Below are 48,791 nucleotides of genomic sequence, written 5' to 3'. Positions count from 1 at the left end.
AGGTAGCTTGCCTTCCCGAACCCGGCCCCCTTGAGGATCCGCATCGCCTCGTACCCCCGAAGGGCCGTCTGGCAATACGCCACGACCTCCTTGTCCCTGGGCAATTCGGCGGCCCGTTCCCGCAGCTCCTCCAAGGGGATGAAGCGGTGCCGCGGGTCCGCGATCCGTGCGTCCACGTGTTCTTCCAGGGTCCGCACATCGAGAAGGACGAAGTCCTCTCCCTCGTCGATCATCCGCCGGATCGCCAGAGGCGACCGGCTCACCGCGAGGCCCATGACCTTGTTCTCGAGGGTGTTGGCGAGATGGACCAGATTGTCCATTGCCCCGGAGTAGGGGGGAGCGTAGCAGAAATCCGCTGACGCGATCTCGCCAAGGGTCATCCGCTGCGCGATGGCGAGGGCCGCCGTGTCGATCCGCTTGGACGCTTCGCCGGGGCCGACCGCCTGAAGTCCCAGCAGCGTACCGGTCTTCCGATCCGCCACCCCTTTGAGCACGAGGAGCTTCGCCCCTGGATAGTAGTGGGCCCGGTCCGGCCCGGGGGTCAGCGAAGTGGACACGTCGTAACCGCGCTCCCTTGCGGTGCGTTCGCCGAGCCCTGTCGACCCCACATTGTAGTCGAAGATCTTGAGGATGGTCGAACCGAGGATGCCGGGGTATCGCGTGGCGCCTCCGGTCAGGTTGTCGCCGATCACGCGGCCGTGCTTGTTCGAAGTGGATCCCCTCGGGGCGTAGACCGGCTCACCGGTGAGGAGGTGACGATTTTCAACGCAGTCGCCGCCGGCGAAGATGTCCGGGTCCGAGGTCCGCAGGTACTCGTCGACGACGATCCCTCCCCGGTGTCCGATGGCAAGCCCCGCCGCCGCGGCCAGCGTCACGTTCGGCCGGACTCCTACCGCGACGAGGACAAGGTCGGCCGGGAGGTCGCCGTGGGTGGTGACCACCCGGGTGACCCGACCCTGGTCGTCGCCGGACAGCCCCTGGACGGCAACACCGGTTTTAACGGTCACCTTCTTTGCCGCAAGATGCTTTTCCACGAGGAACGCCATCTCCCTGTCGAGGAGGGCGGGCAGAACCTGGTCCTTCAACTCCACCATCGTGATCTCGGCTCCCCGGGCGGCGAAGGCCTCGGCCATCTCCATCCCGATAAGACCCGCCCCGACGATGACGACACGCCGCCTGCCGTCTTCCACCTCCTTGCGGATCTCGATGGCCTCCTCCAGGTTGCTCAGCACGTGCACACCCTGGAGATCGATCCCGGGCAGGGAGGGACGGACCGGCATGGATCCGGTGGCGATGACAAGCTGGTCGTAGGGGAATTCGAGCCGCTCCCCGGTGTCCACATTCACTCCCCGGACGATCTTCCCCAGGGGGTCGATGTCTTCGGCCATCGTCTTGTTGTGCACGTGGACTGCCTTGATGTTCTTGAAGAAGGCCGTATCCATGACGATCCCGGCGGGAGTCATCATGAGTTCTTCGTAGTCGACGATCTTCCCGGCGATGAAATACGGGGTGCCGCACCCCGCGTACGAGAGGTATTCCCCCTTTTCGAGGATCGTGATGTCCGCGTCGGGGTCCCTGCGGCGGGCCCGGGCCGCCGCCTTCGGCCCGATGCTGACTCCACCGATGATGACGATCTTCTTGCCCATGTTTTTGCCCTCCTCCGAGGAATCTCCCGGGTGTGCTCGCAGTCGTAACGCTTGAATTGTCTCACAGAAGACTTCATCATCAGGAAGGAACGTTTTTCGGGACTTCGTTTGACCGGGCCCCTGGCCGAAGTGGTGGAACCCCGAGCGCCTCGCTACAGGTAAGTTTATGGATCGGGCGAATTCCGGAACATGGAGGGATGCAATGATCGCGCGTTTTTACGTGCTGCTGGTTTCCTGCCTCGTGCTCCTGACGGTTTCCGCGGCCGTGGGAGAGGGCAGGAAGGAGATGAGCGTGCAGGTGAAACAGGGGCAGGTGAGGGCGACTCCTTCCTTCCTGGGGAAAATCCTCGCGACCTTATCCTACGGCGATCGCGTCGAGGTCCTCGAGGACAAGGACGGATGGATCCGAATCGTCCCCCCCGGGAAAGGCCCTCCCGGATGGATGCATTCCTCCGCCTTGAGTGAAAAGAGAATCGTCCTCAAGGCCAGCAAAAAGGATGCGGAGATTGCGGCCTCCAGCGGAGAGCTGGCCCTGGCCGGCAAGGGATTCAACGCCGACGTGGAGGCGGAATTCAAGAGGAAGCACCAGGAGATCGACTTCTCCTGGATCGACAGGATGCAGACCATGAAAGTCCCGCAGGAAAAAATCAGCGCCTTCCTCCGTGAAGGGGACCTGGCCCCCGTCCAGGGAGGTGGCAAATGAGAAGGCTGCGCTGCGCGACAGGATTCGCGTTCCTCCTCGTAAGCCTGGCCGGTTGGCAGGGCTGCGCAACTCTCGAAGAAGCGGCGAAAATAGGCACATCGGTGGCTCAATCGAAGGGGCTCGTGACGGGGGATCAGGCGAAATCGATTACCAAAACCACTTCGGCTGTGGCAAAGTCCTTCGAGGATATCACCCCGGAGCAGGAATATTACATCGGAAGGTCCGTCGGGGCGGTCATCGTCAACAAGTACAAGCCTTACACGAACGCCGAGGCCAACAACTACCTGAACCTCCTGGGACAGACCCTGGCGCAAGCCTCCGACCGGCCGGAGACGTTCGGCGGCTACCGTTTCCTGATCCTGGATTCGGGAGAGGTCAACGCCTTCGCGGCGCCCGGAGGCCTGATTTTCGTCTCCCGCGGCATGCTGCGCTGTTGCAAAAGCGAGAATGCGGTCGCCGCCGTGCTGGCCCACGAAATCGGGCACGTCCAGCTTCGGCACGGGCTTCAGGCGATCGACAAGAGCCGGCTGACGCAAGCGTTGACGACCTTGGCCGCGGAGGGCGCCAAGACCTTCGGCAGCAAGGAACTTGCCGATCTGACCAAGGCATTCGAGGGCTCGATCAGCGATGTTACCTCCACCATGATCAACAACGGGTATTCCCGCAGCTTCGAGCGGGAGGCCGATGCTGCCGCCGTCACGATACTTTCCCGTGTCGGCTACAGCCCCAACGGGCTGATCGCGATGCTCAGCGAGATGGAGAAAAATCTCAAGCCCGGCGGACCCGATTTCGCCAAAACGCATCCTTCGCCGAAAAGCCGGATCGACGACATCGAATCCTTGAACGTCGTCGGTGCGGCCTCATTCGAGGTTTCCGCCCGGCAGGGGAGATTCCGCAAGGCTCTGGGGAAGATCTAGCGAAAGTGGAATTCCCTCCCGCCGGAAAAAAAATCCTGGAGGGGGCGCTGGTGGCGCTCGCTTCCACCGCCGTGGCGTCGCTTCTGTGGGCGGCCGGCTGGCTGGACCGATGGGAATACCGCACATGGGATTGGCGCGTGAGCCGCATGGCCCGGCCGGCCCCCTCCACCGATAAGATTCGCCTGATTCTCCTGGACCAGCAAAGCCTCGACTGGGGCCAGAAGGAAAACGGTCTGTCGTGGCCATGGCCGCGGGAAGCCTACGGCGCCATCCTCGGGTATCTCAAGCGAGTCGGCGCGAAAAGCGTCGCTTTCGACGTTCTTTTTACGGAGCCCTCCAAATACGGCGTGGCGGACGATCTCGCCCTTGGAAGCGCCATCGGCAGCCACAAAGGATTCGTGGGCGCGCTTTTCCTCGGGGAAAAAACCGGAAGCGCAACCGCCTGGCCGAGCACGATTCCGGCGGTTCCGCTGGAGATCAAGGGGCTGGAGCAATGGTTGTCCGCGAGCCCGGCCCGTGACGGCGTCGCCGCGTCCCGGGCGTTGTTCCCCATTCCGGAAATAGCCTCCCGGGCGGCGATCCTTGCCGACGTCCAGCAAAATCCCGATCCCGATGGCGTGTATCGGCGAGTGCGGCTGTTCCGGTTCTTCGACGGGAAAGCGATCCCTTCGCTTGCGCTGGCGAGCCTGCTGGTTGCATCCCCGGGGTCCGGGGTTGCGATTCGACCGGGCGAGATGGCGATCGCAGGGAAGACGGTACCGATCGATAAAGAAGGGTACGCCATTCTCCGTTTCCGGGGTGCATCCGGGACGACCTACCGGCAGTACAGCGTCGCTGCCGTGATCCAATCCGAGCTGCGCCTTCAGGACGGAGAGGACCCGGTCATCCGGGACCCGAACGCTTTCCGGGACTGCCACGTCATCTTCGGGTTCAGCGCGCCGGGACTTTACGATCTGCGGCCCGCACCGGTCGGTGGCGTGTTCCCGGGTTCCGAGATCCTTGCGACGGCGCTGGACAACCTGATGGAGGGGGATTTCCTGGCGGATGCGGCCCCGCAGGCCGTGGTGGCCCTGACGCTCCTTTTGGCACTGCTGTCCGCGATCCCGGTCACCTTTTCCCGGAGCGCGTGGAAGAGCATGCTGTTCTTCGCGGTCTGTCTTCCCCTGCCCGTCCTGCTGTCTCTTGTCGCCTACTGGAAGGGAAGCTGGCTTCCGCTGGTCGTCCAGCAGGCGGCGGTTTCCCTGTCGCTCCTCGGCGCGCTGGCCGTGAACTATGCCACGGAGGGAAAACAGAAACGGTTCATCAAAAACGCCTTCCGGCAGTACCTGAGCCCCGACGTCATCGAGCAGCTCATCGCGCACCCGGAGTTTTTGAAACTGGGCGGCGAGCGGCGGACCCTCTCGATTTTCTTCTCCGATCTTCAGGGGTTCACGGCCATTGCGGAAGGCCTGGACCCGGAGGCGCTGACCGGGCTGCTCAACGAGTATCTGTCGGCGATGACGGACATCATCCACGAAGAGGGCGGGACCCTCGACAAGTACGTGGGCGACGCCATCATCGCGTTCTGGAACGCCCCCCTGGAGCAGCCCGATCACGCCGAGCGGGCCGCCCGCGCCGCGGTTCGCTGCCAGGCGAAGCTTTCCGAGCTGCGTCCCGTCATCCGGGGAAAAATCGGCAAGGACCTGTTCATGCGCATCGGTCTCCACACCGGGGTCGCCGTCGTCGGCAACATGGGATCCCGCAACCGATTCGACTACACGATTTTCGGAGACGCCGTCAACCTCGCCTCCCGGCTCGAGGGGATCAACAAGCAATTCGGCACCTATGTCCTGGCCTCGGAAGCCATGCGGAGCGCATTGGGAGACCGGTTTGCCCCCCGGGAAATCTCCCGGGTCGCCGTGGTGGGGAGGAAGGAACCGGTGCGGATCTTCGAGCTGTTGCCCCCGCAAGAATTCGCCGCCCGCGAAAAACCGCTTTCCACATTCGCCAAGGGGCTTCAGGAATTCTACGCGGGAAGGTTTTCCGTGGCCCTCGAGTCGTTCCTGGCGACGGAAAAAACCGATCCCCCTGCCGCCGCCTATGCCCGGAAATGCCGGGCCTTGATCGACCATCCGCCGGAGAAATGGGAAGGCGTCTGGACCATGACGGAGAAATAAACCGCATGCCGATTGACGTTTCCTCTCTCCGCGGCTATCGTAACGGGTTACGAAGGACACTCTTTTTCAGGAAATCGAGGGGATCATGACCTCACAGCTCTTCGGCGGGATGTCCTCCCTGATGGATGTCAGCTACATCCTGATCAATAAAATCGCCATCCTTTCCGCCGTCCTCCTGTTTTTCATCGCCGTTTATTGCCTGAATGCCTTTTTCCAGGCGGGCATGTCGTTTTCCAAGGTCAAGGCAACCATCAAGATCGCGCTGCTGGGATTCGTCATTCTCCTTCTCGAGACGCAGGTCAAGGCCGCTCCTCCCTACGGAGAAATGATCGGAAATGTGCAAACCCTCATCGTGGTGGTTTGCCTGGCCAACTTCGTGACCTATCTCGTCGTCGATATCTACATGTATTACCGAATGAACAAGCAGGTCCCTTCCTTCCAACGAGACCTTCTGACCATCCTGGTCTATATCGTCTTCGCCATGGCGTCCTTGAGGATTATCTTCCGGATCGATGTTTCCTCTATTTTAACGACGACGACGGTATTGACGGCCGCAGTCGCATTTGCCATGCAGACGACCATTGCGAATATCTTTTCCGGTTTTTATGTTCAGGGTGACGAAAACCTGAAAAGAAAGACGTGGATCTCCATCAAAGACCACGACATCACCGGCGAAATCGTCAATGTGGGCTTCCGATATACGACGCTGAGAACATTGGATCATCACAAAGTCCTGGTGCCCAACAATTATATTATGCAGAACATCGTCCTGAACCTGGGCACCAGGGGAGAGAGCGAGAAGACGGCGGTCCATTTGAAGGTCGGCCTTGGATATGATCTGCCTCCCGAGAAAGCCATCGAAACAATGAGCCGGATCCTCTTGCAGGAAGAGCACATCATGAAGGATCCCAAGCCGGTTGTCATCGTGCATAATTTCCTCGATAGCAGCATCGAGTACGATTTGAAGTACTTCCTCGATGATTACTCGTCCAACCTTCCGACCCGGGGCAGCGTGTTGAAGAAGATCTGGTATGCCATCACGAGGGAAGGGTACAGCATTCCCTTTCCCCACCGGGAAATCATCAACAAGGTTCCCCAGGAACCATTTGCCGTGGACGACAAGACCCTTCTTGCCAGTCTCCAGCGGACGGATCTCCTCAAATCGCTCAGCGAAGAGGAATTCCAACGGTTATCGGAAAGGGTTCATGTCAAGGTCTTCGGGATCGGCGAAGTGGTCGTACGACAGAAGGACGAGGGAGATTCGCTTTTCATCGTAAGGCGGGGGTTGTTAAACGTTTATCGTGATGATGCCGTGGTTGGAAGCCTCCGGGAAGGGGAGTTTTTCGGAGAGATGTCGCTTCTCACCGGAGAGAGGAGAAAGGCCACCGTGATCGCCGCGAGCGAGGTCCACCTGGTCGAAATCTCCAAGGAAGACATTGAGCCGGTGATCAAGGCCAATCCGGATCTGTTGGAAAAGTTGAGCGCCATCCTCGCGCAGAGAGAAGAAATGAATATCGAGCAAAAGAAAAGAGCGGAGCTTTCTCGGGCCAGCGTCAGCGGGAAGGAAGTGTTCCTGAAAAAACTGAAAGCGTTCTTTGGTCTTTCGTGACCCGAAGATCTCCTGACGGCAGGTACGTCCTCCCGTCCTGGAGGTCGGTCAGACCGTGATCACCTCCCCCTCTTTCAGGAAGTCTACGTTGTCGTGCTCGAGCGCCTCGATCTCGGCCTCGATTTCCGGGATGTACTGCGGTTTGAGGTGCATCAAGTAAATCCTCGTCGGCGGGACCGGCATTTTCGCGATCTCCTTCTCCAGGAGAGAGGGGGTGAGATGCCCGCTCGCCAGCGCGAGCTTTTCCAGTCGGTTGGGGAAAGAGGTCTCCATGATGAGAAACTTCACGTCATGGACGGCCATCGTTTTCCAGAAGCGGTCGGTCGGCCCCGTGTCGCCGGTGTAGGCGATCGCCTCCTTCCTGTTGTTTTCCACGATATATCCGTAGGCCGGCACGGTGTGATGGACTTTTTCCATCACGACCTTGTATCCGTCGATCGTCACGGGGCTCGACGGGGAGAAGGCCTGGTATTTCAGCACGGGGCGCTCGGGGGTGGGGATCTTGCTGAAGTCCGGCCAGATCCTGTCGTTGAAGATGTTCTTTTTCAGGTCGTCGAGGACGTCCTTCCCGCTCATGACGGTAATGGTGTTCCCGGTACTCCGGGTCACCAGGTTGTCAAGGAGGAACGGGATCCCCTTGATGTGGTCGAGGTGGGCGTGCGTGAGAAAGATATTCTGAAGGCTGTGCTCCTCCCGGATGTTGAGGGAGTTCGCGATCGTCCCCGCGTCAAGGAGGATCCTGCCGTCGATCAGGAAAGCGGGACAGTTGTGGCCCGGGACTTCGGACCCGGACGCGCCCAACACCTTGATTTTCAATGCGTCGACTCTCCTTTTACCGTTGTTCCCCGCCCCCGGTCGATTCGAACCTGTAGTTCCACATTATCCTTGTATTTTAATAACTTCCCGGAAACTTTGCAACCATCGAGCCTCTAAGAAGTGTGGCGCATCCGAACGCATTTCGCTATTCTGCAAAGAAGGATTCGAAAATTCCTCTTGAAGGAACTGTCCGGCGCGGGATGAAGGGGGTGTCAATGGGAATACGTGTCCGCGGGGGAATGCGGCCGCTGATTTTTCTCTGCGGGGCGGTTTTTCTCCTGACAGGGTGCTCGAACAGCGCGGGTTCGAAGGCGGCGCCCCGCGGGCAGCCGCCCGCTGTCCCCGTCATGGCGGCCCTGGCGGTGCAGAAGGACGTGCCCGTGCAGCTGCGCGCCATCGGGATGGCGGAGGCGTACTCCGCGGTGTCCGTCAAGACGATGGTGAACGGGCAGATCGTGAAGGTGGGGTTCCGGGAAGGGCAGGACGTGAAGAAGGGGGACCTCATCTTCGTCATCGACCCCCGGCCCTACGAAGCGGCGCTGATGACGGCCGAGGCGAACCTGGCCAGGAATCTCGCCCTGAAGGAGAACGCGGAAAAGGACGTCAAGCGATACGTCTATCTGATCGAAAAGGACCTGGTCCCCAAGCAGCAGTTCGACCAGGTGGTTTCCAATGCAGCCGCCCTGGCCGCCGCGGTCAACGCCGACAACGCCGCGGTGGAGAACGCGCGGGTACAGCTCAGCTACTGCTACATCCGGTCCCCCATCGACGGGCGCACCGGGACCCTCTTCATCAAGGAAGGGAACGTCGTCAAGGCGAACGACTCGACCCTTGTCACGATCAACCAGGTCACCCCCATCTACATCACCTTCTCCGTCCCGGAGCAGTACCTGGCCGGGATACGGAAATACCGGGAGGCCCGGACGCTGGGGGTGGAAGCCGTGATCCCGGGACAGGAAGATCAACCCGTCCGGGGAGCGCTCACCTTCATCAGCAACGCGGTCGACAACGCCACCGGGACGATCCAGCTCAAAGGGACGTTTCCCAACCAGGACCGGCGGTTATGGCCGGGGGGATTCGTGAACGTCACGCTGATCCTCGCCACGAAGCCCAAAGCCGTCCTCGTGCCGGCTTCCGCGGTGCAGACCGGGCAGAGCGGGCAATATATCTTCGTGGTGCGTCCGGACCTGACGGTGGAGTCCCGCCCCGTCGTCACCGGGGAGACGGGCGCCGGCGAAACCGTCATCGAGAAAGGGGTCCAGGCGGGCGAGCGCGTGGTGACCGACGGGCAGCTGCGCCTCGTCCCGGGCTCCCGGGTGGAGATCAAGGCGGGACTCGGCGGGTAAGGGAACGGCGATGACCGAGCTCTTCATACGTCGTCCCGTGATGACGACCCTGGTGATGCTGGCGATCCTCCTGTTCGGCATCCTCGGGTACCGGCAGCTGCCGGTGAGCGACCTCCCCAACGTGGACTTCCCGACGATCCTGGTCACGGCGAACCTTCCGGGGGCGAGCCCGGAGACGATGGCCTCTTCCGTGGCAACCCCGCTGGAGAAGCAGTTCTCCACCATCGCCGGGGTGGACTCGATGAACTCCAGCAGCGGGCTGGGGCTCACCCAGATCACCCTCACCTTCGCCCTGGACCGGAACATCGACGCCGCCGCCCAGGACGTCCAGGCGATGATCACAAAGGCCGCCCCGCAGCTTCCCCCCGGCATGCCGACGCCTCCCTCCTACCAGAAAGTCAACCCCGCGGACCAACCCGTCCTCTACATGGCCCTCCACTCCACGACGCAGCCCCTTTCGACGGTGGACGAATACGCGCAGACGTTCATCGCCCAGCGGATCTCCATGGTGACCGGAGTCGCCCAGGTCCAGGTCTTCGGCTCCCAGAAATACGCCGTGCGGGTCCGGGTCGACCCGGACGCCCTGGCCGCCCGCGGCGTGGGGATCGACGAGGTGAAAAACGCGATCGAACAGGGGAACGTGAATCTCCCCACCGGAGTCCTCCAGGGTCCCCGGCAGGCATTCACGGTGGAGACCGCCGGCCAATTGATGGACGCGGCCGCCTACCGTCCCCTTGTCGTGGCGTACCGGAACGGCTCCCCCGTGCGCCTGCAGGACCTGGGACAAGTCGTGGACAGCGTGGAGAACGACAAGGTGGCGAGCTGGTACAACGACACCCGCGCCATCGTCCTGGCCATTCAGCGCCAGCCGGGCACCAACACGGTGGAGGTGGTGAACAGCATCCGGGCGCTCCTTCCCGTCCTTCGCGCCCAGATCCCCGCGTCCGTGGACCTCGCCATCCTCTACGACCGGTCCGCCTCGATCCGGGACTCGGTGAGAGACGTCAAGTTCACCCTGTTCCTTGCCGTCTGCCTGGTCGTCCTGGTGATCTTCCTGTTCCTGCGGAACCTCTCCGCCACGATCATTCCCAGCCTTGCCCTGCCGTTTTCCATCGTGGGTACCTTCGCCGTCATGTACCTGCTGGGGTACAGCCTGGACAACCTCTCCCTGATGGCGCTGACCCTGGCGGTCGGGTTCGTGGTGGACGACGCCATCGTCATGCTCGAGAACATCGTCCGGCACATGGAAGGGGGGGAGGGGGTCCTCGAGGCGGCCCTCAAGGGGTCGAAGGAGATCGGGTTCACGATTCTTTCGATGACCCTGTCCCTGGCTGTCGTCTTCCTCCCCGTGATGTTCATGGGCGGGGTCGTGGGCCGGCTGCTCCACGAGTTCGCCGTGACGATCGGGGCGGCGATTCTGGTCTCGGGGTTCGTCTCCTTGAGCCTGACGCCGATGCTGTGCAGCAGGTTCCTGCGGCCGCATGCTTCGGTACGGCACGGCCGCCTCTACCTGGCATCGGAGAAGGTGTTCAACGGCATGGTCTCCGTGTACGACCGGACGCTCACGCGGGTCCTGCGGCACCGCCTGGCGACGGTCCTCCTTTCCTTTATCCTGCTGGCGGCCACGGTTTACCTGTTCATCGTGATCCCGAAGGGGTTTCTCCCGAACGAGGATACCGGGGCGATCTTCGGCTTCACCGAGGCGGCCCAGGGGATCTCCTTCGACGACATGGCGCGGCACCAGCAGGCGGTCTCCACCGCCGCCCGCACCGAGCCGGGCCTCCGTTCCGCCATGTCGAGCATCGGGCCGAGCGGTCCGAACATCGCCTCCAACTCCGGCCGGATCTTCCTGATGCTCAAGCCCCGGGAGGAACGGAAGAGCGCCGACGAGATCATCCAGGATCTGCGGCCGAAGCTGGCCGCGATCCCCGGGATCCGCGCCTTCCTGCAGGTCCTCGCCCCGATACGGATCGGGGGGCAGCTGACGAAGAGCCAATACCAGTTGACGCTCCAGAGCCCGGACACCGACGAACTCTACCGGTTGGCTCCCGTCCTCGAGGCGAAGATGCGGGAGATCCAGGGTTTGCAGGACGTGACGAGCGACCTGCAGATCGCGAACCCCCAGATCAACGTCGCCATCGACCGGGACAAGGCGAAGGTAAGGGGGCTCTCCGCCCAGCAGATCGAGGACGCGCTCTTCAGCGCCTACGGGACCCGGCAGATCTCGACGATCTTCACCCCCACGAACACGTACAAGGTGATCCTGGAGCTTTTGCCCCGCTTCCAGGAAGACCCCGCCGCCCTTTCCCGGCTTTACGTGCGCTCCACCTCCGGCGCGTTGGTGCCGCTGGCCGCGGTGACGAAGAGGACCCCGGGCCTGGGCCCCCTGCTGGTGAACCACCTGGGGCAACTCCCCTCGGTGACGATCTCCTTCAACCTGAAGCCCGAGGTTGCCCTTGGCGATGCCGTGGGGGCGGTGGACAAGGTGACTCGCGCCACGCTTCCCGCCACGATCAGCACGAGCTTCCAGGGGACGGCCCAGGCGTTCCAGGCCTCGCTGAAAGGGCTTGGAATCCTCCTCCTGATGGCGATCCTTGTGATCTACATCGTCCTCGGAATCCTGTATGAAAGCTACATCCACCCCTTGACGATCCTTTCCGGGCTCCCCTCCGCGGGACTCGGAGCGCTGATGGCGCTCATGCTCTTCCGCATGGACCTGAACCTCTACGGCTTCGTCGGGGTGATCATGCTCGTGGGGATCGTGAAGAAGAACGCCATCATGATGATCGACTTCGCACTGGAAGCGGAAAGGAAGGAAGGGAAGAGCCCCCGGGAGGCGATCCACCAGGGATGCCTCGTCCGGTTCCGGCCCATCATGATGACCACGATGTCCGCCCTGATGGCCACCCTGCCGATCGCCGTCGGTTTCGGCACGGGGGCCGAAGCCCGGCGCCCCATGGGCATCGCCGTGGTGGGAGGGTTGCTCTTCTCGCAGCTGATCACCCTTTATCTGACGCCGGTCGTGTACCTCTATCTGGACGAGGTGCAGGGGTTCCTGCGCCGGCGGTTTGCTCGCTCCCGCCCAGGAGAGGTAGCGCACGGAGGCAACCCCGCCTCGGCGACGGATTCCTAGCGGGCTAAAGCGAACGCAGGACCGCACGCACCCCGGTTTCGAACTCCGGATCCAAGTAGTCGAAGATCGGCCTGCCTTCGAGGTCCCGGAGCGCCAGCTCCTCGCTGTAGCGGAGCGCGATGTCCGCGGATAACGCTTTCTCGGACAGCTGACGCCGCAGGGCGTCCAGGTTCCCGGGCCGGACCTTGTTGGCCACGATGCGGACGCTCCGGATGACCAGCGCCGGAGCCATGCCGAGGATCCGTTTCGCCGTTTCCACGGAGCGCATGCCCGCCTCGACGACAATCAGCAGGAGGTCCACCTCCTCGACGACGGCCCTTCCGAACGCCTCGAGCCCCGCCTCCAGGTCGAGGATCACCGACTCGTCCTTTTCCAGGACGAGCTTTCGGACGAGCGCCCGCACAAAGGCGGTCTGGGGGCAGAAACATCCCTCCCCGCCGGTCTCGATGGTCCCGACGGGCAGGAGAGAGACACGGTCGGAGCATTTCAGCGTGTGCGTTCCGGGGATGTCCGACACCCTGGGGTTCAGGATGAACATTCCTCCCGGCGTGCCGGTCGAGCCGGTCCTTTCCGCGATGAGGTCTTTCCTCTCCACGAGGGGAGGCGCGCCGCCGGAGGGAATCCCCAGGGCGTTCGCGAGATTGGGGTCGGAGTCGAGATCGACCAGCAGGACTTTCTGGCCGTCCTCCGCAAGGATCTTCGCCAGCAGGACGGAAACCGTGGTTTTGCCGGAGCCGCCCTTGCCGGCCACGGCGATTTTCAGGCCCATGAAAGGCTTCGCGAGGCCAGGAGCGGGGCAAGCCCAAGGTCGAGCCTGCCCTGAAGCAGCATGCCCAGGTCCCCCGGGGGAAATTTCTTGAGGACCGCGGGCACAAGCCCCCTCAAGTCCTCCGGGTCTCCGACGAGCTGGAGCCCGATCACCACCTGGCCTTCCAGGGTCACGCGCGCGAAGCTCCTGCCCGCGGTGAAATCGGCCTGGTCGCTCCCGTCGATGTCCCCGATGCGCGCGGCGATGACGGGATCGAGCTTCACGATATTTCCGATGAAGGAGGGCGGGCAGACGGCTTTCCGTCCGGCGATGTTTCTTGCGGCAACCTCTCCCTGCGCCCTTGCGTTGACGACCAGCTGTCCGACGTCCCTTCTCCCGGTGATGGTCTCGAACCGGACGACGTCGCCCGCGGCGTAGATCCCGGGCTCCCGCGTTTCCATGGTAGGGGCGACGGGGATGCCCTCCGGGTCCCCGAGCCTGCTATCCAGGAACGCGGTGTTCGGCTCCACGCCGGTCGCGATTGCCACGACGTCGCAAGGGAGGGTCGTGCCGCCTGCGAGGTGGATCTCTCGCGCGGCCTCCCCGTCGACGGAGACGGAATCGATGTGGGCCCCCGTGTAGAACCGGAGATGGCGCCGTGTCGAAAGAACGGGATGAAGCCTTGCCGCCACGTCCGCCTGGAGCATGGTCGTCAGGATCCCGGGGCCGATCTCGATGACGGACACCGTAACGCCCGTTTCCTTCAGCGCCTCGGCGAGCAGCATCCCGACCCTGCCCGCGCCGATGATGGCGATGCGGGCGGCGCCCGCATCCAGGAGATTCCTCAGCGCAAGCGCGTCCACCATGCGTTTCATGGTGATGACGTTCCCGCACCGCGCAAGGAGCCCTTTCAGGCTTTCGGGGACCCAGGCCTTCGCCCCCGTGGCGATCAGCGCCTTGTCGAACTCCACCGTCTCCCGGTTTGCGAGCAGGGCGGTCCTTTTATTTACGGACAGTTTTTCGACCTTGGCGCCGGCCTTGCAGGTCACTCCAAGGGAAGCGTAGCCGGCGGGGTCGAAGAGGTGAAGGTCGGCAGGCTCCTTCCTGCCGGCGGCGAGCTCGGGAAGAAGGTGCGGGCAGTAGGCCGGGCAGCTTTCCGCGGAGACCATCGTGACGGAAAGCCCCTTTTCCCGCGCCAGGCTCTTTGCGGCCTGGAGGCCTGCGTACCCGTTTCCGACGATGACGACTCGCTCCATTCGATGGCTTTCCGGTTTCCTCGTTCTTCAGGGGAGCGGGAGCCCGAGCGCCTGCCGCTTCGCCCGGATGTGCGCGATGATCCCGGTCGCGGCTTTCTCGGGGTCCGTTTCGACCAGCACCTTCCCTCCATTGATGCCGGGCAGCGTTTCGGTCAATAGCCCGATCGCGAACGGGCTTCCAAAAACCCTGGGCGGAGGGGCAACGTGGACCAGGATCCCCGCCGCCAGGAAGAAGCTGCCGATGGAGATGGCCTTTTCGGTGATGAACTCGGGGGCGGAGCCGGCCACAGGGAGCTGGCTGATTTCGATGCCGATCTTCCCGGCCAGCACGGCAAGGAGGTCGTAGATCCGGGAGTTGTCGACGCACGAGCCCATGTGCAGGACCGGCGGGAGCGGAGCGCCCAGCCCCGCCGCCTTTCCCAGGGCCGTGAGAACTTTCTTCAGTTTCTCCCCGGCATATTTCTCCGTGGCCTCGCCGGTCAAAAATCCGGCGTGGGCCAGGATGTGGTTCACGCATCCGGTGGTGACGATGAGGACGTTGTGAAGGAGGAGCTCGGCGGCCATCCTCTCCGTCATCGAGGAGGTCCGCAGTTTCGGGTTCGGACAGCCGACGATCCCGACCGCGCCCAGGATGTCCCCCGAGGCGACGGCGTCGACCACGGGCGCCAGCGGGTCCTGAGCGTTGGCGGCGGACAGCACGGAGACCAGCGCCTCCACGGAGATCCCCGTCAGCATCTTCGCGCTTGCCCGGGGGATGCAGGTCGAAAGGCCGGCGGTTTTTCTCTCCTTGAACCCCGCGATGCCGTGCCGGAGGATCTCCTTCGCGCGCTCGTCGGCCGTTTCCGGCTCGAATTCGACGTGGATGGCGTCCGGGTTCCTGACGAACGGCACGGTCGTGATGAACCGCGTCTTGTGGCACTTCGCGATCGCCGTAAGGCCCGGCCAGATGCACTGCATGTCCACGACCATCGCGTCGATGGCGCCGGTCGTGAGGAACAGTTCGGCCTGGGCCAGGTGGCCGGCGTAGGAGGCGCCGGACCGCATGGCGAGCTCGTTGCCGATACAGCAGACGCCCACTACGTTGATGCCGTCCGCCCCCGCGACCTTCGCCTCGGCTTCCATCTTGTCCGCCCACTCCACCAGCTTGGAGGCCAGGATCGGATTGTGCCCGTGGCAGGCGATATTGACGGAGCCGTCCCGGATCACCGCGTAGTTGGCGGAGACCACCTTCGGGGACGGGGTGCCGAAGAGGATGTCGGAGAGGTCGGTCGCCATCATCAGCCCGGCGAAGTTGTCCACGATCCCCATTCGGAGGGTGGCGAGCCACAGGTTCAGCGGGTCCGCGTCGTTCCCCATCGAGGTCCGGTGCATCGCGGTCTCGATCTCGTTGTGCGGGTTCGAGACGATGAGCCCGAGCTTTTCCCACTTGTCGTATTCCTTTCGGGTCGCCCGCGCCCGGATCCAGTTCATCGGCTTGCCGTCCTGCCGGCCGAAGTCCTCGAGCGCCTTATGGGCGACATCCCCGGCGATGGACTGCCCGGTCCTGCCGTCCGTTTGTATCCCGAGCCGGCTCGCGACGGAGAGCAGCTTCGCCTCGTCCCGGACCGCATAGCCCGGCGCCTTCCCTTCCGCGACCGCAAGGAGCAGCAGGGCCAGCTCCCGCGCGTGCCCGGCATGCGAGGACGCGCCGCCGACGGCCGCCCGGAGGAAGTTCCTCGCCACGATGACGTCGGCGTCCGCCCCGCAGACCCCCAGTTTCGGGCCGTTGTCGAACGGGTCGATCCGGCAGGGGCCCAGGTAGCACAGGACGCAACAGGTGCCCAGCTCGCCGAACCCGCACTGCGGCATCATTTTCTTCAGGCGGTCGATCCCCAGCTGGAGGTTCTCCTTCTCCGCCTTCCGGAAGAGTTCCAGGTCGCCGGGATTCTCGTATCCGGTCCTTCTCGTCTTGTCATCCACGGGCCATCTCCTTCCGCATCGTTAAAATGAGTTCGAGGGAAGACCGCTTGAGCGAGGCGCCAGCGCCCGCACCGGCCAGGGCGGCAGCCTCCCGCGCGGCGGTATCCGAGATTTTCGTTGCGGCGATCTCGTCGAAGTCGGCAAACGAGAGGGCCCGGGTGGGGCAGCCGGAGGCGCAGGCGGGCGCCAGCCCCTCACGGATCCGGTCCCGGCAGCCGTCGCATTTGTATGCCTTCTTCCGGTCGAAGGAGAGCCGGACGGCGCCGTACGGGCAGACGAGCAGGCAGGTGAAGCATCCGATGCACTTTTCCTCGCGGACCTGGACCGTCCCGGTGGGGCCGTCCTCCTCGATGGCGCCCACGGGGCACGCGAGGAGGCAGGGGGCGTTTTCGCAGTGGACGCAGCGGACGGGGACGTTGAGGCCCGGCGCCCAGGAGACGCGGACTCGGGTGAGGGAAGGCGGGGATTCGAAGATGGCGGAATACAGACTGCCGGAACGGGAGTGGGCGACGGAGCACTGGACTTCGCAGGTCCGGCAGGCGGTGCATTTCAGCGGGTCGAGGGCGACTTTTTTCATCTCTGTGCTTCCCCCTTCTTCGCCGGCATGGGTGGGACGGGAGGTGCGGATGTTTCCATGGTCGCAGGACGGCGTACCGGTGTCAAACGTATTGAAGACGTATTGAAGACGTACGTATTGAAGGCGTATTGAAGGCGGGCCCGCGGGGTTTCTTCAGCGGGTGATGCGATCCTCCAATGGAGGCTCGGAAGTCATGTAGGTCAGGAACACCACGAGGAAGAGAGAAAACACCGCGGAGCCGGAAACCTTGAGCAATGCGCCGAGGGGATAGAATTCCCCCATCTTGAGCAGGACGGCCCCCGCCGCGGCCAGCCCCACCATGGGCAGGATCCACTGGTTGAGGTACCTCCCCAGGTCGGTCACCTGGGAAAGCACGGGGTGCGGAACCTTTTTCTCGAGAACCGCCAGGAGCTCCACGACGACTCCCTCGACGAGGATGATTCCCGACAGGATGGCCAGCAGCATGTAGAGTCTCACAACCTGCCTCCGGTGGTTCGTTGGTTGCCGTCCGCAAAAACCATGGCGATGCCATCAACTTAACGGCAGACGGGAGGAAAATATTCAATACGGCGTCCGGCGATGCGATGGAATCGCCGCCGCCGGTTCTTCCCACGACGCTTTTCTATAGACTTCTCCGGGACCGCAAAGGTTTCCTGCCCGGTTCCAATTTTCCGCGGGAGAATTTCCTTGCCTCGCCGGATTGCCCGTGATATCCATACCTCCACATCCGAATATCCCATAAGGGGAAACGATGTTTTCCAAGACCACCCGGTACGCCTTATGGGTCCTTGTCGCCCTCGCGGAATCCTCCCCCGGCGGCTATTTTCAGTCGCGGGGGATGGCAAAGCGTCTCCGCATCCCCGGGCCGTACCTGGCAAAGGTCCTGTACACGCTCTCGAAAAATGACGTGGTGGAGTCCGTGCGCGGAAGAATGGGGGGATACCGCCTCAAGCAGCCCGCCGGAAATCTCTCGCTGAAGACATTACTCGAGATCTTCGAGCCGGAGTCGTTCGCCCCCGTCTGCATCATCGGGAACCCCGATTGCCCCGGCGCCTCCTGCCGGCGGCACCGGGTGTGGCAGAAAATGCAAAGCAACTTCATCGAGACGATGGAAGGGACCACGATCGTCGACATCTCCTGAGGGGAGCTGCCGGAAGGAGCGGGAATGCCAGAGACCGATCCCAGCGTGACCGCAACCTTCGAGGTACGGGTTCCGGACCGGGGGTACTGGAAGGAGCAGATCTGCTGCCAGTACGCCTGCCCTGTCGGGACGGACGCAAGGGGGTATATCCGGGCGATCGCGGCGGGCGATTACCGGCGCGCCTACCTGGTTGCGCGAGGTCCCAATCCTCTTGCCTCGATGTGCGGAAGGGTGTGCGGCGCCCCCTGCGAGGCGGCCTGCCGCCGGGGGAAGATCGACGCCCCGGTCTCGATCCGGGCGCTCAAACGATTTGCCTGTGGGCAGTACGGCCCCGAATCCCCAGGGTTTGATGGCGATGAAGTCATCGCCGCGGTCGGCGGGATGGATGATCCTGAATCCGGGGGGCCCGAGGAGATGGCGGCCCTCGTGCGCGGGAGCGTCCGGGGACGGTTCGTCCCCGCCGCCGGGGAAAAGGTGGCGATCGTCGGATCGGGGCCGGCCGGGCTGGCAGCGGGGCACGACCTGGCCCTTTTAGGCTTCCGGCCCACGATCTTCGAGTGGGAGCCGGTCCCCGCAGGCATGCTTCACCTGGGCGTCCCCCCCTACCGCCTGCCGCGCGACCTGATCCGGAAGGAAATCGCCGTCATCGAGGCGCTGGGTGTCTCCATCCGCTGCGGGGTGAAGGTGGGGCGGGACGTCGGGTTCGACGATCTCCTCGAGGAGTTCGCCGCGGTCCTGATCGCGGTGGGGGCAAAGCGTTCGCGAAAACTTGCGATTCCCGGCGCGGAAGGGGCAGGGGTCCTGGGAGGCGTGGATTTCCTCCGCAGCGTCTCCCTCGGAGAGCCGGTCCCGCTGGGCCGGAGGGTCGTTGTGATCGGGGGGGGGTCCGTGGCGTTCGACGTCTCCCGGACGGCGATACGGCACGAGGAGGTCGACGTGTCGCGGACCGCCTTGCGCCAGGAGGGGGTGCGGGAGGTTTCCCTTTGCTGCCTGGAGTCGCTCCAGGAGATGCCGGCCGATCCCGTGGAGATCAGCGAGGGGGAAGAAGAGGGGATCCGCCGGTTCAACCGGGTGGGGCCGCTGGAGATCCTGCTCGACGGCGAGGGGCGCGTCCGGGAGGTGGTCTTCCAGAAAGTGCTCTCGGTGTTCGACGAGGCGGGGCGGTTCTCCCCCCGGTTCGATGCCGGCGAGCAGCTGGCCTTGCAGGCGGACACGGTGATCCTTGCCATCGGCCAGGTGATGGACCTTTCGTTCCTTTCCCCCGGTCGGGACGGCATCGCGCTGACCGAGCGGGGGCTCCTCCAGGTGGACCTGGAGACGCTTTCCACGACGAACCCGAAGGTTTTTGTCGCGGGAGACGCCGCCTACGGCACGCGCCTGATGATCGACGCGATCGCCAGTGGGAAGAAGGCGGCCCGCTCGATCTACCGGAGGGTGACGGGCAGGGATCTCGTCCCCGGGGCGGTCGAGGCCCACCTGGTCCTCGACCGGTTCGGGCGGGAGGCAGGGTACGAATCGGTGCCGCGCAAGCCGGTCCCGGTCGCACCCGTGGACGAGCGCATGGGAAGGATCGACCACCCCGTGGAAACCGGGTACGGACGGGGGGACGCGGAGGCGGAGGCGAGCCGCTGCCTGGATTGCGGCGTGAACACGATCTTCGACTCGGAGCGGTGCATCCTCTGCGGGGGCTGCGCCGACGTCTGCCCCACGCTGTGCCTGAAACTCGTGCCCCTGGAGGAACTGTCCCTGCCGCCCGGGGCGCGGGAAACGCTTTGCGGCGGAGACCCGGCGGAGAAGTGGTCCGCGATCATCAAGGACGAGGACCGGTGCATCCGGTGCGCCAACTGCGAGAGGCGCTGCCCGGTGGACGCGATCACCATGGAACGTTACACGTTCCGGGAGGAATGGCGATGTCCGTAGACGATCGGAGCAAGGCACTCGGCCGCAGGGACCTTCTCTCCCTGGCGGCATGGGGAACGTTCTGCACCTCGCTGGCGACGGCGCTCGTGGGGATGTTCCGCCTCCCCAAGCCGTCGGTCATCCCCGACCCGTCCCTGAAGGTCAAGGTCGGCCCGCCGGGCTTGATCCCGGAGCTGGAATACCGCAACGTGGCCGGGCGCAACATTTTCGTATCCCGGGGGGAGGAAGGGGTCTTCGCGATCTCGGCGGTTTGCACCCACCTGGGGTGTATCGTGGCTCCCGTTCCCGCCGGTTTCAACTGCCCCTGCCATGGCTCCCGCTTCGACGCCCTCGGGCGCATCATCGGAGGGCCGGCGCCCCGGGGACTGGACTGGCTCAAGGTGACGAAGGCGCCCGACGGGGAGCTCGTGGTGGACGAAGGAGAGCCGGTGCCTCCTGGCACGTACCTGAAGGTCTGAAGGGGAAAGGAGAGAAGTGGTGGGGGCCTGGAAAGAGTACGTAGCCAACCTCAGAGGGGTCCCCCGGGCGGTGTGGCACAGCCTCGTTCGCCAGGGTCCGCCGGTGACCGACCGTTCCCGCGCCGAAGCGGTCTTCCAGAACCTGTTCCTGCATATCCACAGCACGCGGATCCACCGGTGGAGCCTTCGCTGGTCGTACACGATGGGGCTCGGACTCATCTGCGCCGCCTCGTTCCTGCTCCTGACGGTGACCGGCCTGCTCCTCATGTTCTATTACAAGCCGTCCACCGTGCTGGCCTACCAGTCGATCAAGGACATCCATTACGTCGTCCCCACCGGCCGGTTCATGCGCAATATCCACCGCTGGGGCGCCCACCTGATGGTGATCGCCGTGCTGCTCCACATGGCCCGGGTCTTCTATACCTCCTCCTACAGGAAGCCCCGGGAGATGAACTGGCTGTTCGGCCTCGTGCTTCTTGTCCTGACGCTCGGCCTTTCGTTCAGCGGATACCTGCTTCCCTGGGACCAGCTCGCCTACTGGGCCGTGACGATCGGCGCCAACATCGCCCAGTCTCCGAGGGAGCTGACGGATGCCATCGGGATCACCCGGTACGTCGACATCGGCGGACTCCAGAAGACACTCCTCCTCGGCTCCCGTTCCGTGGGGGAGGACGCCCTGATCCGGTTCTATGTCCTGCACGTCTTCTTCCTTCCCCTTCTGATGGCGGCGTTCATGGGGCTGCACTTCTGGCGGATCCGGAAGGACGGCGGCCTGTCGCGCCCCGCGGACGCCGACGAAAGGCTCGGGCCTCCAGGGGAGGACGTAACACCCGTTTTCTCCCAGGCGCCGAAGAAAAGCTACGGCCTCATGGCGGTGGTGCGGGGGACGGGCCCCAACGTGGGCCGGGGGCCGGAGAACACGCTCCCCTCCTGGCCTCACCTCATGACCGCGGAGGCGGCCGTCTTCATGTTCACGATGGCGGTCACCGTCGCGCTTTCCTTCTTCCTGGACGCTCCGTTGAAGGAGATGGCCAACCCGCTGGTGCCGGAGAACCCCGCAAAGGCTCCCTGGTATTTCCTCGGGCTCCAGGAGATCGTCTCCTTCTCCGCGTTCGCGGGCGGGGTGCTGATTCCCATGGTCACCCTCCTCGGGCTTTCCCTCATTCCCTACCTGGACCGCGAGACCGAGGGAGTCGGGGTCTGGTTCGGGGCGGCTTACCGGGGCCGGGAGGTCGCATTCCGGTCCGCTGTCTTCGGGCTCGCCGCGGTGATCGCCGTGGAGGCGTTCGCCATCCGGTTCGGTTGGCTCCGCAGCTGGTACCCCGGGATCCCCCAGATCGTCATCACCTTCTTCAACCCGGGGACAGTCCTTGCATTCCTCTACGTGGCGTATTCCGTCTGGATCATCCGCAGGGAAAACAGCACGCGACTGGGCGCCATCGCGATCTTCACCTGCTTCCTGGCCGGATTCATCGTCCTTACCCTGGTCGGAACCTATTTCCGGGGGCCCAACTGGGAGTTCTTCTGGTCTCCCTCCCGTTGGCCGGTCCATTAGAGGGGGCGGCATGAAGAAACTCCTGCTTGCCTCGAGCCTGGTCACTCTCCTGTTCCTCGTCGCCTCCGGGCTTTCCGAGAACGTCTTCGTCCCGTGGAAGAAGTACCAGAAGGAGTATTCGCTGCTCCTGGCCGGGCGCGCGAAAGATCCGCAGCAGAAGCGGGAGGCGCGGGATGCCCCGATCGAGCTGCACCAGATCGTGGTGCCGGACCTGGGCGCATTCGACCGGTGCGTCACCTGCCACCGTGGGATGGACAACCCCGTGATGGCCGGCGCCCCGAACCCGTTCCGCCCGCACCCCGGCAACATCCTGAAGATCCACCCGCCGGAGCGGTTCGGATGCACGATCTGCCACCGGGGCCAGGGGGCGGCAGTGAACTTCCCGGAGGCCAAGGCGATAGACGCCAACTGGGACTTCCCCCTGCTTCCCCGGGAGCTGGTGGAGTCGTCCTGCGGGATCTGCCACGACCCGAAAGCGATGGAGAAGGCGGGGGCGCCCGTCCTGGCGGAAGGCGCCCGTCTGTTCGAGGAGAAGGGGTGCCACGGTTGTCATCGGCTGGGGGGACTCGGCGGGTCCCTCGGCGCGGCGCTGGACTCCGCGGGGCTGAAGACCAGGCACCAGCTGGTCATGGCGAACCTCCACGGGGAAAGAACCACCTACCGGTGGCTGGACCTGCATTTCAAGGACCCGCAGGGGATCGTCGCGGAGAGCCTCATGAAGCCGGACTACCCCACGGACGAGGAGGCGCGCGCTCTCACCGTCTTCATGCTCTCGCTCCAGGCGGAACGGGAACTACCGGACCGGGCGGTGGCGAGGGACCGCCACCGGCTCCTTTCCCAGGGGCACGATCACGGGGAGCGGGACGGTCGCACGCTTTACGATCGCCTGTGCCGTGTGTGCCACGGGGAAGGGACCCTCGGGGTCTTCGACAAGCACCTGGGGCGGTTCGTCCCGGCGATCCGCAATCCCGCATTCCTTGCGTCGGTGGACCGGGAGTTCCTGCGGGCCAACATCCTGACCGGGCGGCCGGGGACGCTCATGGCGGGCTTCGAGGGAGGGATGACCGAGGCCGACCTGGAAAAGTTGCTGGACTTCCTCGCGGGCGGCGCGGCGCTTCCGGAACGCCGCGCACCGACGCAGAGGAAGCTGACCGCGGGCGATGCCGGGCGCGGCGGGTCGATTTTCGCCCGCCAGTGCGCCGGCTGCCACGACCCCGGAGAGAAGGGCCAGGTCGCGCCGACCCTCTCCAGCCGGACCTTCCAGGAAAGGGCCGATGACGGGATGATTCTCGAGACGATTGCGAGGGGTCGCCCGGGGACCGCGATGGTCGCCTTTGCGGGGACCGGGGGCGCCGGGTTGACGAAGGAGGAACTGTCCGACCTCCTGGCCTACATCCGATCGCTTGCTCCGAGGAGGAAATGATGGGGGATGGAAAGATCACCCGGAGGCGGTTCCTCTGGATGTCCTCGCTGTCTGCCGCGGGGGCGATACTCGGCGCCTGCGGGACCGGGAAGGAGAAGCCTCCCGAGGTTTCGGGCTTCCGGTTCGACTACGACCCGATGCGGTCCTACCCCTACCGGGGGTGGGAGTCTCTCTACGACAAGCAATGGACCTGGGACAAGGTCGCCCGCTCGACCCATTCGGCCAACTGCACCGGTTCCTGCTCGTGGAAGGTATACGTGAAAGACGGGGTGATGCTGCGGGAGGAGCAGGCGTCCGATTACCCCAGGATCGGCAAGGACCTGCCCGATTACAACCCCCGCGGCTGCCAGAAGGGGGCGTGCTTCGTCGAATACGTTTACGGGGCGCAGCGGCTCCGGTTCCCCCTCATCCGGACCGGGAAGCGGGGAGAGGGAAAGTGGCGGCGCGCCTCCTGGGACGAGGCCCTGGAGCTGGTGGCGGGCAGGCTCCTGGAGAACGTGTACCGCTACGGGCCGGACACGAACACGTTCTTCAGCGTCATCCCCGCGATGAGCCCGGTGAGCTTCTGCGCGGGCTCCCGGCTCGCCCACTACCTCGGAGGGGTGTTTCTGTCCTTCTATGACTGGTACTGCGACCTGCCGCCGGGTGAGCCCCTGACGTGGGGGGTGCAGACGGAAGCGTGCGAATGCGCCGACTGGTTCAACTCGAAGATGATCGTCTTCTGGGGATCGAACGTCACCCAGACCCGCATCCCCGACGCCCATTTCGCCTTCGAGGCGAGGTACAACGGCGCGAAGATCGTGGGGATCTCCCCGGACTTCAACTCGAGCTGCACCCACGCCGATCTCTATCTGGGGATCGCCCCCGGAACCGACGCCGACTTGGCCCTCGGGGTCGCCCGCATCCTCGTGGAAGAGAATCTCTACGACGGCCCCTACATCCGGGAACAGACCGACCTGCCGCTCCTGGTGGTGGAGAAGACAAGGAGGTTCCTGCGGGAATCGGACCTGGAGGAGGACGGGAACGACTCGGTCTTCTACTTCTTCGACGAAAAGGAGGGGGACGTCCGGAAGGCCCCCGGCTCGATGGGGTCGCCGGTCCGGTCGATCGGCCTTTCCGGGGCGGTGCCTGCGCTCACGGGGAGATACGTCGTGTCCGGCCGGAAGGGGGAGAAGATCACGGCGGTCCCGGTGTTCGAGATGCTGCGCAAAATCCTGAACCGTTATCCGCTGAAGGAGGTGGCCCGGCGGACCGGCCTTTCCCCGAGGGACATCGTCGCCTTCGCGCGCGACATGGGGACGCGCAAGCCCGCGATGATCATCCACGGCGCGGGGACCAACCACTGGTTCCACAACGACCTGATCAACCGGGCCATAATGCTCCTCGTGGCGCTCACCGGGAACGTGGGGAAGAACGGCGGCGGCTTCAACCATTACGTGGGTCAGGAACGGATCTGGCCCGAGGAGGGGTTCAAGAAGCTCGCCTTCCCGGAGGGGGGGAAGAAGCAGCGGTTCCAGAACACCACCTTGTGGACCTACGTCCACTCCTCGAACCGGGACGAGCACCGGTACAACGGCAAGCGGATCGAGGAGTATATCGAGGAGAGCGTCGCCAAGGGGTGGATGCCTCTGTATCCGCGCAATCGGAAGCAGAAGCCAAGATCCCTGATCGTCTGGCGGGCGAACTACCTGAACCAGGCCAAGGGGAACGAGAAGATCCTCCCGTCGCTCTGGAGCGATCTCGACCTGATCGTGAACGTCAACTACCGGATGGACACGACCGCCCTCTACTCCGACGTCGTGCTCCCGGCCTCGAGCTATTACGAGAAGACCGACCTGAACACGACCGACTGCCATTCCTTCATCCATCCGTTCTCGAAGGTCCTCGATCCGCTGTTCGAGAGCCGCACCGACTGGGACATCTTCTCCGCGCTGGCGAAAAAGATCGAAGAAATCGCCCTCCGGCGGAAGCTCGCGGCGTACAGGGACGAGGAGTTCGGCTGGACGCGGGACTTCACGACGTTCCACCGGCAATGGTCCGGGGACGGGAAGATCGGGACAGACGAGGCGGCGGCGGATTTCATCCTGGCCAACTCCGAGGAGACCAAGGGAATGACGTTCGCCGGCCTTCAGGCGCGCCCCTTGCGGTTCGTCAACACGGACCCGCATGTGTGGAACTCCGACGTGGAGGAGGGGATCGCCTATACCCCTTTCAAGCACCAGGTGGAGAAGAAGAAGCCGTGGCGCACGCTCGTGGGCAGGCAGCAGTTCTACATCGATCACTCCTGGTTCCTGGACCTGGGCGAGGAGCTGCCCGTATCCAAGGAGCAGGTGACCGACCCATACCCGCTTTACTGGAACACCCCCCACGGCCGCTGGTCGATCCATTCCACCTGGAGGGACAACCGGTACATGCTCCGGCTCCAGCGGGGGATGCCGATTGCCTACCTGAACCCGCAGGACGCGGCGGCCCGCGGCATCGCCGACAATGACTGGATCCGGATCCACAACCACATCGGGTTCTGCGTCGTCCGTGCGAAGATCCTGCCGGGCGAGCCGCGGGGCCGGGTGACCATGTACCACGGCTGGGAGAAATTCCTGGGCTTCCAGCAGGGGGGATGGCAGTCCCTCACCTATATCAAGATCAAGCCGACCCAGCTCATCGGGAAGTACGGCCACGTCAACTTCCGGCTCAACTACTGGGGACCGACGGGGAACAACCGGGACGTGAAGGTGGAAGTGGAGAAGGCGAAAATCTGAGGCGCGGAGAGGCCTAGATGGCGAAGACCCAATACGCGATGGTGATGGACCTGAACAAGTGCCTGGGATGCCAGACCTGCACCGTCGCGTGCAAGAAGCTTTGGACCGACCTGGACGGCATGGACTATATGTACTGGAACAACGTCGAGACCCGTCCCGGGAAAGGATACCCTGCCGGCTGGACGACGGCGGGGGGAGGGTTCGCCGGCGGGCAGCCGATCCCCGGGGAGATCCCGCCGCTCGAGAAGTACGGGGTTCCCTTCGAATACGATTACTCCCAGCGCCTCTTCGAGGGGAAGGGGAAGCCGGTGATGCCCCACGTCGACCCTTCGTTCGCCCCCAACTGGGAGGAGGACGTGGGGGAGAACGACCGGGGGGAGAATTTCTATTTCTACCTTCCCAGGATCTGCAACCACTGCACTCACCCGGCCTGTCTCGAAGCGTGCCCCCGCAAGGCGATCTACAAGCGGGAAGAGGACGGGCTCGTCCTGATCGACCAGGAGCGGTGCCGGGGATACCGCCAGTGCGTGCGCGCCTGCCCGTACAAGAAGATCTACATGAACGAGGTGGCGGGAGTCTCCCAGAAGTGCATCTTCTGCTACCCGAGGCTCGCCAAGGGGACCCCGAACGCGTGCGCGAAGCAGTGCCCCGGGCGGTTGCGGTTCGTGGGGCTCCTGGGAGACCCGGAGTCTCCCGTCCACAAGCTGGTCCGGAGGTACAAGGTGGCGCTCCCGCTGCTGCCCGGGAAAGGGACGGGCCCCAATGTGTACTATGTCCCTCCCTTCAACCCTCCGAGGCGGGGGAGTGCCGGGAAGGGGCTTCTCGAGGACCCGAGGATTCCGTGGAAAACGCTCACGGACCTGTTCGGAACAAGGGTAAAGGAAGTGGCGGAGCGCCTGGAGGCGGAATTGAAGATCGCCCAGTCGGGGGGGAAGAGCGAGGTCCTGCAACTGCTCATCGGCCGGGATGACTCGGTCCGCTACCGGATTCCCGCCCCCGCCGGGCCCGGAAGATGACAGGAGGTTTCCCCGATGCGTTGCGCTAAATCCCTCACGATACCGGTTTTCCTCCTGGCGCTGGCCTTGCCGGCCCGGGCCGATTTTCTCCTCGAGGCGGGCAGGAACACTCCCCTCCTCATGAACCGGACCCCCGCCCTGTTCCTCACGGATCCGGCCGGCCCGAAAGCGGACCCGAAGGCGCACGCTCGCGCGCAGGTGGACGGGAAAACCCTGCGGGTAACGCTTTCCTGGGAGGATCCGACCGAGGATGCAGTGGCTGGAGCGAAGAGGGCAGCGTACGGCGGCGACGCCATCTACAAGAAGCCCACGGCGAGGACCGATCTCTTCGGGGACGCCGCGGCGCTGATGCTCCCGGCGGAAAAGGGGGGCCGTGCTCCCGGGATCATGATGGGGGATCCCGCCAGGGAGGTCCGGATCCTCCTGTGGCGGGCGGGGACGGGAGTGGAGACGCTTCGAGGCCGCGGCCGCGGGACCGTGGAGAAGGCGCGGAATGCCTCGGGGCTATCGGCCGTCCAGGCGCGGAACGGGAGCCGGCGGCAGGTAACGTTCACGGTCGAGGATTTCGATCCGGAACTGCCCGTGTCGTTTGCGATCTGGGAGGGGGCGTCCGGAGACCGGAACGGTTACAAGTGGTACTCCCCGTGGTATCTCGTCCGCCCGTGAGGGACGCGGCGGAAGAGACGCGCGGGGAGCGGAAGCCCGACCGGGAGGCGTTGGCGCGGTCGTTTCTCCTGGCTTTCGGCCGGCCTGCGGGGGAACAGCGGGACCTGATCCTTGCTTCCGACTGGCTTGAGGATCTTGCGTCGCGTGGATGGCTGGGCGGAAGCGACCCCGGCAGGCTTCGGCAGGGCCTGCCGCGCGATATCGGGGAATGGGAGTCGCTTTTCCTTTCCACCTTCGACGTTGGGTTCCCTGCCCCCCCGGTGCCCCTCTTCGAGACGCATTACATGAAGGAAGGGAACACCCCCGCCGTTCTCCACGAGAACGTCCTCTATTACAAGGCGTTCGGCTGCGAGGTGTCGAAAGGCGACGCCGACAACCCCGATCATCTCCGGCACCAGCTCGCGTTCCTGCTCGTGCTATTCTGGCTGGAAGACCGGTCCGGGGCGCCGCCGGAAACGGTGGAAGGAGTCCGCCGCGCCCGAAGGGACTTCATCGAGCGGCACCTGCGGCCCTGGATCCCGAAAGCAGCGGTCCTTGCGGGGAAAAAGGCCCACCCCCTCTGGGAGGCGCTGCTCCTTGCGCTTTGCGCCTGGCTCGCGGAGGTCGAGCCGCCCCGATAGCGGGCTAAGGAGAGTTTTATGCCGCGGGATCTTCCGATCGGGAACGGGGCCCTCCTCGTCAATTTCGACTCCCTGTATCAGATCAGGGACATCTATTTTCCCTATGTCGGCATGGAAAACCATGCGCAGGGACACGCCTTCCGGTTCGGCGTGTGGGTGGACGGAATGTTCCGCTGGATCGACGACCCCGGCTGGGTGCGCGACCTGCGGTACCGGACCGACACCCTGGTAACCTCCGTCGGCCTCCATCACCCCGAGCTGGAACTGCGGATCGAATGCGCGGACGCCGTCGACCTGGCGATAAACCTGTTGGTCCGGCGCTTCGACGTCCACGAGCTCTCGGGTCGGCCGCGGGAGGTACGGTTCTTCTTCCACCACGATTTCCACATCCTGGAGAATCCCGTGGGGGACACGGCCTATTACGAGCCGCAGCGCCGCTGCCTGATCCATTACAAGGGGAAACGATGGTTCCTGATCAACGGGGCGAAGTGGGACGGTCTCCCGCCCGGGGTCGTCGAGGAAGACGGGGGAGAGGAGCCGGGGCCCCCGGGGATGGTGGTGGGGATCGACCAGTGGGCGACCGGCGTCAAGGAGTTCATGGGGAAAGAGGGAACCTGGAAGGATGCGGAGGATGGGCAGCTCCAGGGGAACCCCATCGCGCAAGGATCGGTGGACTCCACGATCGGGCTCTCCGCGAAAACATCTCCGGGCTCTCCCGCCGTCCTCCATTACTGGATGGCCGTGGGGACCACCTTCGACGAGGTGGCGGAGATCAACCGGAGCGTCCGGAGGCGCGGCCCCGACGAATTCATCGGTCGGACGCGCGCCTATTGGGATCTCTGGGTGGACAAGTCCGAGTGGGACTTCGGGGAGATCCCGGAGGAGATCGTCGGCTGTTTTCGACGAAGCCTGCTCCTCCTGCGCACCCAGATCGACAACGGCGGGGCGATCACCGCCGCCAACGACCACGACATCATCCACTTCGCCCGTGACACGTACAGCTACATGTGGCCGCGCGACGGGGCGCTCGCCGCCCACGCGCTGGATCTGTCGGACCACTTCCAGACCTCCCAGGCGTTCTTCGATTTCTGCCACCGCGTCATCACCAAGGAAGGCTACTTCCTGCACAAGTACAACCCGGACGGGTCGCTTGCCAGCTCCTGGCACCCGTGGCAGGGGAAGGAGGGGAAGCAGCTCCCCATCCAGGAGGACGAGACGGGGCTCGTCCTCTGGGCGCTCTGGAAGCACATGGACCGGTTCCGGGACGTCGAATGGGCGAAGGACAAGTACCGGGGGCTGGTGGCGCGGGCGGCGGACTGGATGGTCTCCTACCGGGACAAGTCGACCGGCCTGCCGCATCCCAGCTACGACCTTTGGGAAGAACGATACGGAGTGCACGCCTTCACCGTCGCGGCGGTGTGGGCGGGGCTCGTCGCGGCGTCGCGCTTCGCCTACCGGTTCAATGAAGGACACCTCGCGCAGAAGTGGAAAGGCGCCGCCGACGATCTCCGGGCGGCAGCAGACCGGTTCCTCTACCGCCCGGAGTTGGGGCGTTTCGCCCGCACCGTCGACGTGAAAGGGGACGGGAAGGTCGACGTCGATCCGACCCTGGACGCGAGCCTCTACGGGCTGTGGTATTTCGGGATGTACCCGCCCGACGATCCGCGGATCGTTCGAACGATGGAAGCGGTGCGGGAAAGGCTCTGGGTCAAGACCGAAGTCGGCGGGCTGGCCCGCTATGAAAACGACTATTACCACCAGGCGTCCAGGGACATCGAACGCGTGCCGGGGAACCCGTGGTTCGTCTGTACGCTCTGGCTCGCCCAGTGGCACATCGCCCTGGCGAAAAGCGCGGGGGATCTGGGGCCCGCTCTCGATATCCTCAAGTGGGTGGCATCGCGCGCCCTGCCGAGCGGCGTGCTCGCCGAGCAGGTCCACCCCTACACGAACGCGCCGCTGTCGGTCTCGCCCCTCACGTGGAGCCACGCCGCCTTCGTAACGGCTTTTCTCGAATACGCGGACCGGCTCGCAAGCCTTTCGGCCTGTCCCGCCTGCGGCCAGCGGCCGCCCCTGCGAAGAACGGACACAAGCGTTCCGTGAAGGGCGCCGATTTCCGCCCCGGGGACATCTCCTGATCTTGTACAATGGTCGGAAAAATCCCGGGAGGCGAAAGCCCGTGCTTCTATCGTATCGAGGGATCGTTCCCGTCTGCCATTCCACGGTGTTCGTGGCCGACGGCGCGGCCGTCATCGGCGACGTGGAGATCGGGGAAGACTCCAGCGTCTGGTTCAACACCGTCATTCGGGGGGACATCCACCGGATCCGGATCGGGAAGCGGACGAACGTGCAGGACAACTGCACGCTCCACGTGACCTACGCCGACGCCGTGACCGTCGGCGACTCCGTGACGTTCGGGCACGGGGTTGTCGCGCACGGCTGCACGATCGAGGACAATTGCCTGATCGGGATCGGCTCGGTCGTATTGGATGGCGCGGTGATCGGCAGGGGGAGCGTGATCGGAGCCGGCGCCGTCGTCCCGCCGAAGATGGTTGTCCCTCCCCACGCCCTGGTGATGGGCGTGCCGGGGAAAGTGGTGAAGATCCTTGCGCCCGAGTCGGCCGACGCCAACCGGATCACCGCCGACCATTACGTGGAGTACGCGCAGGCGTACCGGAAGGGATAGGGGAGAAAATGGGGCGGATCGAGGAGATCTGGAACGGGGACCGGCTGATCCAGAACTTCGGGATGAAGCTGCTGGAGGCCCGGGAAGGGTACGCGCGGGTGTCGGTGAAGGTGGAGGAGAGGTTTTTGAATGCGCACAACATCGGGCACGGGGTGCTGCTGTTCGCCGCCGCCGACGCCGCGTTCGCACTGTCGGTCAACGCGGTTACCGATGCGGTCGGCGTCCAGTGGAGCCTGAACGTCATCCGGGCGGCGAAGCCCGGCGAGGAAGTGATCGGGGAGTCCCGCGTCTTCCACCGCGGGCGGCAGTCGATGGTCTGCGAGCTCACCGTCACCGCCGGGGACGGCCGCGTCCTCGCGCGGGGGCAGTCCACCGCGCTTCCCGTGTCCCGCACGGCTTATTAAGTTTTCTACCGTCCCATTGCGCGCAGCAGCGAAGTGATGGAGATGCTGGTATCGTACAGAGCGTCGATCATGTCGGTGTCCGAGCGGGCCATCTGCACCTGGGCGTCGATCATCTCGATGATGTCCCCCGCGCCCACCTCGTAACGCCCCGTGGCCAGCCGCAGGTTCTCCTCGGAGGCCTCTTTCTCTTTCCGGCGCGCGTCGCTGCGCTCGGAGGCGGCGCGGACGGAGAGGGCCGCCTGCTCGACCTGGAGGCGGACCAGCCTCCGGAAGTCGGTCACGGCATAGCGCGCCGAATCGAGGTTCGCCCGCGCCTCCGCCACCTGCTGGCGGGTGAGGAACCCGGTGAAGATGGGGACCGAAAGCTGGACGGTGACGATATAGTTCTGCTCGAGGGGCATGTCTTCGGCAGCGTACCCGTATCCACCGTTGCCCGTGAGGACCGGGTAGTTCCCCGCCCGGGCGGCGCGAAGGGCCATGTCCGCTGCACGTTCCCGCTCCAGCAGAGCCCGGAGCTCCGGCCGGCCGGCTTCCGCTTCCTTGACCCACTCCTCCAGCGTGCCGGGGACGGATTCGGTGGCGAGCGTGTCCTTCAGCTCGAAGCCCCTGGGCCCGTCGACCCCCATCCGGTTGAGGAGCGTGATCCGCGCGACCCGGAGATCGTTCTCGGCGCCGGTAAGATCCGCGCGCGCCTGGAACAGGTTGGCCTGTGCCCGGGCGACGTCGATCCGCGCCCGGATCCCCGCCTCGTAGAAGGCCTGCGCCTGCCTGGATAAGGATTCGCGCTGCTTCACGGTCTCCTGGCTGACGGTGAGGATCCGCTGCGCGCGCAGGACGTTGTAATAGCCGACCTTTGCACTGAAAGCGACATCCTCGCGGACGGATCTCCCCGTTTCCCTCGAGGACGAAAACAGCGCCTCGGCCCGGCCTACCGCGGCGCCGGTGCGGCCGAAATCGGTGAGGATCTGGGAGAGATTGCCCTGGAGGAACTCGGAGGAGGACGTGAGGCTTTGTTGGAGGGTGGGAGAGAACGCCCGGGACCTGGCGTATCCGGTGGAGAGGCCGATCTGCGGGTAGTAGGACGACTGCGCCTGTCCTTTTCGCGCCGCTGCCGCCTGGGTATCCGCATCGGCCTGGCTGACCAGGGGGTGGCGGGCGAGGGCGATCTGCACGACCTGGTCGAGGTCCCACGACACATTGTCGGCGAGGCCTGGCGGAAGCCAGGCCTGCAGCATCAGAAACGCCGCCGCAGTGATGACCGCGATCCTCAGGCAGGGTTTCATGATCTTCCACCTCCAGATCGTTTCGCGCCCGTCCCCGGGTGAGGATTACAGAAAGGCGCCAAGGGGAGTGTCGAGGGGCCGGACACACGAAGAATAACAGAAAAATGGCGGCGTGTAGTACGGGAACGGGGCCAGTGCGGGGATCAGTTCGTGCCGGCCAGGATCGCCTCCCGCTCGCATACCTTGGGCTTCTCGGCGGTGAGGAAGTCACTCACCCGCAGACGGACGATGTCCCTGTGGGTACCCGCCGTGAACGCAATCTCCTCGTTCTCCGTCAGTTCGTGCGACAGCAGTACCGGCACGCCGTACAGCGAGCCGAAGACCGGCATCGCCCCGAGGTCGCAGTCGACGAACAGGGGCGAAAATTCGGCCTCGCTGGAAAGCCGGGCCTTCTTGGCCCCCAGGCATTTCTGCATCCGCGCGAGGTCCACGCGCTCCGTCGCCGGGACGACCGCCATCCAGATCTTCCCGTCCACGTTCACCATCACCGACTTGGCGAAGGCCCGGCCGGGCACGTGGGCGGCCTGCGCCGACTGCTGGGCGGTGAACGCTTCCGGATGCGTCGTGGCCTTGAAGGGGATCTTGCGCTCTTCGAGGTACCGGGCCAGCTTTTCCGGGATGCTCATGGGGTTCCTCCCGCCGCTATTTCGCGGCTTCTTTCGCCAGGCAGAGGAGTGGACGAACGACAGGCCGGTAGTTTTTTTAAGTATACCGCAAAAAGCCGGTGTCAAACAGGAGCGTCCCCCCCCGCGCCCGGTGGCCCTCCCTGGTGAGCGGGCCGCCGGAGGAGGAGAACCAGCGGGAGAACGCACGCCATGAGGATGGAGAGGACGAAGAAGGCGTCGTTGAACCCCAGGGCCGTCGCCTGGCGGACCGCTTGGGCGTAAATCGCCTTGATCGCGGTGGGCTCGGCGGCGATTTCGGGGACGCCCCGCCTCGCGAGGAAGGCTTTCCCCCACTCGACGGCGGTCGTGAAGGTCCGGTCGAACCGGGTGAGGTGCTCCGCCAGGTGGCTCTGGTGGAGCTGGCCGCGATGGACGAACATCGTCGTCGCGAACGCCACGCCGAAGGAGCCTCCGAGGTTGCGCAGCAGGTTGTAGATGGAGGTGGCGTTCCCCATCTGGGGCCGTGGGATCGAGGAAAGCGTCAGGGTGGTGAGGGGGATGAACAGGCAACCCATCCCGATCCCCAGGTAGATCCTCGGCCACATGAGCGCGGAGAAGTCCGCCCCGAGGCTGAAGCGGGACATGGCGTAGGTGGAGAAGGCGCACACGATGATCCCGAATGTCAGAAGATACTTGGGGTTTTGCTTGCCGATGAGCTTTCCCACGATCGGCATGACGAGAAGGGTTGCGACCCCGCCGGGCGACAGCACGAGCCCGGCAAGGAACGCCGTGTACCCCAGGAGGAGCTGCGCGTAGAGCGGCAGCAGCACGATGCTCCCGAGCAGGTTGAAAAATGCGATGAACATCACCACGTTGCCGGTGCTGAAGGACACGTTCCGGAACGCTCGCAGGTCGACGATGGGATGTTCCGCGATGTACAGCTCGACGATGACGAAGAGGGCGAGGGCGAGCACCGCGACCGCCGAGAGCGCAAGGATGAAGTCGGACTGGAACCAGTCTTCCCGCTGTCCCTTGTCCAGGACGATCTGGAGGGCCCCGATTCCCACGGTCAGAAGGGCGATCCCCCACAGGTCCACCTTCACTTTCTCCGTCCGCTTCAGGTAGTGCGGGTCGTGGATGAAGAGCGTCACCATGAAGACGGCGAGCAGCCCGATCGGGAGGTTGACGTAGAAGATCCATCTCCAGGACAAGGTATCCGTGATGTAGCCGCCCATGAGGGGACCCATGATCGGCCCGAACATGATCCCGATGCCGAAGATGGCCATGGCGACCCCGTGCTCTTTCGGCGGGAACGACTCCAGGAGGATCGCCTGCGAGAGCGGCTGGAGCGCCCCCCCGCCGATCCCCTGCAGGACGCGGAAGAAGACGAGCATCCCCAGGCTCGTGGAGGACCCGCACAGGAAGGAGGCGGCGGTGAAGAGGAAAATGGAGAAGAGGAGGTACCGTTTCCGGCCGAAGGAGCGGGCGAACCATCCCGTCATCGGGATGATGATGGCGTTCGAGACGAGGTAGGAGGTCAGGACCCACCCCGCCTCGTCGATCCCCGCGGAGAGCGACCCGCGGATGTGGTCGAGGGAGACGTTGGCCACGCTGATGTCGATGATCTCGATCAGCGTGGGGAGCATCACGGTGACGGCGACGATCCACTTGTTCTCGCGCATCGCTCCGACCGCGTTGCCGAACCGGTTCCCTCCGTTCATGCGTTTAGTGCCCCGTCTCGCAAATAACCTGGCATTCGAACGCCGCTGCATCCTCTCCGGCTGCGTTGCGCTCCCTCACCGTACTCTCCCAGTACGCCTCGGTCGCGCGCCTTGCCGGCGCGGCGCATCGGCGTTCTCGGTGCTCAGCCTATTTACGAGGCGGGACACTACTGGATGAGGACCGTGGGTTCGACGGACATCCCGATCCGGAGGAGATGGTCCGGGTCCTCCCCCTTCTCGAGGATGATCTTCACCGGCACCCGCTGCACGACCTTGACGTAGTTCCCGGTGGCGTTTTCCGGCGGGAAGAGGGAGAAGGCGGAGCCGGTCCCCGCCATGATGCTCTCCACCTTTCCCTTGAACTCCTTGCCGGGATAGGTGTCCACGCGGACCTTGGCCTGCAGGCCGGGGCGGATCTTCTCGATCTGGGTTTCCTTGTAGTTGGCCACCACCCAGACGTCGGAGAGCGAGGCGACCGCGAGCAGCAGCTGGCCCGGGGAGACGACTTGGCCGGCTTCGACGTTTTTCCGGGTGATGTACCCATCCGCGGGGGCGACGACCTCGGTGTATCCCTGGTAAAGCTTCGCCTCGGCGAGAGTGGATTCCTTTTGTTTGAGGTCGGCGCCCCGCTGGCCGATCCGGGCCTCCCGCTGGCCGAGGACCGCCATCCGTTGGGCGATCAGGGCTTCCTGCGCGGGGAGGGCAGCCTCCGCGAGACGCAGTTCCTCCCGCGCAACGTCGCCCTGGGCTTTTGCCACCAGGCTTTCCGTCTGGGCCTTCTCGTTCCTCTCGCGGCTGATGGAATGCCGCTCGAAGAGGTTCCTTGCGCGCTCCGCATCCCGGTCGGCCTGGGCGAGCCGCGCTTCGGCGAGTGCCCCCTTCGCCCGGGCCGCCTCGACCGCCGCCCGCATCTGGACGAGATGGGCCCGCGCTGCCGCAATATCCTCCTGGGCGGCCTTGGTGTCCGAGCGGGAGGCCTTCAGGTCTGCCGAAGCGGCCGAGAGGGCGGAGGCGGCGGCGGATACCCGGACGGCGTACGGCTCCAGGTCGATCCGGACGAGCGGCTGTCCTTTCTTCACCGGCTGATTGTCGCCCACGAGCACCTCGGCTACCGTCCCCTGGATACGGGCGGCAACGGGGTGGATCCTCCCCTCGACGAAGGCGTCGTCGGTGGCGATGTGGGTCTGACGCCACCACCAGTAGAATGCGCCGGAGACAACCGTCGTCACGGAGGCGACGAAGAAGATCCCCAGTGCCCACTTCCGGCGGGAGTCCTTCGAGGCGGCGTTGTTTCCGTTTCCTTCCTCTCCCATTCCTTCTCTCCTTGCCCGTTGGCTTCGGCTCGATCCCGTATTTTATTCCAAACCGAGGCGGTTGAGTAACTGGTGCGAGTTGCGGTAGAGGATCCGCTCCACGGCCTCCTTCGACAGCCCGAACGTTTCCACTTGCTCCACGATCTTCCCCATCGTCCCCGTTCCCGCGGGGTGGTCGCTGCCGAAGAGGACCCGGGAGGCATTGGCCTCGACGGCGGAAAGGAAGGTTTCCTTCCCCCAGCAGGGCCGGGAGATGCCGAACGGCAAGGGTCCCTCGGGCCATCCGTACATCCCGAATACGTTCGTGCAGTCGAGGAAAATGTTCTCGAAGCGGTCGAGAAGGGCAAACCCCAACGGGAGATCGGGGAAGAACATGTGCGCCAGCAGGAAGGTGAGCCTGGGGAAGGAGCGGAACAGCTTCTCCCATTCCTCGCCCGGGATGTCCCTGCCGTACCCTTCCTCGAAACCCGTATGAAGAAGGATGGGGAGCCCCATCTCCTGGGCGAGGGCGAAAACCTTTGCCATCCGGGGGTCGTTGATCTCCATCCGCATCATCATCGGGTGGAGCTTGATCCCCTTCAGGCCCAGGGAGCACAGCGCCTCCCTGGCCAGGCCTTCCGGGTCCGCGTCGTCCTGGTGCACCGTCCCCAGCGGGATCATCTCGGGGATCGATCGCGCAAGGAGAGCGTTGAACCGGTTCAGCTCCTGCGCTTCGCCGGGGACCAGCGGGAAGGCCGCGGCGAGGAACTTCTCGACGCCCGCCTCGCGGAGGTCGTTGATGACCTGCGGGACCGTAATCTCCACGGGGACGGGATGGTCGGGCATCCCCCGGTGAACCCAGCGCATCAACCCCCCGAGGCGCTTTTCCGGGTAGAGGTGGACGTGGACGTCGATGATCCGCCTCACGCCGCGGTCTCCTGCGCCTGCTTCCAGGCGATGGGGAGGCCGAGCGCCAGCATCGCGCCGACCGCGGGGAAGATGTTGATGAGGTGGGTTGCGGCGGGGACGCCGTACCGGTCGGCCACCACTCCCAGGAGGGTGACCCCGATCCCCCCCGTCCCGATCGCGAACCCCGCGATCGTCCCCGACGCCGTCGCCATCCGTCGGGGAAACAGCTCCTGCGCCATGACGATCGTGACGGAGAAGGTCGAAACGATCGTGGCCCCCACGACACCCGCCAGCGCGAAAACGAGCCAACCTTTCGAGATGAGGAACAGGTGGATGAGCGGGACCTGGAGGGCCATCGAATAGAAGAGCATCTTCCGGTGCCCGATCCGGTCGGCCAGGGGCCCGCCGGCGAGCGTGCCGATCGTTCCCGCCCCCAGGAAGAGGAAGAGCAGCGTCGCGACGAAATCGGGGTTGTTCGAAAGCTCCGCCCGGTAGAGGAACGGGATGTAGGTGGCCAGGCCCAGCTGCGTCCAGGAGCGAAAAACGACGATGAGGACGATCAGCGAGACCGCGTAGACGGGGTGTTCCACGCCGTTGCGGCCGATGGGAGCGGGTTTTTCGGAGACCGCCTCGATCCGCCGGCGGATGTGCGGAAGCGCGGGCAGGAAGAGCACGCCCGCCAGCGCCGCGGGGAGGAGCAGTCCCGCAGCGCCGTGCAATCCGTACCGGGAGACGAGGAAGATCGCGGCAGGCGCGCCGATGGAGAACCCCAGGTTCCCCCCCACCGAGAACAGCGACATCCCCGTGGCGCGCTTCACGGAGGCGATGCAGGCGGTCGCCTTGAACCCCTCCGGATGGAAGGCGGCGGTTCCCAGCCCCGTGAACATCACGAAGGCGATCAGCCACGCGAAGCCGGGGGAGAACGGGACGAGCGCGATGCCGGCGCCCGAGACCAGGCACCCCAGGGCCAGCAGGATCGGAAACGGCTTCCGGTCGGTCACGTATCCGAACAGCGGCTGGATCACCGAAGAGGTCAGGTGGGCAGCAAGCAGGAGCGTCCCGGTGACCGTGTAGGAAAGGGAAAACTTGTCCTTGAGGAACGGCAGGAGCGCGGGAAGCGCCCCCTGCACGATGTCGGTGCACAGGTGCCCGAACGAGAGCAGGAACAGCAGCAGAGAGGGGTTGTTCATCGGATGGCCACGTCTTCGATCGTTTCCTTGTCCAGAAGAAGCATGGCCAGCCGGTCGACGCCGAGAGCGGCCCCCGAGCAGAACGGCAGCCCCATGCGAAGAGCGTCGAGGAAGTCGGGGTCGATCGGGAGCACGATGCCCGTTTGATGTTTGTGCCGCGCCGCCAGTTGCCGAAGGCGCTCTTCCTGCTCGACGGGGTCGGTCAGCTCCTCGTAGCCGTTGACGAGCTCCACGCCGCAGAGAACCCCTTCGAACCGCTCGCAGATTTCTTCGTTCCCTTTCCGCCGCCTCGCCATCGCGGCGAGCGCGGATGGAAAGCCCGTCAGGAAGATCGCCCCCCTTTCCCGGAGGGCGGGCTCGATCACGTCCACACAGGAGCGGAAGAAGAGGTCCTCCCACCGCTCCGCGGTGCCCGGCCGCAAGCCCTTCCGCGAGAGGGCCGCCCGCAACGACCCTTCATCTCCCATGGAAACCCCGAGCAGGGCATCGAAGGCGTCGGACAGCTCCCACCGGGCCCACTTCCCGCCGAGGGGAATGATTGCGCCTCCCCGCCGGATCTCCTCCCGCCCGTGGATTTCCAGCGCCAGGGTCCGGGTCAACGCTTCGACGTCCTCCATCACCGCCTCCGCGGATTCGCCGACACGGTACCATTCCAGCATCGTGAACTCGGGATGGTGGAGAGGGGAGCCTTCCCGGTCCCGGAACACCTTTCCCAGGGAGAAAAGGTTGCCCGATCCCGCCGCGAGGAGCTTTTTCATCGACAGCTCGGGGGAGGTGTGGAGGAACCGCTGCGAAACCCGGCCGTGCGCGTCCGACAGGCTCACGGGGTAGACATTCGGGTCGATGTTCGGGTAGAGCACGGCGATCGGCGGATCGACCTCGAGAAACCCACTCGCGCGAAAATAGGCGCGGATACGGTCGAGGATCCGGGACCGGAGACGCAACGTCTCCCAGGAGAGCTCGCCTTTCGCCAGTCGCCGCCACGTACGTTCGGCTTTCGAATCCGGGTGGGCCATTCCTTCCTATCGTAAACCAATCCGCCGGAAAGAAAACAAGGGGGGAGCGATTTATTGGTAAACTCTAGGGGACGATCGGGATCTTGCAGCGGTCAGCGCCGTCAATCCTTTACCGGGAGGAGAGTACGATGCCGTTTCCGTTCTTTGCAGAAACCACGGAAGGACACAGCATGCTCAAGGAGTCGGTGGAGCAGTTCGACCGCGCATCCACCCTGCTCGGACTCGACCCCAACCTCGCCGACCGCCTGAGGTACCCCAAGCGCGCCCTCGTCGTCACCGTGCCGGTGAGGATGGACGACGGCAGGGTCGTATCCTACACCGGCTACCGGGTGCACCACAACCTCACGCTGGGCCCCGGCAAGGGGGGGGTCCGGTACGCCCCCTCCGTCTCCCTGGAGGAGACGACCGCCCTGGCGATGTGGATGACCTGGAAGTGCGCCCTGATGAACATCCCCTTCGGCGGGGCCAAGGGCGGGGTCTGCTGCGACACGCACAAGATGACGCAAAGGGAGATCCAGGCGCTGACCCGGAGGTTCACCTCGGAGATTTTCATGCTGATCGGCCCGGAAAAGGACATCCCCGCCCCGGACATGTACACGAACGAACAGACGATGTCGTGGATGATGGACACCTATTCCATGCAGGTCGGCTACTCCGTCCCTGGGGTGGTCACCGGGAAGCCGGTCACCGTGGGAGGATCGCTGGGGCGGCGGGAGGCCACCGGGCTCGGTTTGTGCAATGTTATCTTCGCGTCCCTCGACCAGCTCGGGCTGGACCCCGGGAAGATGACGGCGGTGGTGCAGGGGTTCGGCAACGTCGGCTCCGTGGCCGCGCTGGAGCTGTGGAAGCGCAAGGTCAGGGTGATCGCCGTGAGCGATGTGTTCGGAGGCGCCTGCAATCCCGCGGGGATCGCCGTCGACGCCCTGGTTCGCCACGTGGGTGCCGGCGGGAAGGTTTCGGAGTTTCCCGGCGTGACGCCGGTGTCGAACCGGGAGCTCCTGGAGATCCCGTGCGACATCCTGGCCCCGTGCGCTACTGCCGGACAGATCACGAAGGAGAATGCACCGCGGATCCGATGCCGGGTCCTTGCCGAAGGCGCCAACGGGCCGACCACGCTGGAGGCGGACGAAATCCTCCAGGCGAAGGGTGTCTTCATCATCCCCGACATCCTCGGGAATGCGGGAGGAGTGACCGCCTCCTACTTCGAGTGGGTGCAGGACACCCAGAAGTTCTTCTGGGATCTCTCCCAGGTCCAGCTTCAGCTGGAGCGCATCATGCTGCGCGCGTTCCGGGAGGTCATGACCCAGGTGAAAGAGAAGGAGTTGAGCCACCGGATGGCCGCGCTGATGATCGGCATCTCGCGGGTGGCCGAGGCGATGCGGTTCCGGGGACTGTATCCGTAAGCGCGCGGAACGCCGCACCCTTCAAGGGCTTCCGGACCGCTTGGACTTCCTCCGGTCCAGGACTCGCAACGTGGCCTTTTCGTGCCGGCGCCGGTCCTCGTCGGTTTCCAGGAGGAGGCGGGGGACCTCGGCGGGCTTCCCGTCCGCATCGAGCGCCACCATCGTGATGTAGCACGAGTTTGTGTGCGTCCTCCTTCCGGTCCGCAGGTCCTCCGCTTCCACGCGGACGCCGATCTCCATCGATGTGCGCCCGACATAATTCAAGGAGGCCTTGAGGGTCACCAGGTTCCCGACGTACACGGGGGCGTGGAAGTCGAACCGGTCGACCGTCGCGGTGACGCAATTTCGCCCGGAGTGCCGGATCGCCACGACCCCTGCCGCCGTGTCCGCAAGTTTCATGATGTTGCCGCCGTGGACGTTCCCGGAGACATTTGCGTCCAGCGGCGTCATCACCTGCGCCAGCACCAGCCGGGAGGCAGAGACCGGCTTCGGCTCGCTCGCCATCGCGCTCTTACTCCTTCGGGACCAGGATGATCTCGATCCGCCGGTTCTTCGCCTTCCCCTCCGGCGTGTCGTTGCCCGCGACCGGCTTGTACTCCCCGTAGGCGATCGCGGAGAGATGGGCGGGGTCGATCCCCTGCTCCTGCAGGTAGCGAGTCACGTTGAGGGCGCGCGCGGCGGAAAGCTCCCGGTTGGTGGGGTATTTTTTCGCCAGCATCCCGATGATCGGAACGTTGTCCGTGTGTCCCTCGATCCGGATCGACTTGTCCTTCACGTCCTTCAGGATGGAGACGATTTTTTGCAGGATGGCCTGACCTCCGGCTTTCACCTCCGCCTTGCCGGAGTCGAAGAGGACGGCGTCCACCATGTTGACCGTCAGTTTTCCCTTCAGTTCCGATATCGTCATCTGCCCCTTCGCGATCTCGCCCTTCATCTTCACCAGCAGATCCTCGTACGTCTTGCTGACCTTCTGGACGTTCTCTTCCTGGGCCTTCCGCAGGGCGGCGAGGTCCTGCTTCAATCTGGCGTTTTCGCTCTCCAGCGCCTTGTTGTCGGTCACCACCTTGTTCCGCTCCCCGGTGGTCTTCACGAGATCCGTCGTCAGGCCGACGACCCGGGCCTTGACCGCAGAGTTCTCGGCCGAAAGGGTCTCGTACTTCTGTTGCAGCGCGGCCAGCTCCCTGGCATTATTGTCCGCCTCGTTCACCTTCTTCGTGTACGTGCTTCCCATCACGGTGCATCCGCCCATCGCGAGGGCAATGGCCGCGACAACCACCAGCAGCGACATGTTTTTCCCCATGGAGAACCTCCTTTGTCCGGGGCGTCGAACCGACGAACCCATACAGGAATTATGCAGAAATCAGGGTAAAATACCATCGCCCCGCTCAAGGAGTGCCACCCGGAGGTGAAGTCGAAGCTCTGAAATGAGGCTGCCGCGAAGCACGAGCCGAAGGAGGAGGCGTGGTCGGAGCGAATCGTCGCAGCGCGGGACAAAGGGGCCGCGCTTTTCTCCGGGCCTCGATCGCGCTGTTCCTTCTCTGCCTCTTCGCCGGGTCCGCGTCGGCGGCAGGCTCCGATCCACAGGAACCATCCCCGCCTCCGGAAGCGCTCCCCGACAATGCCGCCCTTTCTCCCGTGGAGTGGGTGGACCGGACCCACGCCTACCTGTTGAATCGAATCGACACGACCATCGTGTGGTTCGACGACTTCTTCGGGCAGACGCGCAGCGTGGACAAGGCCCGGCCGGAATTCACCCTGCGGTGGACCAATGAAGTGCGCGTGGAGGAGGGACAAGGGCCGAAGTTCCGCACTTCCCTCCGGGCCAACATCCGCTTCCCCGAGCTCAGCCGGAAACTGAGGCTGGTGGTCTCCGGCGAGAGCAAGCCCGACCCGACCGTCGTGCTTCCCGCCGACCCCGGGAACCCCGGCTTCAACCAACAGGCACCGGGATCTTCGATCAAGCAGTTCAACACGGAACTTCGCTATGAATTTCTCCAGAGCGAGAAGGGCTACTTCTTCGCCGGGACGGGCGTCCGCCTGGTCCTGCCCCCCGAGGTGTTCGTTCGGGTGCGGTACCAATTCGACCGGCCTTTCTGGGAACACAACTACTTCCGATCCTCACTCACCCCCTTCTGGAACAGCAAGGTTGGCTTTGGCGAAACGACCGAATTCAGCCTGGAACGTCAGATGCGTCCCGGCCTCCTGGTCAGTTGGGCGAATTCGGGAACGGTTTCGGAAGTCAGCAAGGGCCTGGAATGGGGAACGGCGTTTTCCCTGTTCGACCAGCTGTCGCCCCGGAGCGCCGTTTCTCCCTCCATCGGGGTAAGCGGCCAGACCCGGCCTCACACGGTTGCGTCCAATTATCGGATCGGCATAAAGTACCGGCGGAACGACCTCCGCCCCTGGTTTTTCTGGGAGCTGGAGCCGGAAGTGAACTGGCCGCGGGACGACCGGGGAGCAAGGAAGCCGGTGTATGCCACAACGTTTCGCGTCGAGATCCTCTTCCTCGGGAAGTGAACCGGTAAACCGTATGGAATCCTTACCTCCCCCGGACGGCACATAATGGGTGCATCTCTCTTCGGCGGGAGGTCCATCCCTTCCGCGGCGTCCGCCACCGGCTCGCGCCTGGTTTTCCGGATTACCGTGCGCTGATCCGACGAACAGGAAAAGACAGCGGGTCGGACGCGGCGAGTTCCCATGATGGTTCGGCCACGCGCAGCCTTGCCGCGGAAATCGACTCGTCCGCCAGTTGACGGATCCTTGCGCGTTCCCGTTCCGTCGTCGGCCGGCGGGGAGGCCGCGGAAGCGGCGCGCGGTTGCGGAACCGGACGATCGACTGCCGGAACTCGCTGCTGCTCCCCGCCTGTCCGAAGTTGTAGGCCTCCTCGCCGTACTGGACCCCCTCCGTGATGTTCCGGAGGATCAGGTCCAGGGCGTTGCGCAAGATCACGCCTCTCCGCCCCACGGTCTCGGCTTGGCGGAGGTACCCCTTGACGTGCTCGTCCTCGGCGAGAATCGACGGGTCGACGGGGCGGCCCGTGTCCTCGTCGGTCAAAGGCTCCTCCCAGCGCTGCACGGCCCGGTGGCGCTCCTCCATGGCGCGGCGAAGGGTGTCGTCGGTGCCCAGTGCGTGGCCCGCGGCGAGTCGGTACGCCCGGGCCAGGGAGTTCGAGGGGACGATCTCCGAGACCAGCCCGTGCGCGTAGGCCTCCTCCACGGTCATCGGCTGCCCGGTCAGGATCGTATCGACCGCGAAGAGGAGCCCGCTCCTGGGCCCTAGCCGGGACTTCCCCGCCATCAGCCGGACCAGGCGCTGGGTGCCGCCGAAACCGGGTATGAGGTTGATGACGGTCTCGGGCTGGCCCAGGTAGATGCGCTCGACCCGGGAGGCGACCACGTAGTGCGCGGCGGCCACGAGCTCGGCTCCGCCGCCCAGGGCCAGGCCGTTGAGGTTCAGGACGACCGGGATCTTGAAGCCCTCGATGGTGCTCATCGTTTCCTGCGCCAGAGCGGCGAGCTCGGTGATCTGCTCGTCGTCCAGCACGGAGAGCTCGTCGCTGTTCTGACCCGGAACGAACGCCCGGGTACCTTCGGCGGTCAGCACCACGGCCCGGACCGTCCCCTCTTCCCGGATCCGATGGAAGAGAAGCCGGAGCTGCTTGACCGCGTCGCCCCGGAACCAGTGCAGGTCGGCGTTGCGCAGGGTGTTGCTGCCCTTGGGCTGGTTGAGCTTGAATTCCACCGTGGCGATCGATGCGTCCGCATCGATGGGGTGGAGCAGAAGCCGCATCAGCGAGAGCTCTTCGGCGATCCGGACTCCCTGGCTCAGCAACAGGTCGCGCTCGGAGCGGACGGAGTCCAGGTTCGTCGTCATCCGGTAGGCGGTGGAGCCGGGGGCCCGGCCGTGGAACTGGTCGCTGAAGCCGCGCGGGATCTCGTCGGCGTCAAGAATCCGGTCCGGCCCGTGGAGATGATAGAGCCCCCTGTCGATCTTGTCCCGGAACGCTTTTGCCTCGTGAGGCTCGTACATGTGGGAGCCGGCCATGCGGACGATCTTCTCCCGGACCGAGGCGGCTGCGTCGAGATCTTTGGGGTCTGCCGGCACGAGGATCGTCCGCTGCTGCATCCACCCCTGGGCGAGGTGGAAGGTGAGCGTCTGATGAGAGGTGGTCTCACCGTATACCACACGGCCGGTCTGCTCGGTCAGGAGGGCGACGTTGAGCGCCAGGTGGTCCCGGCGGCCGCTGTCCCAGATTGCGTCCCATGAGCCCGAGTGGTTGGTGTTGTACGGCGCCAAGGCGTTCTTGACCACGCTCACGGTCTCGGTTGCGAAGCGGGTCTGGGCGTCCCTGCCGGGCCAGCTCTCGTGGGCCTCCCGCCCCGGGGCGAAGCGCCCTTCGTCCACGTCGGGCATGTGCTCGGGCCAAAGCAGCTTCTTCTTGCCTTCCCCTTCCCGCAGGGCCTCGACGTTCTGGATCCGGGTCTTGCCGAAGCGCGCGGTGACGTCCTCCCGCCGGAGCAGAACGTTTTGCTGCTCCTGGGTCTCGGCCAGCACCGTCACCCGGGCCCCGAGGCGGGCGGCCTCGACGATGGCCGAGGTGGCCGGCTCGTCCAGGGCCGAAGCGTCGGCATTGGCGCCGTAGTGGACCAGCACGTTCTCCCCGAGCGATACGTCCGCCCCGTCCGGCCCGAGGGCCTCGGCGGCCGTCAGCCGCGCGTCGTACCCGTTGAACGTTCCGTAAAGACCGAAGGCGCCCGAGAACCAGGCGGTGCGGCTGCCCTGCGCGCTTGGCCGCAGCAGCCGGAAGTCCGCCGCCTGCAGGCCCCGCCCGGCGTTCTGCATGACCTTCGTGGGCCGGTACCTCGCGGGAATCGACGCCACCAGGCGATCCAACGCCTGTTGCCACTTCGCCAGTTCTTCGGGGTCGTCTGTCGGGGCCGCTCGCAAGGCTTCCGCGTGGTCCCTTCGCAGTATGAAATAAAGGTCCGCATGGGGATGACGGCTGCGGACGAAGTCCGCCTCTCCCTCGTCGAAGACGTAGGTCAGGACCGGGATCCCCAGGGCCTCCGCCATGTCGATCGCCAGGGACCCGGTGTGGCCGCTGCCGCCATGGGCCAGGAGCACGTCCCCCGCGGTAAGGTCGAGCTTGGCCGGAGAAAACAGGGCGTGCTCCACGGTGGGACCGTTCAGGATCAGGGTCGCCGCCAGGGGAAGGGGCATGTCCACCGGAAGCTCGATGAGGCTGCCCGTGTCGAAAGCCGCGAACGCCTGCAGGGTGGCCTGGTCCCGGCCGCCCTGGTACCCGCCGATATGGCCCTCGCGCTGGGCATCCAGGGTCACGGTGGGCGCCTGGCGGTTGAACACCATCGGGTCGACGAGCACCAATTGGCCGATGGCGAGGCGCCCCTCTGCTTCCGCCTCGGGGGAGAGCCCCACGATCTGCCCGACGGCCGCGTCGCCGAGCACGTGGTGGTCCTTGTCGCCCAGCACGTCGACCGGGTCGGAAGTGATTCCGTTGATGACGTTGTAGGTGGCGCCGGCGTAAAGGATCTGGACCAGGGCCTGCCCGGCCGAGAGGCAAGGCGTGGGGCGCACGAACTTCCGGAATCCCAGGGCCGGGTCCCGGTGCACGATGCTCATCCCGTCCTCGTTGCGGGCGATCCCGTACGCCTCCTGGTAGGGCGGGACCGAGTCGAACCCGGCGCGGAGCGGCGGGTCCCCCAAGCGCTTGACGAGCCGGTCGGGGATGTCCGCGTAGGAGTCGGCCACGGGTGCGTCGGGACGGAACGGGGCGGTCACCGCCTCGTCCCCCTCGCGGGAGGCGATGACCCGGTCCAGGATGTTGATCAGCGTCCCCTTGACCTTCAGCCCGTCGAGGTTGGGCATCCCCTGGAAAAGCGGGTTGGCCCGGAAGAACTCGGCGTCGCCCCCGCGGATCGTTGCCCGGACTTCGTCGGGAACCAGGGCCTGCTGCATCCGCTTGAGAGTTTCCTGGGGCTTCGCGGCATAGAACTTGATCAGCTCGTACATGATCTTCGCCGTGAGGGTCATCGGCAGGAAGGTCTCTTCCCCTTCGAAGCCCGCCGCCTCGGCCACCAGGAAGACGATGTCCTGGACCTCCGGCTTGACTTGCGGGTTGAGCTTCTGGTTGATCGTCATCTGGACGAGATCGATCAGCTCCTGGCCGGGCTGGACTCCCGGCTGCAGGGCCGCCACGACGACCGGCGTCCGGTCCTTGGTGGGGTGATGGATGAAGGTCACGCCGACTTTCCGGAAGAACCGGGTGTGCTCGTTCAGCGCGTTCTCGTACATCGTCTCGTTGACCAGGTGGCCGTTGACATTGGCGATGTTTCCGGAACGCCCAGATGCGTAGAAGGTCCTCGGGGTCACCGGGTCTTCCGGGCCGTCGAGGATCAGCGCGTCCTCCGGGCTCCCGGGGTCGTAGAGCACCCGCACCCAGTAGGCCGAGTCGCCGCCGTCGTGAGCCAGGCGCCGGCCCTCCCTTCCCTTCCCCGGCCAGTCGGGGGCGAACGCATGGTTGTAATACTTCGCCGCGGTGAGTTTCGCGTCGGGCCGGGCGGGCTCCCCCCGGCCCTCGTTGCTTCCCATCAGCCACGCCATCCGGTGCGGCTGGGCGCCCCGGTAGAGCAGCTGCCCGATCACCGCCTTGCGGCTTCGCCCCGAAGCGGTGATGAGAGCCTCGGTCACCTCGCTGGGCGACTCGACCCGGTTGCCCTCCTCGTCCTCCAGGCGGTCGGCGATCACCGGGTTCACCCACGGCAGCGGGAGGATTTCGGGGTGCTCGATATCCATCTCAATCGGGGTCCGCACCCGGGCCACCACCTCCTCGGGCTCGCGGGCCCCGGCGAGCCCGAGGAGCTCATCACGGTAGGTCTCGACGCAACGGCGCTCGACGCTCGGGCGGCGCTTGAACGTCGCGTGCTGGGACCCGAAATCCTCGGTGCGCCACAGCGAGTTGATCGCCACGTCGCCCAGCACAGCCTGGATCCGGGCGTGGGCAGGGTAGGAGTAGGGGGCCGCGCAACCGCAGATTCCCGGGGCCCCCTCCCGCTGCAGGGATCGGACGTCGAACCCCCCCTTGCCGGGGTCGAAGAGCCCGTCGACCTTCGACATCGCCTCGTAGATCGGAGACCCGGCTTTGAGGAAAGAGGCCCCGTAGTCCTCGACCACCTGGGCAAGTCTCCGTGGGGTGGGCACGAAGCTCTGGAGGATGAAGCTGCGGCCTTCCATCATCGGGAACCACAGGGCGTACGCGGGGCCCACGATCCATCCGTAGTCCGTGGACGTGTGGTGGATCTCGTGGGGCGATAGCCCGAAGGAGTTGAACATGGTCTGGGCTCCGGAAACGATCGAGCCGATGAGGGAGATGATCCCCTTGGGCTGGCCGGTGGAACCGCTGGAGTAGCTGAGCATCGCGGGCTCCCCGCCGCCCATCTCGACCGCCGCGAACTCGTCGATGTCCTTGCCCCTGGCCTTGAGCTTCTCCTCCGTCCGCCTAATCGCGTCGTCCCAGAGGATATCCCGGCCCGTAACCAGGGGCACCCTCGAAAGAAGGCCCAGCTTTGCGAGGCGATCGTAGACGATGAGCTTCTCGTCGCGCCCGTAGGGTTGCTCGAAGTCCGTAAGGATCCGGTCGATGACCCGTCTCTGCCGCTCGATGCTCTCGAGCTGCCCGGTCCCGACGCCCTTCCGTCGCGCGTGGCGGAGGAGGAACTCCGGAATGCTGCCTTGCTGGTCGTCGGTGAGAAGGGTCGTAAGGGAAGGCTTCGGGGTCCCGTGCACGATCCGCCGCACGTGGTTCTTCAGCCAGTCGCGGTGGCGGGTCTCGACCGCGTCTCC

At 64.9% G+C, this 48,791-nt stretch carries 37 protein-coding genes; 20 read left to right on the top strand and 17 right to left on the bottom strand.

The genetic code is table 11. The features are described from left to right. Positions 1-1,646: pyridine nucleotide-disulfide oxidoreductase (locus A2Z13_10735; protein OGP80717.1), on the bottom strand; the 1,646-nt coding region annotated here is incomplete at its 3' end. Between the two features lie 202 nt (positions 1,647-1,848). Here A2Z13_10735 and A2Z13_10730 point away from each other — a divergent pair. From A2Z13_10730 to A2Z13_10715, 4 genes are all read left to right on the top strand, one after another. Further along, positions 1,849-2,349 carry a hypothetical protein gene (locus A2Z13_10730; GenBank protein ID OGP80716.1) on the top strand — a complete coding sequence of 167 codons (501 nt, stop codon included), beginning with the start codon at positions 1,849-1,851 and terminating at the stop codon, positions 2,347-2,349. Then, positions 2,346-3,266: a peptidase M48 gene (locus A2Z13_10725; protein OGP80715.1), complete on the top strand. Its 921-nt coding sequence runs from the start codon at positions 2,346-2,348 to the stop codon at positions 3,264-3,266. Before A2Z13_10730 ends, A2Z13_10725 begins: the two co-directional genes overlap by 4 nt. A gap of 47 nt (positions 3,267-3,313) precedes the next feature. Further along, entirely contained in the window at positions 3,314-5,422 is a 2,109-nt protein-coding gene (locus A2Z13_10720) for a hypothetical protein (protein OGP80722.1), read from the top strand. An 85-nt stretch (positions 5,423-5,507) separates the two neighbouring features. After that, on the top strand, positions 5,508-7,031 hold the full coding sequence (locus tag A2Z13_10715; protein OGP80714.1) for a hypothetical protein: 1,524 nt from the start codon (positions 5,508-5,510) through the stop codon (positions 7,029-7,031). A 48-nt stretch (positions 7,032-7,079) separates the two neighbouring features. On the opposite strand, the gene A2Z13_10710 is transcribed toward A2Z13_10715, so the two are convergent. Continuing rightward, positions 7,080-7,847, bottom strand: a complete 768-nt coding sequence (locus A2Z13_10710) for an MBL fold metallo-hydrolase (GenBank protein ID OGP80713.1) — start codon at positions 7,845-7,847, stop codon at positions 7,080-7,082. A gap of 239 nt (positions 7,848-8,086) precedes the next feature. Here A2Z13_10710 and A2Z13_10705 point away from each other — a divergent pair, with 239 nt between their 5' ends. Both A2Z13_10705 and A2Z13_10700 read left to right on the top strand, forming a co-directional pair. Next, a complete protein-coding gene (locus A2Z13_10705) occupies positions 8,087-9,193 on the top strand; it encodes an efflux transporter periplasmic adaptor subunit (GenBank protein ID OGP80712.1) in 1,107 nt (368 codons plus the stop codon). A gap of 10 nt (positions 9,194-9,203) precedes the next feature. Next, on the top strand, positions 9,204-12,326 hold the full coding sequence (locus A2Z13_10700) for an acriflavine resistance protein B (protein OGP80711.1): 3,123 nt from the start codon (positions 9,204-9,206) through the stop codon (positions 12,324-12,326). A gap of 4 nt (positions 12,327-12,330) precedes the next feature. Here A2Z13_10700 and A2Z13_10695 read toward each other — a convergent pair whose 3' ends face one another. From A2Z13_10695 to A2Z13_10675, 5 genes are all read right to left on the bottom strand, one after another. Continuing rightward, a complete protein-coding gene (locus tag A2Z13_10695; protein OGP80721.1) occupies positions 12,331-13,089 on the bottom strand; it encodes a hypothetical protein in 759 nt (252 codons plus the stop codon). After that, positions 13,086-14,330, bottom strand: coding sequence for a hypothetical protein (locus A2Z13_10690; protein ID OGP80710.1), 1,245 nt, complete (start codon positions 14,328-14,330; stop codon positions 13,086-13,088). The genes A2Z13_10695 and A2Z13_10690 overlap by 4 nt, the downstream gene beginning before the upstream one ends. Before the next feature lie 27 nt (positions 14,331-14,357). Next, the gene (locus A2Z13_10685; protein ID OGP80709.1) at positions 14,358-16,289 is read right to left on the bottom strand and encodes a carbon-monoxide dehydrogenase catalytic subunit; all 1,932 of its coding nucleotides are present in this window, start codon (positions 16,287-16,289) and stop codon (positions 14,358-14,360) included. Then, complete coding sequence (locus A2Z13_10680) at positions 16,282-16,866, bottom strand: hypothetical protein (protein ID OGP80708.1); 585 nt, start codon at positions 16,864-16,866, stop codon at positions 16,282-16,284. Before A2Z13_10680 ends, A2Z13_10685 begins: the two co-directional genes overlap by 8 nt. Before the next feature lie 153 nt (positions 16,867-17,019). Further along, positions 17,020-17,331 (bottom strand): hypothetical protein, encoded by a 312-nt coding sequence (locus A2Z13_10675; protein OGP80707.1) that lies wholly within the window; start codon positions 17,329-17,331, stop codon positions 17,020-17,022. A 286-nt stretch (positions 17,332-17,617) separates the two neighbouring features. On the opposite strand from A2Z13_10675, the gene A2Z13_10670 reads away from it, so the two are divergent. From A2Z13_10670 to A2Z13_10615, 12 genes are all read left to right on the top strand, one after another. Beyond that, on the top strand, positions 17,618-18,007 hold the full coding sequence (locus A2Z13_10670) for a hypothetical protein (GenBank protein ID OGP80706.1): 390 nt from the start codon (positions 17,618-17,620) through the stop codon (positions 18,005-18,007). A gap of 24 nt (positions 18,008-18,031) precedes the next feature. After that, complete coding sequence (locus A2Z13_10665; protein ID OGP80705.1) at positions 18,032-19,927, top strand: hypothetical protein; 1,896 nt, start codon at positions 18,032-18,034, stop codon at positions 19,925-19,927. Next, positions 19,918-20,385 (top strand): hypothetical protein, encoded by a 468-nt coding sequence (locus A2Z13_10660; GenBank protein ID OGP80704.1) that lies wholly within the window; start codon positions 19,918-19,920, stop codon positions 20,383-20,385. Before A2Z13_10665 ends, A2Z13_10660 begins: the two co-directional genes overlap by 10 nt. 16 nt (positions 20,386-20,401) lie before the next feature. Continuing rightward, on the top strand, positions 20,402-21,940 hold the full coding sequence (locus A2Z13_10655; GenBank protein ID OGP80703.1) for a hypothetical protein: 1,539 nt from the start codon (positions 20,402-20,404) through the stop codon (positions 21,938-21,940). 10 nt (positions 21,941-21,950) lie between these two features. After that, positions 21,951-23,363, top strand: a complete 1,413-nt coding sequence (locus A2Z13_10650) for a hypothetical protein (protein ID OGP80702.1) — start codon at positions 21,951-21,953, stop codon at positions 23,361-23,363. Further along, the gene (locus tag A2Z13_10645; GenBank protein OGP80701.1) at positions 23,360-26,122 is read left to right on the top strand and encodes a hypothetical protein; all 2,763 of its coding nucleotides are present in this window, start codon (positions 23,360-23,362) and stop codon (positions 26,120-26,122) included. Before A2Z13_10650 ends, A2Z13_10645 begins: the two co-directional genes overlap by 4 nt. A 17-nt stretch (positions 26,123-26,139) precedes the next feature. Beyond that, positions 26,140-27,138, top strand: a complete 999-nt coding sequence (locus A2Z13_10640; GenBank protein ID OGP80700.1) for a respiratory nitrate reductase subunit beta — start codon at positions 26,140-26,142, stop codon at positions 27,136-27,138. Positions 27,139-27,153: 15 nt separating this feature from the next. Next, complete coding sequence (locus A2Z13_10635; protein ID OGP80699.1) at positions 27,154-27,804, top strand: hypothetical protein; 651 nt, start codon at positions 27,154-27,156, stop codon at positions 27,802-27,804. Continuing rightward, on the top strand, positions 27,771-28,424 hold the full coding sequence (locus A2Z13_10630; protein OGP80698.1) for a hypothetical protein: 654 nt from the start codon (positions 27,771-27,773) through the stop codon (positions 28,422-28,424). The genes A2Z13_10635 and A2Z13_10630 overlap by 34 nt, the downstream gene beginning before the upstream one ends. An 18-nt stretch (positions 28,425-28,442) precedes the next feature. Continuing rightward, positions 28,443-30,524, top strand: a complete 2,082-nt coding sequence (locus tag A2Z13_10625; protein OGP80697.1) for a hypothetical protein — start codon at positions 28,443-28,445, stop codon at positions 30,522-30,524. A 76-nt stretch (positions 30,525-30,600) separates the two neighbouring features. Beyond that, positions 30,601-31,107, top strand: coding sequence for a gamma carbonic anhydrase family protein (locus A2Z13_10620; protein ID OGP80696.1), 507 nt, complete (start codon positions 30,601-30,603; stop codon positions 31,105-31,107). 8 nt (positions 31,108-31,115) lie between these two features. Further along, positions 31,116-31,511, top strand: a complete 396-nt coding sequence (locus A2Z13_10615; protein ID OGP80695.1) for a hypothetical protein — start codon at positions 31,116-31,118, stop codon at positions 31,509-31,511. Between the two features lie 5 nt (positions 31,512-31,516). Here the strand turns inward: A2Z13_10615 and A2Z13_10610 are convergent, their stop codons facing one another. From A2Z13_10610 to A2Z13_10580, 7 genes are all read right to left on the bottom strand, one after another. Then, a complete protein-coding gene (locus tag A2Z13_10610; GenBank protein ID OGP80694.1) occupies positions 31,517-32,794 on the bottom strand; it encodes a hypothetical protein in 1,278 nt (425 codons plus the stop codon). A 143-nt stretch (positions 32,795-32,937) separates the two neighbouring features. Further along, a complete protein-coding gene (locus tag A2Z13_10605) occupies positions 32,938-33,420 on the bottom strand; it encodes a hypothetical protein (GenBank protein OGP80693.1) in 483 nt (160 codons plus the stop codon). Between the two features lie 101 nt (positions 33,421-33,521). Continuing rightward, positions 33,522-35,081 carry an EmrB/QacA family drug resistance transporter gene (locus A2Z13_10600; GenBank protein ID OGP80720.1) on the bottom strand — a complete coding sequence of 520 codons (1,560 nt, stop codon included), beginning with the start codon at positions 35,079-35,081 and terminating at the stop codon, positions 33,522-33,524. 206 nt (positions 35,082-35,287) lie between these two features. Beyond that, complete coding sequence (locus A2Z13_10595; GenBank protein OGP80692.1) at positions 35,288-36,433, bottom strand: hypothetical protein; 1,146 nt, start codon at positions 36,431-36,433, stop codon at positions 35,288-35,290. A 42-nt stretch (positions 36,434-36,475) separates the two neighbouring features. Continuing rightward, positions 36,476-37,339: a hypothetical protein gene (locus A2Z13_10590; GenBank protein ID OGP80691.1), complete on the bottom strand. Its 864-nt coding sequence runs from the start codon at positions 37,337-37,339 to the stop codon at positions 36,476-36,478. Then, positions 37,336-38,511 (bottom strand): hypothetical protein, encoded by a 1,176-nt coding sequence (locus tag A2Z13_10585; protein ID OGP80690.1) that lies wholly within the window; start codon positions 38,509-38,511, stop codon positions 37,336-37,338. Before A2Z13_10585 ends, A2Z13_10590 begins: the two co-directional genes overlap by 4 nt. After that, entirely contained in the window at positions 38,508-39,485 is a 978-nt protein-coding gene (locus A2Z13_10580; GenBank protein ID OGP80719.1) for an EF-P lysine aminoacylase GenX, read from the bottom strand. The genes A2Z13_10585 and A2Z13_10580 overlap by 4 nt, the downstream gene beginning before the upstream one ends. 212 nt (positions 39,486-39,697) lie before the next feature. Here A2Z13_10580 and A2Z13_10575 point away from each other — a divergent pair, with 212 nt between their 5' ends. After that, a complete protein-coding gene (locus A2Z13_10575; GenBank protein OGP80718.1) occupies positions 39,698-40,930 on the top strand; it encodes a hypothetical protein in 1,233 nt (410 codons plus the stop codon). A gap of 21 nt (positions 40,931-40,951) precedes the next feature. Here A2Z13_10575 and A2Z13_10570 read toward each other — a convergent pair whose 3' ends face one another. Together A2Z13_10570 and A2Z13_10565 are read right to left on the bottom strand one after the other, a co-directional pair. Further along, positions 40,952-41,434: an acyl-CoA thioesterase gene (locus tag A2Z13_10570; protein ID OGP80689.1), complete on the bottom strand. Its 483-nt coding sequence runs from the start codon at positions 41,432-41,434 to the stop codon at positions 40,952-40,954. Between the two features lie 7 nt (positions 41,435-41,441). Next, positions 41,442-42,230 (bottom strand): chemotaxis protein MotB, encoded by a 789-nt coding sequence (locus tag A2Z13_10565; GenBank protein OGP80688.1) that lies wholly within the window; start codon positions 42,228-42,230, stop codon positions 41,442-41,444. A gap of 161 nt (positions 42,231-42,391) precedes the next feature. Between A2Z13_10565 and A2Z13_10560 the strand changes: the two genes are divergently transcribed. Then, entirely contained in the window at positions 42,392-43,447 is a 1,056-nt protein-coding gene (locus A2Z13_10560) for a hypothetical protein (GenBank protein OGP80687.1), read from the top strand. A 121-nt stretch (positions 43,448-43,568) separates the two neighbouring features. On the opposite strand, the gene A2Z13_10555 is transcribed toward A2Z13_10560, so the two are convergent. After that, positions 43,569-48,791: hypothetical protein (locus A2Z13_10555; GenBank protein ID OGP80686.1), on the bottom strand; the 5,223-nt coding region annotated here is incomplete at its 5' end.

It is taken from the genome of Deltaproteobacteria bacterium RBG_16_64_85 (genome assembly GCA_001798885.1).
Lineage (GTDB): Bacteria > Desulfobacterota > Deferrimicrobia > Deferrimicrobiales > Deferrimicrobiaceae > FEB-35.
The sequence above is the reverse complement of the archived record's forward strand: the minus strand, read 5'-3'. Positions and strand labels throughout refer to the sequence as shown.

Excerpts from the sequence above, each read along its gene's own strand:
- A2Z13_10730 (OGP80716.1), top strand. The coding sequence starts at position 1,849 with ATGATCGCGCGTTTTTACGTGCTGCTGGTTTCCTGCCTCGTGCTCCTG.
- A2Z13_10725 (OGP80715.1), top strand. The coding sequence starts at position 2,346 with ATGAGAAGGCTGCGCTGCGCGACAGGATTCGCGTTCCTCCTCGTAAGC.
- A2Z13_10715 (OGP80714.1), top strand. The coding sequence starts at position 5,508 with ATGACCTCACAGCTCTTCGGCGGGATGTCCTCCCTGATGGATGTCAGC.
- A2Z13_10705 (OGP80712.1), top strand. The coding sequence starts at position 8,087 with ATGCGGCCGCTGATTTTTCTCTGCGGGGCGGTTTTTCTCCTGACAGGG.
- A2Z13_10700 (OGP80711.1), top strand. The coding sequence starts at position 9,204 with ATGACCGAGCTCTTCATACGTCGTCCCGTGATGACGACCCTGGTGATG.
- A2Z13_10690 (OGP80710.1), bottom strand. The coding sequence starts at position 14,330 with ATGGAGCGAGTCGTCATCGTCGGAAACGGGTACGCAGGCCTCCAGGCC.
- A2Z13_10680 (OGP80708.1), bottom strand. The coding sequence starts at position 16,866 with ATGAAAAAAGTCGCCCTCGACCCGCTGAAATGCACCGCCTGCCGGACC.
- A2Z13_10675 (OGP80707.1), bottom strand. The coding sequence starts at position 17,331 with ATGCTGCTGGCCATCCTGTCGGGAATCATCCTCGTCGAGGGAGTCGTC.
- A2Z13_10670 (OGP80706.1), top strand. The coding sequence starts at position 17,618 with ATGTTTTCCAAGACCACCCGGTACGCCTTATGGGTCCTTGTCGCCCTC.
- A2Z13_10665 (OGP80705.1), top strand. The coding sequence starts at position 18,032 with ATGCCAGAGACCGATCCCAGCGTGACCGCAACCTTCGAGGTACGGGTT.
- A2Z13_10660 (OGP80704.1), top strand. The coding sequence starts at position 19,918 with ATGTCCGTAGACGATCGGAGCAAGGCACTCGGCCGCAGGGACCTTCTC.
- A2Z13_10650 (OGP80702.1), top strand. The coding sequence starts at position 21,951 with ATGAAGAAACTCCTGCTTGCCTCGAGCCTGGTCACTCTCCTGTTCCTC.
- A2Z13_10645 (OGP80701.1), top strand. The coding sequence starts at position 23,360 with ATGATGGGGGATGGAAAGATCACCCGGAGGCGGTTCCTCTGGATGTCC.
- A2Z13_10640 (OGP80700.1), top strand. The coding sequence starts at position 26,140 with ATGGCGAAGACCCAATACGCGATGGTGATGGACCTGAACAAGTGCCTG.
- A2Z13_10635 (OGP80699.1), top strand. The coding sequence starts at position 27,154 with ATGCGTTGCGCTAAATCCCTCACGATACCGGTTTTCCTCCTGGCGCTG.
- A2Z13_10625 (OGP80697.1), top strand. The coding sequence starts at position 28,443 with ATGCCGCGGGATCTTCCGATCGGGAACGGGGCCCTCCTCGTCAATTTC.
- A2Z13_10615 (OGP80695.1), top strand. The coding sequence starts at position 31,116 with ATGGGGCGGATCGAGGAGATCTGGAACGGGGACCGGCTGATCCAGAAC.
- A2Z13_10610 (OGP80694.1), bottom strand. The coding sequence starts at position 32,794 with ATGAAACCCTGCCTGAGGATCGCGGTCATCACTGCGGCGGCGTTTCTG.
- A2Z13_10605 (OGP80693.1), bottom strand. The coding sequence starts at position 33,420 with ATGAGCATCCCGGAAAAGCTGGCCCGGTACCTCGAAGAGCGCAAGATC.
- A2Z13_10600 (OGP80720.1), bottom strand. The coding sequence starts at position 35,081 with ATGCGCGAGAACAAGTGGATCGTCGCCGTCACCGTGATGCTCCCCACG.
- A2Z13_10595 (OGP80692.1), bottom strand. The coding sequence starts at position 36,433 with ATGGGAGAGGAAGGAAACGGAAACAACGCCGCCTCGAAGGACTCCCGC.
- A2Z13_10585 (OGP80690.1), bottom strand. The coding sequence starts at position 38,511 with ATGAACAACCCCTCTCTGCTGCTGTTCCTGCTCTCGTTCGGGCACCTG.
- A2Z13_10575 (OGP80718.1), top strand. The coding sequence starts at position 39,698 with ATGCTCAAGGAGTCGGTGGAGCAGTTCGACCGCGCATCCACCCTGCTC.
- A2Z13_10570 (OGP80689.1), bottom strand. The coding sequence starts at position 41,434 with ATGGCGAGCGAGCCGAAGCCGGTCTCTGCCTCCCGGCTGGTGCTGGCG.
- A2Z13_10565 (OGP80688.1), bottom strand. The coding sequence starts at position 42,230 with ATGGGGAAAAACATGTCGCTGCTGGTGGTTGTCGCGGCCATTGCCCTC.